The 57,064-nt window shown below is 72.1% G+C and carries 48 protein-coding genes (2 of these 48 cut by a window edge); 28 read left to right on the top strand and 20 right to left on the bottom strand.

Going from position 1 to position 57,064, the window contains the following annotated elements; genetic code table 11:
- The 5 genes from ACIA5G_RS49355 to ACIA5G_RS49335 all read left to right on the top strand — a co-directional run.
- Positions 1–4,552, top strand: partial view of a hypothetical protein gene (locus ACIA5G_RS49355; protein ID WP_395936687.1) — the 3' portion only. It extends 656 nt beyond the left edge of the window; the window shows 4,552 of its 5,208 coding nt (coding positions 657–5,208); its start codon lies beyond the left edge, outside the window; the stop codon is at positions 4,550–4,552.
- Positions 4,545–6,296 carry a hypothetical protein gene (locus tag ACIA5G_RS49350; RefSeq protein WP_395936685.1) on the top strand — a complete coding sequence of 584 codons (1,752 nt, stop codon included), beginning with the start codon at positions 4,545–4,547 and terminating at the stop codon, positions 6,294–6,296. The genes ACIA5G_RS49355 and ACIA5G_RS49350 overlap by 8 nt, the downstream gene beginning before the upstream one ends.
- Before the next feature lie 252 nt (positions 6,297–6,548).
- Positions 6,549–8,153, top strand: coding sequence for a beta-1,3-glucanase family protein (locus tag ACIA5G_RS49345; RefSeq protein WP_395936683.1), 1,605 nt, complete (start codon positions 6,549–6,551; stop codon positions 8,151–8,153).
- Between the two features lie 137 nt (positions 8,154–8,290).
- Positions 8,291–8,434, top strand: a complete 144-nt coding sequence (locus ACIA5G_RS49340) for a hypothetical protein (RefSeq protein ID WP_395936681.1) — start codon at positions 8,291–8,293, stop codon at positions 8,432–8,434.
- Positions 8,431–9,204, top strand: a complete 774-nt coding sequence (locus ACIA5G_RS49335) for an ABC transporter permease (protein WP_395936679.1) — start codon at positions 8,431–8,433, stop codon at positions 9,202–9,204. The genes ACIA5G_RS49340 and ACIA5G_RS49335 overlap by 4 nt, the downstream gene beginning before the upstream one ends.
- Before the next feature lie 10 nt (positions 9,205–9,214).
- On the opposite strand, the gene ACIA5G_RS49330 is transcribed toward ACIA5G_RS49335, so the two are convergent.
- Entirely contained in the window at positions 9,215–11,599 is a 2,385-nt protein-coding gene (locus tag ACIA5G_RS49330) for a glycoside hydrolase family 32 protein (protein WP_395936677.1), read from the bottom strand.
- Between the two features lie 109 nt (positions 11,600–11,708).
- The gene (locus ACIA5G_RS49325) at positions 11,709–12,131 is read right to left on the bottom strand and encodes a MarR family winged helix-turn-helix transcriptional regulator (RefSeq protein WP_395936675.1); all 423 of its coding nucleotides are present in this window, start codon (positions 12,129–12,131) and stop codon (positions 11,709–11,711) included.
- 95 nt (positions 12,132–12,226) lie between these two features.
- On the opposite strand from ACIA5G_RS49325, the gene ACIA5G_RS49320 reads away from it, so the two are divergent.
- The 3 genes from ACIA5G_RS49320 to ACIA5G_RS49310 are packed head-to-tail and all read left to right on the top strand — an operon-like array spanning position 12,227 to position 14,138.
- Positions 12,227–13,018 carry an alpha/beta fold hydrolase gene (locus ACIA5G_RS49320; RefSeq protein ID WP_395936673.1) on the top strand — a complete coding sequence of 264 codons (792 nt, stop codon included), beginning with the start codon at positions 12,227–12,229 and terminating at the stop codon, positions 13,016–13,018.
- The gene (locus tag ACIA5G_RS49315; RefSeq protein ID WP_395936671.1) at positions 13,015–13,770 is read left to right on the top strand and encodes an MBL fold metallo-hydrolase; all 756 of its coding nucleotides are present in this window, start codon (positions 13,015–13,017) and stop codon (positions 13,768–13,770) included. Before ACIA5G_RS49320 ends, ACIA5G_RS49315 begins: the two co-directional genes overlap by 4 nt.
- Positions 13,767–14,138, top strand: a complete 372-nt coding sequence (locus ACIA5G_RS49310) for a putative quinol monooxygenase (RefSeq protein WP_395936669.1) — start codon at positions 13,767–13,769, stop codon at positions 14,136–14,138. Before ACIA5G_RS49315 ends, ACIA5G_RS49310 begins: the two co-directional genes overlap by 4 nt.
- On the opposite strand, the gene ACIA5G_RS49305 is transcribed toward ACIA5G_RS49310, so the two are convergent.
- On the bottom strand, positions 14,113–14,949 hold the full coding sequence (locus ACIA5G_RS49305) for a helix-turn-helix transcriptional regulator (protein ID WP_395936667.1): 837 nt from the start codon (positions 14,947–14,949) through the stop codon (positions 14,113–14,115). The genes ACIA5G_RS49310 and ACIA5G_RS49305 overlap by 26 nt on opposite strands.
- An 85-nt stretch (positions 14,950–15,034) precedes the next feature.
- On the opposite strand from ACIA5G_RS49305, the gene ACIA5G_RS49300 reads away from it, so the two are divergent.
- Together ACIA5G_RS49300 and ACIA5G_RS49295 are read left to right on the top strand one after the other, a co-directional pair.
- Positions 15,035–15,787 (top strand): SDR family NAD(P)-dependent oxidoreductase, encoded by a 753-nt coding sequence (locus ACIA5G_RS49300; RefSeq protein ID WP_395936665.1) that lies wholly within the window; start codon positions 15,035–15,037, stop codon positions 15,785–15,787.
- Between the two features lie 245 nt (positions 15,788–16,032).
- On the top strand, positions 16,033–17,850 hold the full coding sequence (locus tag ACIA5G_RS49295; protein WP_395936663.1) for an arabinofuranosidase catalytic domain-containing protein: 1,818 nt from the start codon (positions 16,033–16,035) through the stop codon (positions 17,848–17,850).
- A 45-nt stretch (positions 17,851–17,895) separates the two neighbouring features.
- On the opposite strand, the gene ACIA5G_RS49290 is transcribed toward ACIA5G_RS49295, so the two are convergent.
- Positions 17,896–18,468 carry a TetR/AcrR family transcriptional regulator gene (locus tag ACIA5G_RS49290; RefSeq protein ID WP_395936661.1) on the bottom strand — a complete coding sequence of 191 codons (573 nt, stop codon included), beginning with the start codon at positions 18,466–18,468 and terminating at the stop codon, positions 17,896–17,898.
- An 82-nt stretch (positions 18,469–18,550) separates the two neighbouring features.
- On the opposite strand from ACIA5G_RS49290, the gene ACIA5G_RS49285 reads away from it, so the two are divergent.
- Positions 18,551–19,126, top strand: a complete 576-nt coding sequence (locus ACIA5G_RS49285) for a dihydrofolate reductase family protein (protein WP_395936659.1) — start codon at positions 18,551–18,553, stop codon at positions 19,124–19,126.
- Here the strand turns inward: ACIA5G_RS49285 and ACIA5G_RS49280 are convergent.
- Positions 19,123–19,779 (bottom strand): VCBS repeat-containing protein, encoded by a 657-nt coding sequence (locus ACIA5G_RS49280; protein WP_395936657.1) that lies wholly within the window; start codon positions 19,777–19,779, stop codon positions 19,123–19,125. The two genes, ACIA5G_RS49285 and ACIA5G_RS49280, sit on opposite strands and share 4 nt — an antisense overlap.
- A gap of 244 nt (positions 19,780–20,023) precedes the next feature.
- Between ACIA5G_RS49280 and ACIA5G_RS49275 the strand changes: the two genes are divergently transcribed.
- Positions 20,024–20,812 carry an adenylate/guanylate cyclase domain-containing protein gene (locus ACIA5G_RS49275; protein ID WP_395936655.1) on the top strand — a complete coding sequence of 263 codons (789 nt, stop codon included), beginning with the start codon at positions 20,024–20,026 and terminating at the stop codon, positions 20,810–20,812.
- Positions 20,813–20,879: 67 nt separating this feature from the next.
- On the opposite strand, the gene ACIA5G_RS49270 is transcribed toward ACIA5G_RS49275, so the two are convergent.
- Positions 20,880–21,335 carry a MarR family winged helix-turn-helix transcriptional regulator gene (locus ACIA5G_RS49270; protein WP_395936653.1) on the bottom strand — a complete coding sequence of 152 codons (456 nt, stop codon included), beginning with the start codon at positions 21,333–21,335 and terminating at the stop codon, positions 20,880–20,882.
- 91 nt (positions 21,336–21,426) lie between these two features.
- On the opposite strand from ACIA5G_RS49270, the gene ACIA5G_RS49265 reads away from it, so the two are divergent.
- Positions 21,427–22,644, top strand: coding sequence for an amidohydrolase family protein (locus ACIA5G_RS49265; protein ID WP_395936651.1), 1,218 nt, complete (start codon positions 21,427–21,429; stop codon positions 22,642–22,644).
- On the opposite strand, the gene ACIA5G_RS49260 is transcribed toward ACIA5G_RS49265, so the two are convergent.
- Positions 22,645–23,472: a LysR family transcriptional regulator gene (locus ACIA5G_RS49260; RefSeq protein WP_395936649.1), complete on the bottom strand. Its 828-nt coding sequence runs from the start codon at positions 23,470–23,472 to the stop codon at positions 22,645–22,647.
- Between the two features lie 97 nt (positions 23,473–23,569).
- Here ACIA5G_RS49260 and ACIA5G_RS49255 point away from each other — a divergent pair, with 97 nt between their 5' ends.
- Genes ACIA5G_RS49255 through ACIA5G_RS49235 form a run of 5 tightly spaced genes read left to right on the top strand, consistent with a single transcriptional unit; the run spans position 23,570 to position 27,202 of the window.
- The gene (locus ACIA5G_RS49255) at positions 23,570–24,019 is read left to right on the top strand and encodes a nuclear transport factor 2 family protein (protein WP_395936647.1); all 450 of its coding nucleotides are present in this window, start codon (positions 23,570–23,572) and stop codon (positions 24,017–24,019) included.
- Positions 24,016–24,924 carry an NADP-dependent oxidoreductase gene (locus ACIA5G_RS49250; RefSeq protein WP_395936645.1) on the top strand — a complete coding sequence of 303 codons (909 nt, stop codon included), beginning with the start codon at positions 24,016–24,018 and terminating at the stop codon, positions 24,922–24,924. Before ACIA5G_RS49255 ends, ACIA5G_RS49250 begins: the two co-directional genes overlap by 4 nt.
- Before the next feature lie 43 nt (positions 24,925–24,967).
- Positions 24,968–25,594, top strand: coding sequence for a TetR/AcrR family transcriptional regulator (locus tag ACIA5G_RS49245; protein ID WP_395936643.1), 627 nt, complete (start codon positions 24,968–24,970; stop codon positions 25,592–25,594).
- On the top strand, positions 25,591–26,334 hold the full coding sequence (locus ACIA5G_RS49240) for an SDR family NAD(P)-dependent oxidoreductase (protein ID WP_395936641.1): 744 nt from the start codon (positions 25,591–25,593) through the stop codon (positions 26,332–26,334). The genes ACIA5G_RS49245 and ACIA5G_RS49240 overlap by 4 nt, the downstream gene beginning before the upstream one ends.
- A gap of 1 nt (position 26,335) precedes the next feature.
- Positions 26,336–27,202 carry an ABC transporter substrate-binding protein gene (locus ACIA5G_RS49235; protein WP_395936639.1) on the top strand — a complete coding sequence of 289 codons (867 nt, stop codon included), beginning with the start codon at positions 26,336–26,338 and terminating at the stop codon, positions 27,200–27,202.
- Here ACIA5G_RS49235 and ACIA5G_RS49230 read toward each other — a convergent pair.
- Positions 27,168–27,779, bottom strand: a complete 612-nt coding sequence (locus ACIA5G_RS49230; RefSeq protein ID WP_395936637.1) for a hypothetical protein — start codon at positions 27,777–27,779, stop codon at positions 27,168–27,170. The two genes, ACIA5G_RS49235 and ACIA5G_RS49230, sit on opposite strands and share 35 nt — an antisense overlap.
- A gap of 9 nt (positions 27,780–27,788) precedes the next feature.
- Positions 27,789–28,604 (bottom strand): Fpg/Nei family DNA glycosylase, encoded by an 816-nt coding sequence (locus ACIA5G_RS49225; RefSeq protein WP_395936635.1) that lies wholly within the window; start codon positions 28,602–28,604, stop codon positions 27,789–27,791.
- Between the two features lie 133 nt (positions 28,605–28,737).
- Between ACIA5G_RS49225 and ACIA5G_RS49220 the strand changes: the two genes are divergently transcribed.
- Positions 28,738–29,661, top strand: a complete 924-nt coding sequence (locus tag ACIA5G_RS49220) for a trypsin-like serine peptidase (protein ID WP_395936633.1) — start codon at positions 28,738–28,740, stop codon at positions 29,659–29,661.
- Positions 29,662–29,725: 64 nt separating this feature from the next.
- Here ACIA5G_RS49220 and ACIA5G_RS49215 read toward each other — a convergent pair whose 3' ends face one another.
- The 5 genes from ACIA5G_RS49215 to ACIA5G_RS49195 all read right to left on the bottom strand — a co-directional run bounded on the left by ACIA5G_RS49215 (position 29,726) and on the right by ACIA5G_RS49195 (position 33,032).
- Positions 29,726–30,343, bottom strand: coding sequence for a hypothetical protein (locus ACIA5G_RS49215; protein WP_395936631.1), 618 nt, complete (start codon positions 30,341–30,343; stop codon positions 29,726–29,728).
- Between the two features lie 25 nt (positions 30,344–30,368).
- Entirely contained in the window at positions 30,369–30,893 is a 525-nt protein-coding gene (locus ACIA5G_RS49210) for a hypothetical protein (protein WP_395936629.1), read from the bottom strand.
- Positions 30,894–31,088: 195 nt separating this feature from the next.
- Entirely contained in the window at positions 31,089–32,051 is a 963-nt protein-coding gene (locus ACIA5G_RS49205; RefSeq protein WP_395936627.1) for a pyridoxal-phosphate dependent enzyme, read from the bottom strand.
- On the bottom strand, positions 32,048–32,692 hold the full coding sequence (locus ACIA5G_RS49200; protein WP_395936625.1) for a transcriptional regulator: 645 nt from the start codon (positions 32,690–32,692) through the stop codon (positions 32,048–32,050). Before ACIA5G_RS49200 ends, ACIA5G_RS49205 begins: the two co-directional genes overlap by 4 nt.
- Positions 32,685–33,032: a RidA family protein gene (locus ACIA5G_RS49195; protein ID WP_395936623.1), complete on the bottom strand. Its 348-nt coding sequence runs from the start codon at positions 33,030–33,032 to the stop codon at positions 32,685–32,687. Before ACIA5G_RS49195 ends, ACIA5G_RS49200 begins: the two co-directional genes overlap by 8 nt.
- 174 nt (positions 33,033–33,206) lie before the next feature.
- On the opposite strand from ACIA5G_RS49195, the gene ACIA5G_RS49190 reads away from it, so the two are divergent.
- Together ACIA5G_RS49190 and ACIA5G_RS49185 are read left to right on the top strand one after the other, a co-directional pair.
- A complete protein-coding gene (locus ACIA5G_RS49190; protein WP_395936621.1) occupies positions 33,207–38,402 on the top strand; it encodes an RHS repeat-associated core domain-containing protein in 5,196 nt (1,731 codons plus the stop codon).
- Positions 38,403–38,735: 333 nt separating this feature from the next.
- Positions 38,736–39,878 carry an MFS transporter gene (locus tag ACIA5G_RS49185; protein WP_395936619.1) on the top strand — a complete coding sequence of 381 codons (1,143 nt, stop codon included), beginning with the start codon at positions 38,736–38,738 and terminating at the stop codon, positions 39,876–39,878.
- A gap of 77 nt (positions 39,879–39,955) precedes the next feature.
- Here ACIA5G_RS49185 and ACIA5G_RS49180 read toward each other — a convergent pair whose 3' ends face one another.
- Positions 39,956–42,787 (bottom strand): AAA family ATPase, encoded by a 2,832-nt coding sequence (locus ACIA5G_RS49180; protein WP_395936617.1) that lies wholly within the window; start codon positions 42,785–42,787, stop codon positions 39,956–39,958.
- 1,070 nt (positions 42,788–43,857) lie between these two features.
- On the opposite strand from ACIA5G_RS49180, the gene ACIA5G_RS49175 reads away from it, so the two are divergent.
- Entirely contained in the window at positions 43,858–44,877 is a 1,020-nt protein-coding gene (locus ACIA5G_RS49175) for an ABC transporter substrate-binding protein (RefSeq protein WP_395936615.1), read from the top strand.
- A gap of 701 nt (positions 44,878–45,578) precedes the next feature.
- A complete protein-coding gene (locus tag ACIA5G_RS49170) occupies positions 45,579–46,229 on the top strand; it encodes a DUF4230 domain-containing protein (protein ID WP_395936613.1) in 651 nt (216 codons plus the stop codon).
- 21 nt (positions 46,230–46,250) lie between these two features.
- Here the strand turns inward: ACIA5G_RS49170 and ACIA5G_RS49165 are convergent, their stop codons facing one another.
- Both ACIA5G_RS49165 and ACIA5G_RS49160 read right to left on the bottom strand, forming a co-directional pair.
- Positions 46,251–47,144 carry a hypothetical protein gene (locus tag ACIA5G_RS49165; protein WP_395936611.1) on the bottom strand — a complete coding sequence of 298 codons (894 nt, stop codon included), beginning with the start codon at positions 47,142–47,144 and terminating at the stop codon, positions 46,251–46,253.
- On the bottom strand, positions 47,144–47,590 hold the full coding sequence (locus ACIA5G_RS49160) for a peptidase inhibitor family I36 protein (protein ID WP_395936609.1): 447 nt from the start codon (positions 47,588–47,590) through the stop codon (positions 47,144–47,146). Before ACIA5G_RS49160 ends, ACIA5G_RS49165 begins: the two co-directional genes overlap by 1 nt.
- Positions 47,591–47,921: 331 nt before the next feature.
- Between ACIA5G_RS49160 and ACIA5G_RS49155 the strand changes: the two genes are divergently transcribed.
- Entirely contained in the window at positions 47,922–49,082 is a 1,161-nt protein-coding gene (locus ACIA5G_RS49155) for a 4-hydroxybenzoate 3-monooxygenase (protein WP_395936607.1), read from the top strand.
- A gap of 15 nt (positions 49,083–49,097) precedes the next feature.
- Entirely contained in the window at positions 49,098–50,756 is a 1,659-nt protein-coding gene (locus tag ACIA5G_RS49150) for a methyltransferase (RefSeq protein ID WP_395936605.1), read from the top strand.
- A gap of 13 nt (positions 50,757–50,769) precedes the next feature.
- On the opposite strand, the gene ACIA5G_RS49145 is transcribed toward ACIA5G_RS49150, so the two are convergent.
- Positions 50,770–51,270, bottom strand: a complete 501-nt coding sequence (locus tag ACIA5G_RS49145; RefSeq protein WP_395936603.1) for a GNAT family N-acetyltransferase — start codon at positions 51,268–51,270, stop codon at positions 50,770–50,772.
- Positions 51,270–51,818: a dihydrofolate reductase family protein gene (locus ACIA5G_RS49140; protein ID WP_395936601.1), complete on the bottom strand. Its 549-nt coding sequence runs from the start codon at positions 51,816–51,818 to the stop codon at positions 51,270–51,272. Before ACIA5G_RS49140 ends, ACIA5G_RS49145 begins: the two co-directional genes overlap by 1 nt.
- A 104-nt stretch (positions 51,819–51,922) precedes the next feature.
- On the opposite strand from ACIA5G_RS49140, the gene ACIA5G_RS49135 reads away from it, so the two are divergent.
- Complete coding sequence (locus ACIA5G_RS49135; protein ID WP_395936599.1) at positions 51,923–54,568, top strand: ATP-binding protein; 2,646 nt, start codon at positions 51,923–51,925, stop codon at positions 54,566–54,568.
- A 57-nt stretch (positions 54,569–54,625) separates the two neighbouring features.
- Here the strand turns inward: ACIA5G_RS49135 and ACIA5G_RS49130 are convergent, their stop codons facing one another.
- The gene (locus ACIA5G_RS49130; RefSeq protein WP_395936597.1) at positions 54,626–55,396 is read right to left on the bottom strand and encodes a maleylpyruvate isomerase family mycothiol-dependent enzyme; all 771 of its coding nucleotides are present in this window, start codon (positions 55,394–55,396) and stop codon (positions 54,626–54,628) included.
- A gap of 90 nt (positions 55,397–55,486) precedes the next feature.
- On the opposite strand from ACIA5G_RS49130, the gene ACIA5G_RS49125 reads away from it, so the two are divergent.
- Entirely contained in the window at positions 55,487–55,927 is a 441-nt protein-coding gene (locus ACIA5G_RS49125; protein ID WP_395936595.1) for a hypothetical protein, read from the top strand.
- 190 nt (positions 55,928–56,117) lie between these two features.
- A protein-coding gene (locus tag ACIA5G_RS49120; protein WP_395936593.1) for a helix-turn-helix domain-containing protein crosses the window boundary here: on the top strand, positions 56,118–57,064 show its 5' portion. Its footprint extends 37 nt past the window's final position; the window shows 947 of its 984 coding nt (coding positions 1–947); it begins with the start codon at positions 56,118–56,120; its stop codon lies off the right edge, out of view.

Raw genomic sequence — 57,064 nt, 5'->3', positions numbered from 1 at the left:
GCTCGGGTTCACCGGCGGCCGGCAGGTGGTGTCGGTGACCGGCGCGACCGTGCCGGCGGCCCTCGTGGTGAGCCCGGACCCGGCCGCGGCCGACGCCGACCAGATCGGCGTGGACGAGCAGACCGGTGTGCTGCGCGTGCCGGACGACCTGCGCTGGCTCGTCGACTTCGACCGGGCGGTGCAGGTCGGCATGGGCGTGCGGATCCCGCTGACCGACCAGATCCGCGGCGGCCTCGACCGGCTCGTGGTGCTCGGGGTGCGGGAGGCGGCCACGCCGGCCCAGTCCGCCGCCGCGCTCACCGAGCTGATCACCCGCCAGCTGCGCAGTCCGGACGGGTTCTCCCTGCTGCCGCAAGGGACTCCGACGAACAACTCGGAGGCGGCCGACGCCGGCCAGGACACCGAAGCCGAGGCCGACACCGTGCGAGCGAGCGGCCCGGTCGCCGCCGCCGCGGCGGACTGGACGACCCGGACCGACGGGCAGCAGTTCGCCGACCTGCTCGGCCTCAACTCGGCGGTGCTGGCCGGGATGCCGAACGCGGACGGCACCGACGTCCGCGACGCGCGCGCGGCGAACACCGCGCTGTGGCCGGCGACCTGGGGTTACTTCCTGCAGACGGCGTTGAACCCGTTGCTCGGCCCGGCCGCCGTCGCCGCGACGCGGGACTTCTTCCTCAAGCACGTGTCCGGCCGTGGCCCGCTCCCGGCGGTGAAGATCGGGCGGCAGCCGTACGGGATCCTGCCGACCACCGCGTTCTCCCGGCTCGCCTTCCCCGCCGCCGCGACCCATCGCCGCGCGCTCAACCGGGTGCTGACCGAGGCGGGCCTCGACTGGGCGACGGCCGCCGAGCACGTGCCGCACCTCGGCGGCGAGGCCGACGACGCGCACCAGCACCTGCTCGACCTCTTGGCCCTGCACCCGACGTCGGCCGAGCACCACCAGCGGTACGCGCAGAGTGTCGAGGACCTGTTCAACCGCGAGAACCTCGGCGGGCTCGGCGCCACCGTCCCGACCACAGTGGACGCGCTGGGCCTGCCCGGCCCGGTGCGGGAGCTGCTCGACCGGTTCGGCGCGAGCCAGGATCCGGACCTGCTGAGCCGGCTGTTCACCGACTTCCAGCAGCCGCTGCTGGCGCCGCTGGTCGACGACCGCCCGCTGTCCGAGACCAGCCGCATCCGGCCGTACACCACCGACGGGCGCGACTACCTGAGCCGGCTGGCCGAGCTCGCCCGCACCGACCTCCACCGCATCCGGCTGGAATCGGACTTCACCGAGGCAACGCGCCCGGCGGCACTGCTGTACTTGTTGCTGCGCCACGCGTTGCTGCTCGGCTGGGACGACGCGGCCCGCGCGCTCGCGGCCGCGGCCGGCGTGCCCGCCGGGCCGCCCGTCGACCCCGCGTTCATCCACATCCACCTTCCCGCCCCGGGCGAAGACCCGGCGAGCGAGAGCCGCTTCCGGCTGCTGTACTCGCCGAACCCGCCCGTCACCGGCCACGCCGACCAGCTGCTGGTGGACTTCATCCCGACGGTGCTGTCCTCGTCGGGACCGACCGCCGCGCTCGACGAGCAGGCACGCTCGCTCGGTGTGCTCTCGACGCTGCCGACCGCGAAGCTGGAACGGGTCCTCACCGAGCACCTCGACCTGGCCACCTACCGGCTCGACGCGTGGCGGCTCGGCCTCGCGAACGAACGGCTCACCGAGCTGCGGTTCGCGCCGGACGGCACCGCCCGGCCGGGCCTGCACCTCGGCGCGTACGGCTTCCTCGAAGACGTCCACCCGCACGCGGCGAACCTGGAGCCGGTCACCCTGACCGGTCCGCTGGCGAAGGTCTTCGCCGGCGCCAAGCCGCTGCTGCACGACCCGGGCAACAAGGGCTTCGTGCACGCGCCGTCCCTCGGCCACGCCCGCACGGCCGCGGTGCTGCGCGCCGGTCACGTCGCCAACGAAACACCCGAAAGCGCCGACCCGTTCGCGGTGAACCTCAGCTCCGCCCGGGTGCGGGTCGCACTGTCCATCTTGGACGGCATGCGGCAGGGCCAGTCGCTCGGCGCGTTGCTGGGCTACCGGTTCGAGCGCGGCCTGCACGACCGTGACGCCGAGGCCGAGGTCGACGAGGTCATCGCGGGTCTGCGCCTGAAGTTCCCGTTGCGGGCGGCCAAGATCCCGCAGACCGCGGACGCGGAGCCGGCCGAGATCGGCCAGGTGGAGGCCCGCAACGTCGTCGACGGCCTCGCGCTGGCCCGGCACCTGAGCCGCGGCGACGTGTCACGGAGCTACCCCTTCGACCTCGACGGGCTCCCCGAGGCCTCCCCGGACCAGGCCGAAGCGATCGGCAAGGAGGCGGAACGGCTGCTCGACGCGAACGACGCCGTCGCCGATCTTGCCGTCGCCGAGGCGACCCACCAGGCACTCGGCGGCAACCCGGAACGCGCGTCGGCGACCCTCGACGCGTACGCCAAGGACGGCCTGCCGCCCGAGCCCGCCGTCATCCGGACCCCGCGCGGCGGCACCACGCTGACCCACCGGTTCGGCCTGCGCCTGCGGACCGGCCTGCGCCCGGGTGGCGGGGCGTCCCCGCGCGCGAAGGCCGAGCCGGCCGTCGACAACTGGCTGTCTTCGCTGTTCCCGCCGGCGCGGTCGGTCGCCGCGGTGGTCACCTGGACCGACCCCGGCGACGGGCACGCCCACCGCGAGGAGATCACCCAGGACGACCTGGACCTGTCGCCGATCGACCTGCTGTGGCTGGTGCGGCCGGTCGGCGACGCGGCGATGACCGACCTCGACGACCGGATCATCGGCGCCGTCGTGGACCGCCACCACCCGCGGCCGGACGCCGTGCCGACGATCCGCTACACCGAGCGTTCCGAGGAAGACGACACGATCACGTTCTTCGAGCTGTCTTCCCTGATCACCGCCCTGCGCACACTGCTGACCACCGGCCGGGCGCTGACGCCGACGGACCTGGTGCCACCGGCCGGGCCGGCCACCGTGGACCGTTCGCTCGACGACGCCATCTCGGTGCCCCGGCAACGTCCGGAGGCGGTCCGCGACGCACTCGACGACCTCGCCGACGACGTGGCCGACCACATCCGCGACCTGGACCGGCTGTACCCGCCCGCGCCCGCCCCGCCCCGGCGCCGGGACATCGTCGAAGACATCGACTCGCTCCTCACCCGCCACGCCGAGCTGGTGACCAGGGCGGGCGGCTTCGGCATGGTCCGCAGCAGCTGGGGCGAGCTGACCGCGTGGCGGCGCGGGGTGTTCACCGGGGTGCTGGCCGACGTCGCGGCGACCGCCGACCGGATGGCGGGCACGCTCGCCGAGGCCCGTGCCCTGCTGACCGCGTACGACGCGCTGCCGAACACCACGCCGAACGCCGACCGCTTCCGCCTGCTGCGGGGCATCGAACGGCTGCTCACGACCTCCCCGGATCCCGACCCGCCGGACCGGCCGCGCGACTTCCGCGACGACATCGTCGACCACCGTGACGACTTCGCCGACCGGCTCGAGGACCTGCGGAACATCGCCACCACCGACACGAACACGCTCAGCGGCCTGCTGGACGAGGTCGCCGACCAGCTCCCGTTGTCCGATGTGGACCCGACCGGCCTCGACCTGAACCCGGTGCTGGACAAGGTGGTCGCGTTCGGCGCCGAGCTGCGGGCCCGGGCCCGGGCGCTCGCGGCGGAGATCACCGGCCGGATGACCGCGTCGGCCGCGGCGCTCGCGGACGCGGCGGCGGCACGCACCGATCCCGACCGGGCACGGGCGACGATCGACGCGCTCAAGGTGTTGCTCGGCGAGGACGTGCTCGTGGTGCCCGAGTACACCCTGCCGGAAACCCTCGGTGACGACCTGCACAACGCGTTCGACCGCCGCGACGACCTGGTGCGGCACCTGACCCAGGTGCCGGTGTCCCGGGACTTCCCGGTGGACGACTGGCTGCACGGGGTCGCCCGGGTGCGGGAGATGCCGCGGCTGTGGGAGCGGGTCGTGCTGCTGAGCGACGCGTTGCGCGATCGCGAGGGGTTGCTGAGCGACGACTCCGACACCGACGAACCGCTGCTGCACCCCGTCCAGCTGCCGTTCCGGGCGAACGACCACTGGCTGGGCATGGAGCTGGCTACCGGCGCCACGATCGACGAGGACCGGCTCCTGTTCACCGCGCACTACGCCGAGGAACCGGAGCGGGGCGACGGGCCGTCGTGCGGCCTGCTGTTCGACGAGTGGACCGAGGTCCTGCCCGCCGAGCGGGAGACCACCGGGATCGCGGTGCACGCCGACAGCCCGGACTCGGAGCCCCCGCAGAGCATGCTGCTGGTCGTGCCGCCGGTCCGCACCGGGACGTGGCAGGTCACCGACCTCGTCGCCGCGGTGACCGAGACCTTCGACCTGGCCCGCACCCGGCTGGTCGAGCCGGCCCAGCTCGACAACACCGGGTACGCGCAGCTGCTGCCGGCGACCGTGCTGTCGGCGACGCGGCGGCCCATCACGATCAGCACCGACCTGGCGACCGCCAACACGCGCTGGAAGGCAGACCATGACTGAGCCCATCACCGACCTCGCCGGGGCGCTGTCCCGCCGCGAGTTCCCCACCGTCGGGGTGTGGAACCGCCTCGAAGGCCGGCCCCGCACCACCGACTTCGCGCGGGCGCTGCGGGCCGAGGTGCGGGACCCGCTGTGGCTCCTGGCGCGGCAGTGGCAGCTCGGCGAGTTCCGCGCCACCGACGGCGGCTCACCGGTGACCGCGACCTACTCGGTGGTGGCGAGCCCGTTGACGCGGTTCCGGCCGGATCCCGGCGGCCCGGCGGGATCCCTGTCGGCCGATCGTCCACTGGAGACGGTCGTGGAACGCCGGCCGCTGCCGTTCACCTTCGGCGCCGACCGGATCTCGTTCGACCTGCGGCTCTCGCTCGGCCGCCGCTGGCTGAAGCTGGCCGGCCGGGCGCCGGTCCAGCACCGCCGGGACGTCCTCGCGCACTACGTCGACCGGTACCCGATCGCCGTGCCCGATCCGTCGGACGCGCGGCAGGTGGCGCACCCCGAGGTGTGGGCCGGCCTGCAGGCGGTCGCCGGCCGGCGGATGGACGGTTACCTGCTCTACCAGCACGTGAAGGGCGGCGGGCACGCCTCCGACGGGATCGCCGGCCTGTCCAAAAAGGACCGTGACACGCTCGACGCGCTCGGCCCCCGGCTCACCGGCTGGTTCGACCAGCTCATCGACCAGCCGGACGGCGCGGGCGCGTGGGACCCGCGCCGCCTCGAGCACCGGTTCTCGGTGGCGGCGCCGACCCCGGCCGGCGAGCGGGTGCTGACCGCGCCGGAGTACCCGGGCGGCGACCTCGACTGGCACGCGTTCTCCACCGGCGACGGCTCGCTGGGGGGCGCCGGCGCCACCCCGGCGGCGCTCAACCGCACGGTGTTCCCCGCCCCGGTCCGGTTCTCCGGCATGCCGCTGCCCCGCTGGTGGGCGGTGGAGGACGGCAAGACCAACTTCGCCGCGGTGACGCCGGACAGCACGGACCTGGCCCGGCTGATCTTCCTCGAGTTCGCGCTGGTGTACAGCAACGACTGGTACCTGCTGCCGTGCGACGTGCCCGCGGGCACCTTCGCGTCGGTCCAGGGCCTGGCCGTCACCGACGTGTTCGGCGAGCGCCGCTGGATCACCCCGACCGGCACGCCGCAGTGGCAGATGTACACCCTGGGCGAGAACCCCGGCCTGCTCCTGCCTCCCGGGACCCCGAAGGTGGCCACCGGCCCGGCGCTGGAGGAGGTCAGCCTCGTCCGCGACGAGAGCGCCAACATGGTCTGGGGCGTCGAGCAGACCGTCCGCCTGGCCACCGGCGACCCCCGGCCCGGCCCGGAGGCGGCGGCCGAGACCCTGGCGTTCCGCCGCCGCCGGCACACCCCGCCTTCGCCGGACGAGCCCCGGGCCCCCATCGGGTACGAGCTGATGACGTCGGTCCCGGAGAACTGGATCCCGTTCATCCCGGTCCACGTCCCGGACGACAACCGCAGTGTGCAGCTCCGCCGCGCCGCCATGCCGAGCGAGGTCGACGCGACCCCGGTCCGCCCCGGAACCGCCCTGCTGCGCGAAGGCTTCGACGACGACCAGGCGTACTACATCAACGAGGAGGAGGTTCCCCGCACCGGCACCCGCCTGACCGCGGCGTACAACCGGACGAGAACCCGCTCGGGCCGCGTGACGGTGTGGCTCACCACCCGCCGCGACACCGGCCGCGGCGAACGCACCAGCGGCCTGGCCTTCGACACGCTGACCGACAACACGTGACCGGCGCGCGGCCGCCGGGGCAATGCGGGTGCACGAGAGGCCCTGATATACGTCTAGACCATTGACCCGGTGAGTGGCACCGGCTTACCGTCGGCTCCTGCTCCCCCGACGATCTTCGGCCCGTGAAACCGGTCCGGCCCGCTCCTGTGTTCCGAGGTGTCCGCGCCCCTCGTGACGGTCGCGCGCCGGCGACGTTGTCGCGCGCCGGCCTCTTCGATCCCGGAGCAGCCACCCCGGACAAAGGAGTCGCCGGTGCGAACTCGAAGAAAGCTGACCGCGATCGTCGCCGCCCTCGCGGCGGTCGCGTCCACGGCCGTGTGGGGTGGCGCCACGCCCGCCGCCGCCTCGGGCCCCGCCCTCCTCCCCCTCTCGATCACCAACAACTCCGGCCGCGCCGACGCCGTCTACCTGTACGTCCTCGGGGTCAACCTGAACACCGGCCGGCTCGGCTACGTCAACGCCGGCGGCACCTTCACCCCGTGGAGCGGCGGCGGCAATCCCCCGACCCCGGCGCCCGACGTCTCCATCGCCGGCCCCGGCAACGGCGGCACCACGACGATCCAGGTGCCCCGCTTCATCTCCGGGCGGGTCTACTTCTCCCTCGGCCGGCGCCTGAACTTCTTCCTGACGCCGGACGGCTTGGTCCAGCCGGCGCCGTGGGCCGGCGGTGACTCGAACCGCGACATCCTCTTCGACTGGAGCGAGTTCACCTACAACGACGCCGGCCTCTGGCTGAACAGCTCCCAGGTGGACATGTTCGCCGTCCCGCACACCGTGAGCGTCACGACCGGGTCCGGCGCGGTGAACTCGACCGGCACCCTGGTGGCGAACGGGCGTGACAACGTCATCAACGGCATCAAGGCCCAGTCCGGCTGGGGCGGGTCCGTCTACACCCGCTCGGACGGCACGGTCCTGCGCGTGCTGGCGCCGGGCAAGGCGGCCGACGCGGGTCAGCTCAGCACCACCGACCTCGACCCGTACATCACCTCCGCGTGGAACGCCTACACCGGCAAGACGCTGACCGTCGTGCCGTTCGGGGACCAGCCGAACACCAAGTACTTCGGCCGGACGTCGGGCAACGTCATGAACTTCACCAACACCGCCGGTCAGCAGGTGGCCTCGTTCACCAAACCGTCTTCGGCCAACGTCTGGGGCTGTGACGGCGCGCTGGCCGCCCCGAACGACCAGGTGGTCGGGCCGATCTCCCGCACGCTGTGCGCCGCGCTCAACCGCGGCACCCTGGGCACGATCGACACCCAGCCGAGCACCAACGCCGGCGACTTCTACAAGAACAGCCCGACCAACCAGTACGCGAAGCTGATCCACGCGAACATGGCCGACGGCAAGGCCTACGCGTTCGCCTTCGACGACGTCGGCAACTTCGAGTCCCTGGTCAACGACGGCAGCCCCCGGTCCGCGGGCATCACGCTGAACAGCTTCACCGGCGGTGGCGGCACCACCCCGCCGCCGACGTCGGGGAACCGGGTCATCAGCAACTGGAACGGCAAGTGCATCGACGTGCCGAACCAGAACTTCGCCGACGGCGTGCCCCTGCAGACCTACGGCTGCAACAACACCATCGCCCAGGACTGGACGTTCACCGGCGGCACGCTGCGCACGCAGAACAACAAGTGCATGGACGTCGCCTGGGGCTCCACGGCGAACGGGGCGGTCATCCAGATCGCCAACTGCAGCGGCAACGCCGCCCAGCAGTTCGTCCTCAGCGCGGCGGGTGACCTCGTCAACCCGCAGGCGAACAAGTGCGTCGACATCCAGGGCTGGAACGGCAACGACGGAGCACCGCTGGTCCTGTGGGACTGCGTCGGCGGCGCGAACCAGAAGTGGCACCGGGGCTGATCCCGGAGGCCGGCCGGAGTGGGGCCCGCACCTCGGGTCCCGCTCCGGCCGAGCCGGTGCTTCGGCGTAGGCTGACCTCCGGAGTGCCGGGAAGCCTGGTCGGCGTCACTGCAGGTGCGCGCGAAACGAGGCTTCCCATGGTCATCAGTGCCGTCGGACCGACCGAGAACCACCGCGACGTCGTCGCGGTCGACAACCTGACGCTGCACGAGCTCGCGCACCCCCACGGAGTCACGGTGCCGCTCTCCAGCCACATCTTCCCGCGCCTGGTCCGGCGATGAGCGCCGCCGGCTGGGCGGAAGTGCTGAAGGCACGCCGATCCCGGCTGCCGTGGGTGACCGTCCTGGCGTTCACGATCGCCGCCGCGTTCGGCGGGCTCGTCATGTTCATCCTGCAGGACCTGAGCCGCGCCCGGTCCCTCGGTCTGCTCGGCGCCAAAGCCGCCCTCGCGGGCGGCACCGCGGACTGGCCCGCCTACTTCACCCTGCTCGCCCAGACCGTCGCCGTGGGCGGCGCCCTGATCTTCGGCCTGGTCGTGGTGTGGACGTTCGGCCGCGAGTTCAGCCAGGACACCGTCAAGGACCTGCTGGCGCTGCCCACCTCCCGCCCCACGATCGTCGCGGCCAAGTTCGCCGTCACCGCGGGCTGGTGCCTGCTGCTGGTCCTCTACACGTACCTGCTCGGCCTGCTGGCCGGCACGGCCATCCACCTGGACCGCTGGTCGGTCGCGACCGCCGTCGACGGCCTGGTGAACCTCCTGCTGACCGCCGCCATGACGTTCGCGCTCGTGACCCCGTTCGCGCTCGCGGCGAGCGCGGGCCGCGGTTACCTCGCCGGCGTCGGCGTCATGTTCCTGGTCTTCTTCCTGGCCCAGGTCGTCGCCCTGCTCGGCTACGGCCGGTACTTCCCGTGGTCGGTGCCCGCCCTGTTCGCCGAAAGCACCGGCGCCGACCGGCCCGGCGTCCTGGGTTACGTGCTGGTGGCCACGGCCGGGCTCGCCGGCGCTCTGGGCACGGCCGCGTGGTGGACGTACGCGGACCAGGACCGGTGAATCCGGGCGGTCAGGTGATCGTGAGGTGCTGGGCCGTCGTGTTCCCGGCGTAGGCGTTGAGCCCGAACCTCCCGGCTGCGTAAGCGGTATCGGCCGCGTCGATGACCAAGGTGGGGCCGAGCCACACCCGGATCCGGGAACCGGCCGTCTGCACCTTCAGGTGGTAGGTGCGGCCTTCGACGATCGGCGTGGCGTGCGTCGCGATGTCGAGGCCGGGCCGCCAGAGCTTGACCACGCCGCTCGTGTCGATGTTCGCCGTGTAGCCGGTGCCGTCGGCGGTCGCGCGGAACGTCAGGCCGGCCGCCTTGCCGTTGGTGACGGACACGTCGCCTTCGTAGGTGAAGTCGGTTCCGGTGCGGTCGCTGAGGTAGAAGCCGTCGCCGGCCGAACTGGCGTGCAGGCCGTCCGGCGTGGTGGTCCAGGTGCCGCCCGCCGCCGTCCACGGGCCGGACGGGAACGACGTGAACCCGGCGGGTCCGGTGTTCAGGTTCTGCACGGTCGCCGAACCCTGGTACACGTTCGCCCCGAACCGGCCCGCCGGGTAGACGTCGTCGGTCGCGTCGATGACCGGGGCCGCGCCGTGGTTCAGCCAGACCTGGATGCGGGATCCGGCCGTCCGGACACGAAGGTGATAGGTGCCGTCCGCGGCGATGGACGTCGGGTAGGTCGCGATGTCCCGCCCGGGCCGCCAGAGCTTGACCACACCACTCGTGTCGACGTTCACCGTGTAGCCCGCGCCCTCCGCGGTCGCCCGGAACGTCAGCCCGGCCGCTCGCGCGGTGCCCAGCCGGACGTCACCCTGGTACTCGGCGTCCCCCGCGGTGCTCGCGCTCAGATAAAACCCGTCGCCGGTGACCTGCGCCTGCTTGCCCGCGGCGACGTCGGTCCACGAGCCGCCCGCCGCGTGCCACGGGCCGGCAAGATTGCTCTCCAAGGTCGACTGTGCGGTGCCCCAGCTGGTGCTGAGCCGGGTGAACGTCGCGTTCTTCAGCCGCACCTGCCCGCCGGTCGCGAAGAGCCGGATGCCCTGGCTGACCGCGGCGGAGTCGAAGTTCACGTTGTCGGCGACGGAGAACAGCCCGCTGCCGTCGAAGACCTCGAGCTGACCGCGGTCCACCAGCAGGCGCATGGTGACTTCGCCGTCGGCCGGCGGCAACGGCTTGCCGTACAGCGTTCCCGCCGTCCGGTCGTACAAGACGGTCCGGTCGGCGCTGCCGTCGGACCGGCTGTGCAGCGCAAAACCGAACTGATCGGCGGTCGCACTCGCGACGTCGAAGGTCGCGGTGATTTCGTAGGTGTCGGCGAGGATCCCGGCGAACGGGTTGCGCCCCTCGCGCACCGTCTCGTTCCGCCAGGTCCGGCTGTCGGCTCGCAGCGAGCTCAGCTCGGCGACCGGGGTCCGGGTGATCCGGGGGCCGTCGGGGGAATCGACGAGGCCGAGCGCGACGGGGAACGTCGCGTTGCCGGTCCAGGAGTTGCCCCGATTGCCGCCCTGCCAGGCCATCTGCACCACGCGGCCGTCCGGCGAGTTGGTGAACGTCTCGGCGGCGTAGAAGGTGCCGCCGGCGTAGGTGGTGCCGAGGTTCATCTTCTTCGGCTGTGGCCGGTCGGTGCGGAAGGTCTTGCCGTCGAAGGTGCCGACGACGTACTCACCGGTTGCCGACGTGAGTACCCACGGGCCACCGTCCAGCGGGAACAGGTCCGGGCATTCGAACAGCCAGTCCGCCGCGTACCGGCTGCCGAACGTCCAGTGCAGCAGGTCCGGCGACGTGTGGACGTCAACGCCGTTGCCACCCCGGTTCGACCAGACGACCATCACCCACTGCCGCCGCGCGGCATCCCAGACCACCTTCGGGTCCCGGCTCTCCGCCGGGATCTCGATCTGCTTGCGGCCGCCGTCGTAGGCCTGGAAGCTGCGGCCGTTGTCGTTGCTGACGAAGATGCTGACGCCGTCGGTGTTGCTGAACACCACGATCGGGTCGAGCGGGCCGGTCTTCAGCCCCGAAGTGTTGTCGCGGTCGACCACACCGCCACCGGAGAACAGCGTGCCGGGGTGCACCTCCGGCTCCAGCGCGATCGGCTTCTGCGTCCAGTGCACCAGGTCCGGGCTGGTGGCGTGGCCCCAGTGCATGGTGTCCCACTCCAGCCCGTGCGGGTTGTGCTGGTAGAAGAAGTGGTAGAGACCATTGGCGTAGACCAGCCCGTTGGGGTCGTTCATCCAGCCGGACTGCGAGCTGAAGTGGAACTGTCCGCGGAACGGCTCCTGGTAGGTCGTCGCCGGGTACGGGAACTCCGGGTAGTCCCAGGCGGTTCCCGCCGACGCGGGGACGGCCGGCCCGAGCAGGGCCGATGCGGTCAGGAGAACAACGAGCAAAGCGCGGGCGCTGCGAACCACCTGGCCCCATCCCTTCCCCGGCGGCGTTGCCTTGCTTCGACGGTCGCACAGCACGAAGGCGGCCACAACGCCTGACCGGACAAGCAGCGGGACAGGATCCCCGGCGCCGCTACGCGGTCGGGTCGGGGCCGAGCGCCGCGTCCAGCAACTCCCCCAGCCGGTCGAGCTGCGCCGCCGACAGGTCGTGAAAAGAAGTCTCGAAGACGGCGTCCACGGCGTCCTGGCCCTCGGCCCGCAACCGGCTCCCCTCCTCGGTGAGCCGGTGCCGCACGGCCCGGCCCGGCCCCGGGACCCGCTCGATCAGCCCGCGGTCGGCCATCCGCGTCGCCAGCGAGCCGAAGGACTGGTCGGTCTGGAAGGTCAGCACCGCGAGGTCGTGCAGCGAGGCGTCCGGCTTGCGGTCGAGGTGGCGCAGGGTGTCCCACTGCACCAGGGAAAGCCCCAGCGGCGCCAGCGCCCGGCTCAGCGCGCGGTGGTGGCGGTACTGCAGGCGCTTGACCGCCAAGGCGACTTCGGCCGGTCGGTACGTCATGCCGGACAGCCTAGCCCATCGAGGGCAGGTTGCTTACCTAAGGAACCTGATATAAGGTTCCTTAGGTAGTCCCCGCCGACCTCCGAGAAGGAACCATGACGACGCTCCCCACCGCCGGCTCGCTCCGGCCCACCCGCACCGAAACCCACACCGTCGGACCGGTCGAAGTGACCGTCCAGGACCGCGACCGCACCCGCCCGTTCCTGCTCCTGCACGGCGGGGGCGGCGTCGCGACGATGGCAGGCTTCGCCGATCTGCTCGCCGAACGCACCCACTCCCGGGTCCTGCTGCCCACCCACCCCGGCTTCGGCGGCACGCCGAAAGCCGAGCACCTCACCGACGTCAAGGCGCTGGCACGGACGTACGTCGCACTCCTGGACCAGCTCGACCTCACGGACGTGACGGTTGTCGGCAACTCCTTCGGCGGCTGGCTGGCCGCCGAAATCGCGCTGCTGGCGAGCCCACGGGTCAGCGGCGCGGTGATCGTCGACGGGATCGGCATCGAGGTCGCCGGGCACCCGCTGACCGACGTCAGCGGCCTCTCCCCCGCCGAGCTCCGGTCGTTCTCCTTCCACGATCCGAGCAAGGCGCCCGTGCCGCCCGGCGGTGGCACCGGGCCGAGCCCGGACGTGCGCGCGCTGATCGGCTACACCGGCCCGGCCATGGCCGACCCGACGCTCGCCGCGCGGCTCGGTGACCTCGACCTCCCGGTCCACGTGGTGTGGGGCGAAAGCGACCGCATCGCCGACGCCGGGTACGGCAAGGCCTTTGCCGCCGCCATCCCGCTTTCGACGTTCACCCTGCTCCCCCGCACCGGCCACCTGCCGCAGGTCGAGACCCCCGAAGAGCTGCTGGGCGCGCTGCTCGACCTCGGGGAAACCGCATGAGCACCTCGTTGACCGTGACCCGGATCGGGCACGCCTGCCAGCTGATCGACCTCGGCGGCATCCGCGTCCTGACCGATCCGTGGTTCACCCAGACCGCGACCTACTACCAGGGCGAACCGGTGGTCGCGACGGTCGGATCCCTCGGCCGCGTCGACGCGGTCGTCGTCAGCCACGAGCACTACGACCACTGCGACCTCGACGCGCTCGTCGCCGGCGGCTTCGATCTCGGCACGCCGCTGATCGGGCCCGGCACCGTCGCGACCATCGCACGGGACAAGGGATTCCGCGACGTTCGCGCGATCGAAGCGTGGGAGGCCACCACTGTCGCCGGCCTCACCGTGACCGCGACGCCGGGCAAGCACGGCGTCCACGAGGTCACGTTCGTCATCCAGGCCGGCGGCCGCACGGTCTTCTTCGGTGGCGACTCGCTGCGCGTGCCGGAGCTGGACACCATTCCGGACCGGTTCGGGCCCGTCGACCTGGCCATCCTCCCGACGAACGGCCTCTGCATCCGGCCGATGAACCTCCAGCAGGTGGTCATGGACGCCGAAGAGGCCGCGGGATTGACGGCTGCGCTCCGGCCGGCCGTCGCCGTGCCGCATCACTACGCGTTCCACAGCGGCCGGCTCGGCGACCGGATGATCACCAAGGGCGACCAGGACCCCCGCCACTACGCCGACGCGGTCGCCCGGCTCGCCCCCGGCGTCGAGGTCCGGCTGGTCCTGCCCGGCACCCCGGTGACGGTGCCGTGACCGCCCGCGGGTTCGTGCCCGAGGTCGCCGCCGACCTGCCACCCGGCGAGCGGCCGATGGTGGCCGTCGTCCGGGCGGTCCCCGGCCACGAGGAGCAGCTCGCCGCCGCCATCACCACCCTCACCGGCTCGGTGCGGCGCGAGCCGGGCTGCCTCGAGTTCCGCTCGTTCCGGGACTTCGCGAACCCCGGCGTCTTCCACCTCTACGAGATCTACGCCGACCCGGATGCCTTCCGGGCCCACCTGGCCACCGGCCACGTGGCGGACTTCTTCACCGAGCTGGCCCGGCACAGCACGAGTGATGCCGGGGCGCTGGTCCAGCTGGTCGAGCTACCCGGGTCCGTCACGTCATCCGCTGAAGCCCGATGACCGAAAGCAGCCGAAGCGCCTCGTGGGCCGGTGTCCCGGGCGGCGCGGTGAACAGCACGACGTGCTGGTCGCGCTCGGGCACCACGAGGATGTCGCACGTCAGGGCGATCGGCCCGACCTGCGGGTGATCGACCGTCTTGTGCAGGTGGCGCTCGTCGGAGACCTCGGGGCTGGGCCACAGCGCGGCGAACTCGGGGCTCTCGCGCAGCAGTTCCCGGACCAGCCCCTGGGTGGCGGGGTCGTCCGGGTACCGCGCGGCGGCCGCGCGCAGGTGCCCGGCGGCGAACGTCCCGAAGTCACCACCGCCGCTGATGCCGTAGTGGCGGCGGGTCGCGTCCGGGTGCAGGAAGTACCGGCGGATCATGTTGCGCTCCCGGCGCGGCCGGGCCGAGAAGTCCTCCAGGAGCGCCGCCGCGAGCGGGTTCCAGGCCAGGACGTCGTACTTCGCGTCGAGCACGATCGCCGCGGTGTCCGGCAGGCGCTCGATCAGGTCCATGATCCGGTCCGGGACGTCGGCAGCCGGGCCCGGCGGCTCGGCCTGCTGCCCGGAAAGCGTGTAGAGGTGGGCGCGCTCGGAGTCGTTGAGCCGCAACGCCCGGCCGAGCGCCGCCAGGACGTGCCGCGACGGGTGCGGACCCCGGGCCTGCTCCAGCCGCGTGTAGTACTGCGTCGAGATGTGCGCCAGCTGGGCCACCTCCTCGCGGCGCAGGCCCGGGGTGCGCCGCGGGCCGTCGGCGGGTAGCCCGACGGTGTCCGGGGCCAGCCGCTCGCGGTGCAGCCGCAGGAACCGGCCGAGCGCGTGTTTGTCCATGCCCCGAGGATCCTCCCGGTGGGCCGGCGCTGCCAGGTATCAGCAAGGCCTGCCACGGCCCGCGGCGGCGGCACACGCTGGAGTCATGACCCAGAACGGAATGTTGTCCGGAAAGATCGCGCTGGTCACCGGTGCCAGCAGGGGCATCGGCGCCGCCGCAGCACGGCTGTTCGCCGCCGAGGGCGCGACCGTCGTTCTCGCCGCCCGCACCGAAAGCGCGCTGAAGACCGTCGCCGCGGACCTCCCCGGCGCTTCCTACGTGGTCGCCGACCTCGGTGACGTCACGAGCATCGAACGAGCGGTGGCCACCGTCCTCGAGCGGCACGGACGCCTCGACGTCGCGTTCAACAACGCCGCCGTCGGCGTGCCGCCGCACCCGGTCGCCGGCTTCCCCGAGGACGACTTCGACCTCGTCGTGCGGGTGAACCTCAAGGGTGTCTTCTACGCCGTGTCGGCCGAGGTGCAGGCCATGCTGCCGAACGGCGGCGGGGCGATCGTCAACACCAGCAGCGTGGGCAGTCTGCGGGGCAACCCGGCCCTTCCCGCCTACGGGGCGGCGAAACGGGCCGTCAACAGCATCACCGAGTCCGCCGCCGTGACCTACGCGCCGGCCGGGATCCGCGTCAACGCGATCGCCCCCGGCCTGACGATCACCGAGATGGTCGAGGACTGGAACCGGCACGACCCCGGGATCGTCGACCGCATCGTCGCGGACAACCCGCTCGGCCGGGCCGCGCAACCGGCGGAGATCGCCGAAGCGGCCGCGTGGCTGCTCAGCGACCGCGCGTCGTACGTCACCGGTGTGGTGCTGCCGGTCACCGGCGGCACGGCCGTCTGACCGGATGTCCACTTAGGACGATTTGTGGCGCATTCCTCGCTTCTCGACACAAAACGGATGGTGCGGTAGGCCGTCCGGGTGCGGTCCCGCAGTGGACTGGACCACCGGCATTGACACGGCCGAGAACCCGGCCATACCCTTCCCCGCATCCCCATCGCACTCCGAAGTCCCCCTTCTCTCTCGGAAATACAACGTTGTAAAAATCCGCCCGGGTCGCTGACCTGCGGCTTGAGAGTGAGGTCCCCGTGCCCCGCGGTCGAAGTCTCCTCGCCACCCTCACCACGGCCCTGCTCGTCCTCGGGACGATGCTCGGCCTGAGCACCGTCTCGCAGGCCGCCGGCTCCCTGCCGTGCGACATCTACGGCTCCGCCGGCACCCAGTGCGTTGCCGCGCACAGCACCACACGTGCCCTCTATTCGGCCTACGCCGGCAATCTCGACCGCGTGCAGCGCGCGTCCGACCACGCCGAAACGAACATCGGCCTGCTCGCCGTCGGCGGCTACGCCAACGCCGCCGCGCAGGACTCCTTCTGCGCCGGCACGACGTGCACCATCACGGTGATCTACGACCAGTCCCCGCGCCACAACGACCTCACCGTCGAAGGGCCGGGCACCGCGGGCGGGCAGGACGTCGCCGCGATCGCGTCCGCGCTGCCGGTCACCGCGGGCGGGCACAAGGTCTACGGCGTCTACGTCTCCCCCGGCACCGGGTACCGGCACTACGTCGGCGCCGGCGTCGCGGTCAACGGCCAGCCCGAAGGCATGTACATGGTCGCCAGCGGCACCCACGTCAACGGCGGCTGCTGCTTCGACTACGGCAACGTCGAGGCGCAGATCGCCGACACCGGCAACGGCCACATGGACGCGGTGAACCTCGGCACCACCTGCTACTTCCCGCCCTGCAGCGGCATCGGCCCGTGGGTGGCGGGCGACCTCGAAAACGGGCTGTTCCAAGGGAACCGCTCCAACACGGCCAACCGCGGCAACGCCACTCCGTTCGTCACGGCGCTGCTGAAGAACAACGGCCAGACCACTTTTGCACTCAAGGGCGGCAACTCGCAGAGCGGCGGCCTCACCACCTGGTACAACGGCACGCTGCCCTCGGGCGGGTACACGCCGATGCACCAGGAGGGCTCGATCGTGCTCGGCACCGGCGGTGACAACAGCAACGCGTCCATCGGCTCGTTCTTCGAAGGCGTGATGACCGCGGGTTACCCGACCGACGCCGCGGACGACGCCGTCCAGGCCAATGTGGTCTCCGTCGGTTATGCCGGCAGCACCGGCACACCGCCTTACGCGGCCACGGTTTCCGGCCCCGGCGGCAAGTGCCTCGACGTCGCCGGCGACGACACCGGGAGCAACGGCACCGCCGTGCAGCTGTGGGACTGCCAGGCCAACGCCTCCGACCAGCACTGGGCGCACAACGCGGACTCTTCACTGTCCACTTTGGGCCGCTGCTTGGACGTCGTCGGCAACGGGACGGCGGGCGGCGCACTGCTGGAACTGTGGGACTGCAACGGGGTCGGCGGCCAGAAGTGGGTGCAGCAGGCCGACGGCTCGCTGCGCAACCCGCAGTCCGGCCGCTGCGTCGACTCCCCGAACGGGGCCACCGCCAACGGCACCCGCATGCAGCTGTGGGACTGCAACGGCGCGGCGGCGCAGAAATTCTCCGTCACCGGTGGCGGCCCGATCACCGGCCCCGGCGGCAAGTGCGTGGACGTGGCCGGTGACGACCACGGCGTGAACGGGACAGCCGTGCAGCTGTGGGACTGCCAGTCGTTCGCGGTGGACCAGCACTGGTTCCACCTGTCCGGCGGCGCGTTGCGCACCTTGGGCCGGTGCCTCGACATCGTCGGCAACGGCACGGCCAACGGCGCCCAGGTCGAACTGTGGGACTGCAACGGGGTCGGCGGCCAGGCGTGGACGCAGCAGGCCGACGGGTCGCTGCGCAACCCGCAGTCCGGCCGCTGCCTCGACTCGCCGAACGGCGCGACGGGCAACGGGACGCGGCTGCAGATCTGGGACTGCAACGGGTCGGCGGCACAACGGTTCCCGCTGATCTGAGCCGGGCGGGGGACCACGGGAGCACTCCGTGGTCCCCCGCCGCGGCTACGGTGCCAGCCGTTCGACGAGGGCGTCGACGAGCTCGCGGCGCTCCGCCGGGCCGAGCAGGTCGGGCAGGGTCAGCCGTTCGACGATCAGCCAGTTCAGGGCCAGCCACAACAGCTTGACCGTCATCGTGTCGCCGGGCAGGTCCGTCTTCAGGTGGTTCTCCACGTTGAAGTCGAGGTCCGCGCGGATCCGCTTCGTCAGCACCTCCCGCAGTTCCGGCCGGCGGGCCGCCTCCAGACGCAGCTCCAGCAGGGCCAGGAACCCCGTCGGGAACGCCGCGACTCGCTCGACCACGTCGTGCATCAGCTCGGTGAGGCGGGCGCGGTCCCGCGGGCCGTCGAACGGGGCGGCCAGCGTCGCCTCGTCCGGCACCAGCCGCTCGTAGACGCGTTCCCCCGCGCCGGTGAGGATTTCCTCGCGGCCGGCGAAGTAGTTGGACGCGGTCCCGGTGGGCACCGCGGCCCGCTGGTCCACCGCGCGGAACGTCAGCCCGCGCGCACCTTCCGCCGCCAGGACCTCGATCGCCGCGTCGAGCAGGGCCGCCCGTCGTTCCGGATTGCGTCGTGCCATCACTTGTAACCACTCCGCTTGTAGTGCTACCTTACGACCACTACAGGCAAAGTACTACAGTTCAAGTTGTTCTGGGGGTCACATGCGCAAGCTCGTTTACTACGTCGCCGTCTCGATCGACGGGTTCATCACCGGGCCGGGCGGGGAGTTCGACTTCTACCCGGAGGCGCCGGACATGGTCGAGTACCTCCGGGCGGAGTTCCCGGAGACGATGCCGAGTCACATCCGGCCGCACATCGGGCTCGACGGTGTGCCGAACAAGCGGTTCGACACGGTCGTCATGGGCCGCGGCACCTACCAGCCGGCGCTCGAGGCCGGTGTCGCCAGCCCCTACGCCCACCTGCGGCAGTACGTGGTGTCGACCACGCTCGCCGAGATCGCCGACCCCACGATCGAGCTGATCACCGACCCGGTGGCCACCGTCCGCCGGCTCAAGGAAGAACCCGGCGCCGACATCTGGCTCTGCGGTGGCGCCCGGCTCGCCGGCGAACTGCTGCCGGAGATCGACGAGCTGGTGTTCAAGCGCTACCCGGTCGTCGCGGGTGACGGTCTCCCGGCGTTCACGGGCCGGTTCCGGCCGCGGCCGTTCGCCCCGGTGGACACCAGGACGTTCAGCCACGGCGGCACCGTCACCACCTACCGCCCGGCGCCGGCTTAGGCGCAGGTCGCGGGATCGGCGGCGAGCACCGGGTCCGTCAGCGGACGCCCGCTGAACGGGACGGTCTCAGAGACGCTCAAAGCACCGTCGCGCAGCGTGTAGACGGTGCGCGTGCCCGAGTAGGTGAGCTGGTCGACCGGCCGGCCGATGTCGTCCGTCTCGGCGGCGACCGTCGAGAAGGCGCGGCCGCCCTCCAGCGGCGTGCACTGGTAACCCAGGTGCGCGGCGACGCCCCCGCCTTCGGCGACCGAGAACGGCTTGTCGTCGGCCCCGACCACCTCGCCCAGATTGCGGCCGTCGTAGTGCAGCACCGAGAAGAAGGTGGTGTTGGCGCCGACGGACCGCGTGACGACCAGCTCGGCCCGGCCGTCCCCGTTGAGGTCGGTCACCCGCGGTGCCTCGATGCCGAACTGGCTGTCGGCGGGCAGGTGGATCGAGGTGTACACCCCGTTCACCGTGGCCGAGATCAGCTGGTCGCCGTCACCGGTCAGCTGCGCGGTCACGGTCTCGATCTCCCCGTCGCCGTTCAGGTCGGCGACGGTGGTGACCGGGTCCGTGACCGGCGCGGCGAGTGCCGGTACGGCGGCGGCCAGGCCCAGCGCCGCGGCCAGGCCGGCAAGGGTGGCAGTGCGGACGAGTCCGATGCGGTTCATGAGATCTCCCTCCGTGGTTCGGTGATCTTTTCACCGAAATCCCTCTCATGAAGAAAGACGGCCACGGGTGGACCGGGTGCGCCGGGGGTGCGATGTGCCACTGGAACGCAACCTCGGCGGTTTCCGGCGGCGAGCGGCCATGGCGTTCGGCGAGCCCTCGTCGCATCGTCCTCTGTGGACGCGGCCGAGTGAGTTTCACCCCCTTCGCCCCCTCCGCAGCCTGGCCGACACTAGGCTCGCCGCCGTGAACGGCCCCGAGCCCTGGCACCTCCGCACGCGGCGGTTCCTCCGCGCGACCGACCAGCGTGCGCAGCTGGTGCGCGCGGCCCGGCTGGTGCGCCGGCTCGTGCCCGGCGACGAGCTGCCCGACGATCCGCTGACACCGTCGAGCAGCCGGTCGTCCGACCGGATCGCGCGACTGCTCAGCGACGCGGGCGCGGATCGGCCGAGCGCCACGCGCGAGCTCGGGCTGGCCGCGGTCCAGGCCTGGCAGGCGGCTTCCCGCCGCACCACCCACCCCGATCCCTCGGCCGGCGTCACCATCCTGTTCACCGACCTGGTCGGCTTCTCCTCGTGGGCGCTGCACGCCGGCGACGACCGGGTGCTGGCGCTGCTGCGGGCGGTCGCCGACGTCAGCAAGTCGGTGATCACCGGGCACGGCGGCTCGGTGGTGAAGGGCCTGGGCGACGGCGTCATGGCGGTCTTCGGCGACACCGGCCGGTCCGTGCTCGCCGCCCACGAGACCTGCTCGGCGGTCGCCGCGGTGCAGGCCGAGGGGTACCACCCCCGGCTGCGGGCCGGGCTGCACCGCGGCCACCCCCACCGGGTCGGCGCGGACTACTTCGGCGTGGACGTGAACATCGCCGCCCGCGTGATGGCCGCGGCCAACGGCGACGAGGTCCTCGCCAGCGCGGCGGTGATCAACGCGCTCGACCCGGAGACAGTGCTCACCCGCCGGCGCCGCGGGTTCCGCGCCAAGGGTGTCCCGCCGGACCTGCAGGTCTATTCGGTGCACCCCACCTACGACTCCTAGGCGCCGCGGTCGGCGAACCTCCGGGACCACTCGCCGGCAAACACGGCCGACGACTGAGCGTCCGGTGCTACCGGGTCCCTTCACCGGCCACCCGGCGGCGTGACCACGCGCCGGCGTCGGTGGTGTAACGGACGAGCAGCCGCGCGAACTGGGTGCGTTCCTCCGGTGACCAGCCGGCCGTGATGTCTTCGAACGCCTCGCGCTGCTCGGCCGCGAACCGGACTCGCTCGGCCTCGCCGCGGTCGGTGAGCTCGAGCACGGTCCGGCGGCCGTCGGCCTGGGACGCCGCCCGCCGCAGCAGGCCGTCGGCGATGCAGGCCGCGACCGTCCGGCTGGCCACCGGCTGCGCAACACCCATCTCGGTGGCGAGCCCGCCGACGGTCAGCTCGCCCGGGGCGTCGGCGACCACGTTCAGCACCAGGTTGCGGGACAGGTCACGGCCCGCGGCCGGGGTGCGCCGGCGCAGCCGGGACAGCGCCGGGCCGATCTGGTCCAGCAGGCGGTCTTCGGCGGAACTGCTCACCTCAGGGATCGTAGTACCCGGCGCATTTGCATACCAGTCATTATTTCCATAGCATTGGGTATGTAACTGCGAGCGAGAGAGCGAGGCCACCATGGCCACCACCGCCATCACCGGCGCCCGGGTGTTCGACGGGGAGAAGACACTGGGAGTGCAGACCGTCGTCCTCGACGGCCGCAAGATCCGCCGGATCGGCGGCGAAGTGCCCGACGGCGCCGAGGTCGTCGACGGCCGGGGCGCGACCCTGCTGCCCGGGCTGATCGACGCGCACGTCCACTCCAGCCCCGGTTCCCTGGCGCTGGCCCTGCGGTTCGGCGTCACCACCGAACTGGAGATGCAGGGCCTGAACACCCGCGAGAACCGCGCGCACATCACCGAGGACGACACGGTCGCCGACATCCGGTCATCCGGCTTCGCCATCACCCCGCCCGGCGGCCATCCCAGCGAACTGATGCCCGAAGGGTTCCGGCCCGCCGGGGACCTGCCGCCGGTGATGCCGCTGATGCCGTTTTCCACCACCCCGGCCGAGGCCGCCGCGTTTGTCCCGCAGCTCCTGGCGCGGGGCTCGGACTACATCAAGTTCATGGTCGACGACGGCAGCGTCGAAGGTCACCCCGGGCTGCCGATGCTCGACCAGGCCACGCTGAACGCGGGTGTCGCCGAGGCCAAGAAGTACGGCGCCCTCACGGTGGCGCACACGCTGACCCTGGACGCCACCCGGATGGCCGCCGAGGCCGGGGTTGACGGCCTTGTCCACGTCTTCATGGACCAGCCGCACACCACGGAGATCGTCGACCTCGTCGCCGGGGCGGGGATGTTCGTCGTGCCGTGCGTCTGCCTCGACGCGTCGATGATGGGCATCACCGGCAGCAACCTCGCCGACGACCCCCGCGTCGCCCGCCGTCTCGACGGGAAGTGGGAGGAAACCCTGCGATCCAGCTACAACCGGTACCCGCAGGGAAAACTGGAAGACGTCCTGGAGACCGTGCGGGCGCTGGCCGCCGCGGGCGTGGACGTGCTGGCCGGCACCGACGCTTCCATGGCGGAGACTTTCTTCGGCGGCCTGGCGCACGGAGCCAGCCTCCACCACGAACTGCAGTACCTCGTGGCAGCCGGCTTGACGCCCGCCCAGGCGTTGCGCGCGGCGACGGCAACCACGGCCCGCCGCTTCGGCCTCGGCGACCGGGGCCGCATCGCCGAAGGGCTCCGCGCCGACCTCCTGCTCGTCGACGGCGACCCCACGGTGACCATCGGCGACACGCTCAACACGCGGGCGATCTGGCGGCGCGGCAGCCGGCTCAAGGAGTCGTAGTCAGGCGCTCGCCGCCGTGGCGAGCCGGCGGGCCGCGACGTCCTTCGCCGTGCGCTCGAACGCTTTCACGTCGGTGCTCGCGTTCTCGGCCGGGCGGGCCAGGACCAGGCGCGCCGGCAGGCCGTCCACCACGGGCACACCCGCGACGGCGGCACCGGCCCGGCTCGCCGCGCCGTGCCCGACGACCACGACGAGCTGGCCGACCGAAACCCGGTCCACGATCTCGTCCAGCGGCAGCGGCGGGCAGTCCGGCCGGAAAGCGTCTTCGCGGCGGAGGTCGTCGATCGAGACGGCGGCGCGGGAGGCGAGCGGGTGCGTGACGGCCACCAGCGCCACGGACAGCTCTTCGGCGACGTCGGTCGTCGTGAGCCCGTGGAGGTCGTTGCTCGCGCAGAGCAGGGCGACGTCGGCGGCTCCCCCGCGGACCGCGCCGGCCTGGTCGGTGGTGAACAGCAGCTCCACCGCCACCGCGGGGTGCTCGCGCGCAAACGCGTCGACCAGGTCGGCCAGCACGCCGGCGCCGGTGCCGGAGCGCACCGCGACCGTCAGCGGCACCGAACGTCCCGTCCGCCGGACCCGCCGGGCCGCCCGCTCGACTGCCGCCAGCGCCGACCGGCTGTCGGCCAGGAAGACCCGCCCGGCGTCGGTGAGCGACACCCGGCGGCTCGTCCGGTCGAACAACCGCACCCCCAGCCGCCGCTCGAGCCGCGAGATCGCCCTCGACAGCGGCGGGGCCGCGATCCCGAGCCGCTCGGCCGCGCGGCCGAAGTGCAGTTCCTCGGCGACCGCCACGAAGTAGGCGAGCTCCCGCGTCTCCAGTCGATCCATACCGCCAGGGTAATGATCAGCGGCCGGAAGTGCATCGTTCCGCCGGTCGCGGCGCGGTTGGCTGGAAGCACCGGAACCGTTGACCGAAAGGCATCCCATGCACGACGAACGCGCGGTCCAGGAAGTACTGGCCCGCTACGTCCGCGCCACCGACCGGCGCGACGGCGCCGCACAGGGCGCGCTGTTCACCGACGACGCCGACGTCCGGATCTTCGAGAAGACCGGCCCCGACCGGTACGAGCCTGTCGGCGAACCGCTGATCGGCGGCGCCGGTGTCCGGTACGCCGTCGAGAACTTCATGGCGCCGCACCCCGAAGGCGGGTCGAGCCACCACGTCACCGCCGACCACCTGATCACCGTCGACGGCGACACCGCCCACCTGAACGCCCAGTTCGTCGTGTTCGAGGTCCGGACCACGCCGGAGCGCTCGATCGAGGCGGTCGAGTCCGGGTACTACGACACCGGGCTGCGGCGGGTCGGCGGCGAGTGGAAGATCGTCCGGCACCACGTGCTCGGCGACCTGCCGATGCGGGTGACGCAGTCGTGAAAGCCGTGGTGTACCACCGCTTCGGCGGTCCCGAGGTGCTGGCGATCGCCGAGCTGCCCGAGCCCAAGGTGAACCTCGACGGTGTGCTCGTGCGGGTGCGCGCCGCCGCGCTCAACCCGGCCGACCTCGGTGTGCAGGCCGGCGCGCTGGCCGGGTCCCGCGAGTCGTACTTCCCCGTCGTGCCCGGCTGGGACGTCGCCGGGGTGGTCGAGCGCGCCGGCCCCGCGGCATCCGAGTTCGCGCCCGGCGACGAGGTGATCGGCTACGTGCGCGGCGAGGTCGAACACCACAACGGCGCTTACGCGGAACTGGTCGCCGCCGACGTCCGGACGGTGGTCCACAAGCCGCGTTCGCTCCCGTGGGACCAAGCGGCCGGTCTGCCGCTGGCCGGGCTCACCGCGGTGCAGGCGATCGACGCCCTCGCACCGAAACCCGGTGAGACGCTGCTGGTGCACGCCGCCGCGGGCGGTGTCGGCTCACTCGCCGCGCAGATCGCCCTCGGCCGCGGAGCCCGCGTGCTCGGCACGGCGTCCGAGCCGAACCACGGCTATCTGCGTTCCCTCGGCGTGGAGCCGGTCCGGTACGGCGACGGTCTCGCCGGCCGCGTCCGCGAACTCGCGCCGGATGGCGTCGACGCCGTGCTGGACACCGCCGGCCGGGGCACCCTGGCGGCGACACCGGACATCGGCGCCCGGGTCGTCTCGATCGCGGAGTTCGACCACCCCGGCGCGACGGCGGTGTTCGCCCGGCTCGTCCCCGAGGACCTCCGCACCGTCGCCGAGCTGGCGGAAGCGGGACGGCTCAAGGTGCGCGTCGCGCGGACGTTCCCGCTCGGGCAAGCCGCGGACGCGCAACGCCTGCTGGCCGAAGGGCATGCTCCGGGGCGGATCGTGCTGGTGCCCTGAGGGGTCCTTGACACCGGGCCGGCGGCGGGTGACCATGGAAACTATGGAAACCGAAAAAGTTTCCCCAGTTTCCGACCAGGCTCGGGCCGAGCTGATCGTCGACGCGGCGAGCAGGCTGTTCCTCGCGCCCGGCCCCGGCCGGGTGAACATGGACGACCTCGCCCGGGAACTCGGGATGAGCAAGAAGACGATCTACCGCCACTTCCCCGACAAGCACGGCCTGATGACCGCAGTGCTGGACCGGCAGTTCGGCGCTATCGAACGCAAGCTCGTCGCGGCAGCCGAAGCTTCGGCGGGCCAGTCGTTCGGCGCCCGGGTGGAGCGTCTCCTGATCGCCGCGGGCGGGGAGCTCGAACGGATCGGCGCGGCCCAGCTCGCGACCGGGCGCGGTGACGCCGTCCTGCGCCGGCACGTGGACGAGCGGATCGACGCGGTGGTCTACCGGCGGCTCGACGAGCTGTTCCGGGAAGGCCACCGGCGTGGGCTGCTGGCGGCGCCGCCGGAACTGCTGGGCGAGATCACCCGCGGTGCGGTCGAACGGCTGCTGGTCTCCGGCCTGCCACGCGATCTCGGCTGCACCGCGGCCGATCTGCTGCGGACGACCGTCCACACGGTACTCCACGGGGCGATCCGCCCCGGTGGTGCAAACGAACAGGAGGCAGGCTCGTGAGCAGGGTGGCACTGGTGACCGGGGCGAGCAGCGGGATCGGCGCGGCCACCGCGCGACTGCTGGCCGCACGCGGGATGCGCGTCGGGGTCAACTACCTCACCAGCGCCGAGGCGGCCGAGGACGTCGTCGCCGGCATCAAGGCCGCCGGTGGTGAGGCCATGGCAGTGCGGGCCGACGTGCGCGAGACCGCCGCGGTCGAGAGCATGGTGGAGCGTGTCGGGTCGGTGTGGGGCGGTGTCGACGTGCTGGTGCACAACGCGCTCACCCCATACACGATCAAACCGTTCCAGGACATGACGTGGGACGAGCTGGGCGGCAAGCTCGACGACGAGCTGCGCGCCGCGTTCGTCGTCACGAAGGCCGTGCTGCCCGCCATGACCGAGCAGCGCTGGGGACGGCTCGTCTACCTCGGCACCGGCCTGAGCCGCCGGCCACGGGCGGGCATGATCGCGCTGGGCACGGCGAAGGCCGCGCTGACGCAGTTCGCCCGCTACCTCGCCCAGGAGCTGGGCCCGCAGGGCATCACGGTGAACGTCGTCGAACCCGGCCCGGTGACCGACACCAAGATCTCGCAGGTCCTCGACGACGAGCAGAAGCGGCGGCAGGTGGCCGCCACCCCGATCGGCCGCCTGGCCCGACCGGACGACGTGGCCCGGGCGGTCGCCTTCTTCGCCGCCGAGGACAACACCTTCATGACCGGCACGACGGCCGCGGTCAACGGCGGAATGGCGATGGACTGAGATGCACACCATCGATCTCGCTTACGTCGGCCGCGGGCTGCACGAGGAACTCGCCGCCTACATCGCCGACCAGGAAGACTTCTACGCCGCCGAAGGTGTCCACGTCGCCCTGCGCGACGGTTGTGCCTGGGACGAGGAGCGGCTGCGCCGCGGCGCGACGATCGGCCTCGGCCGGGCACTGCTGTCCCGGCTGACCGGCGGCGCGCCCTGGGTCGCGCTCACCGTCAACACCCACCGCCCGCTCTTCTGGTTCCTCGCCCGGACCGGCACCTCCTTGACCGACCTGGCCGGCAAGCGGCTGGCGGTGCACGCCCCGCACACCGCGCCCGGCTGCTTCGCCCGCATCGTGCTGCGCCGCGCCGGCCTCGACCCCGACCGCGACGTCGAGTGCGTCGTCCGGTCGCCCGGCGACTACGGCATGGACCTGCGCCGCCTCGGCAACCGCACGATCGACGCCGCGTTCGTCGGCAGCACCCTGGCGCCGGAGGCGATCGCCGCCGAGCACGGCTGGCAAGTGCTCGCCTGGGTCGGCGACCACTTCCGGATCCCGACGGTCGGCGTGGCGGTCGACCCGACCCACATCCGGCCGGACGACCCCGCGGTCCAGGCCGTCGTCCGGGCGCATCGGCGCGCGCTGCGGGTGATCCACGAGGATCCCGGCACCACGGTGCGCCACATCCGGGCGTTCCTGGGGCAGCACACCGAGGCCGAGGCCGAGGCGCACTACCAGACGTTCATCGCGCCGCACTTCACCACCGGCGGTGGAGCCGACCTCGCTGTCGGCACCGCGGCGATCACGGCGGTCGCGGCCGAGCTCGGCGTGACCGCGGGTGTCACCGCGGCGGAGTTCCACCGGACGGAGCCGTAGCCGCCCGCCGGGCCTTCAGCTGTACGGCGGCCGCGGATGCCACGAGCGTCATCGGCCAGCGGACATCTTCGGTCTCGTCCCGGGCCCGGCGGCGCAGCACGGTGTCCAGCTGCTCACCGGTGAGGCGGCCACCGGTGGCGACGCAGCACCGCACCAGCGCCCGCACCTCGTCGTCCGCCGATGTCCGTTCGAGGTCTTGCTCCCACAGCTTCAGGGCGTGCACGGCCGCACGACGCGACAGGTCCGGGGCTGCCGCGTACCAGTGGCCGGTCGGGCTCGGCGGCGGATCCTCGGGGGACGGCACCCGGCGGCCGAACCGCTTGTCCTTCACCCGGGTGTCCGCGTAGGCGGCACTCTCGACCCGCCACGCCGCTCGGCTGGCCTCCAGCGCCGCCAAGGCGTCCAGCAGGGCCCGCTCGTGCCGCTGGTAGGGCCCGGCCAGTTCGGCGAGGAAGCTCAACGTCGCCCGGTGACCGATCGGGTGGTACCGGCGCACGCACGAACACAGCGCCGCGACCCGCTGCCCGTGGGCCAGCCGTCCGTCCCGGACTCTGCGTGCGCGCTCACCGAACCCCATCCGCCCAGCCTACTGATCTACACCAGGCAACAGCTGCTCCGCGCCGCACCACCAGCTGGTCCGCCCACCGGCTCGCCCCCGGACCATCGGCGCCTGGTCACGCGGGCACCGCGCACCCGGCTTCCGGAACGGGATGACCTCGAGCGTGTGCACTCCCCCGTGCTTCAGCGCGGCCGACACCGCGGCCCGGGTCGCACGCAGGAGCCGCTCGACCGCCGCACGGTCGAGCTCGTCGACCGGATGTGCGGGGTGGATACGGGCCCGCCACAGGATTTCGTCCGCGAGCAGGTTGCCGATCCCGGCGATCGCGCTCTGGTCCAGCAGCCGGGCCTTGACCGTCGTGGCTCCCTTGGTGACGGCGGCGCGGAACTCACCGGCGCTGATGGTCGCGGCGTCCGGGCCGAGCACGTCCAGCGCGGGATCGAGCACCACGCGGCCCAGCCGGCGGGGGTCGACCAGCATCAGCCGGCCGCCGTCTTCGAACGTCATCGAAAAGCGTGACCAGCGGTAGTCCCCCGGCGCTCGGCGGCCCTCCCAGTAGTCGCCGCCGTCGACTTCCGTTCCGTCCGGATCCGCCACCACGATCTTGCCGGACATCCCGAGGTGCAGTCCGAGCACGGGCCCGCCGCCGGTGTCGCACCACATCGACTTGCCCCGCCGGTGCGCGGCCACCAGCCGTCGCCCGACGAGCGCGTCGCGGAGCTGGCCGGGCCGATGCGGCCGGCACACGTAGGAGTCGGAGTCGTCGACGTCGGTGATCAACCGGCCCAGCGCCGCGCGCTCGATCACCGAGCGGGCGAACTCCACCTCGGGCAGCTCAGGCATCCGGCACCCTCCGTTCGGTTTCCCCGCAACACATTCCGCGAAGACGAGCCGATGCTAGCCGGTCCCGGCCGGGCCAAGATCACCCGCTCGGCGAACAACCGCACCGGCAACCGGGCGTCCACCGGATATGACCATGAACTCGACGAAGCCGCGCCGTGCGTTTTCCCGGATCGTGGCCCTGCTGGCGGTGGCCGGCACCGCCGTGGTGGTGGGCGCGGCCCCGGCGACCGCGGCCGACGGCGACCAGGTGGTGACCCGGGTGAGCGCGGCCGAGAGGGCCGCCGCGCTGGCCCATTGGACGCCGGAGCGGATGCGGCAGTGGGTGGGCGACGATTCCCTCCCGCCGGCCGAAAAGATCGGGCAGGTCTGGGCGGGCCCGGTTCCGGCGGGGGTCGGGCGGTTGTTCTTCACCGCCGAACCCGGGGTCGACGAGTCCTGCACCGCGACCGTGGTTCCCAGCGCCAGCAAGGACGTCGCGCTCACCGCCGGGCACTGCGTCAACGGCGGCCTGGACCGCTTCGACAACCCGATCAGGATCGTCAACGTCGTGTTCGTCCCCGGTTACGACCACGGGAAGGCGCCGCACGGCGTGTTCCCGGTCCGGGCGTTCGCCTGGTCCGCCACCTATTCGGGCCCCACCAGCGGCACGGACGACGACGCGGTGCTCGCCCTGGATCCCGTCGGAGGCCGGCACGTCGCCGACGTCGCGGGGACCCAGGACGTCTCGTTCGACCGGCCACCGTCCCCTGTGGACACCACGATCCTCGGTTACCCGGTGTCGCAGCTCGCGGGCGGCGAGGCGTTGCTTTCCTGCGCCCGGCCCGCCACCCTCGAGGTCAACTCGGTCACCTCGGCCTGGCGGACGGACTGCGACCTGGCCGGCGGCTCCAGCGGCGGCCCGTGGTTGCGCGGCTTCGACGCCGCCTCCGGCCGGGGCGAGATCTTCGGCGTCACGAGCCGGGGAACGATGACCGAAGACGGCGTCACCCAGGACCTCACCAGCGCCGCGTTCACCGACGCCGTGAAGAATCTCTACGAGCAAGCCGGAAAACTCTGACGCCGCGACGAGCACACCTCGACCGCCGTGCCGGTCACCGGACGGCGGTCGAGGTGCGCGGGCCTCAGCCGCAGTGCTCGCTGCGCTCCTGGTCGGTCATCGCCGCGGTGTGCTGCGTGATGTCCCCGGTGGAGCCGGGCACCGGGCCGTCCGCGTCGAAGTCCTGGTACCAGATGTAGTGGTCGTAGAACCGGTCACCGAAGTGCATTTCGTAGGTGCCGTGCACCTTCTGCATCTTCGGCGCACGCTCCACCCAGCCCTTCTCCCCCGGCCGGACGTCGACGTTGGTCGCCTGCCCTTCCGTGTGCGAGGACTCCCAGGTGTGCTGGTACGACGTCTCGATGGACACCTTGAACACTTCCGAAAAGCCGTACTCGGCGGAGAGCGAAACACCGAAGCTGTTCGACTCGCCGGTCGTGTCCGACCAGTTCACCGTGCTGCGCTGGAGATCCTGCGTGCAGTTGTAGGCGGCCTCGCCGACCTGGTGGCCGGCGCCGGTGTGCTCCTCCGGCGGCCCGGCCGGGTGGAACACGCAGGAATCCGTGCCGTTGTTGCACTTGTCGAGCAGTTCCCGTGCGGTGGGCTGGCCGTCGGCCAGCGCCCCCGGGGCGGTGATGACGAGTCCGGCGGCCGTCAGCAGGCCGATCCCCGCCGCCGTCCACGCCGTGCGCTTGCTGGTCATGGTCGTGCTCCTTCGGGTCGGTGGATCAGCTGAAGCCGATGGACTGGGTGCGGTTGTCCATGTAGGAACCGATGTTGCCGTTGTTCTCCTTGAAGGGGCCGTCCCGGTCACCGCTGAGGTTCGGTTCCGGGTAGAGCCAGATCCAGCAGTTCCCCCACGGCTGCACGGAGGTGATCTTGTTCTTCCAGTCGTCACCCAGGTCGAACTGCCAATTGACCCAGCCGTCCTTCTTGCACAGCTCCGGTCCGGTGATCGTCAATGAGCTGCCGGTGTAGTCCGGGCCGTCGAAGAACGTTCCCTGCACGACGTCCCCATCGGGTTGCGCGGCGGCTTCGGCGCGCAGAGTGCGGTCGCTCGCCGCGCTGAGCGTGCCGTGCGAGGCGTAGGAGATCACCTGCTGGTAGTCCGCGAAGCAGGACTGCGAACCGGTTTCCGAGTCGAGCACGCAGTGCCGCTCGGCCGGCGCCGCACCTGCCGGCGCCGCACCGACCAGTGCCGCCGTCGTCACGGCCGCGGTCGTCGCACCGATTCTCGCCCATTTGTTCGTCATGACGATTCCTCTCGTCGAATTCCGGACCGTGATATGCCCGGAAAGTTCCGGATATCCTCGGAATTCGACGGTACGTCAGGCCGATCGGGACCGCCGACGCGCTGCCCCTCGTTACCGTCCTCTTTGCCTCTTCGTCTCCAAGCGCACTGTCCGGGTTGGACGTCGTGATCACCGGTGCCAGAATGACCGCGACGATCACCGGCCGTCGATCAGCTCCGCGAACCGCTCCGGGCTGACGTTGCCACCGCTGATGATCACGCCGACCTTGCCCGGGCCGGGCACCTGTCCGCTGAGCAGCGCAGCAATGCCGGTCGCACCACTGGGCTCGACGACAAGCTTCAGGCGCTCGAACACGAACCGCATCGCTTCCCGGATGGCGTCGTCGGTGACCACCGCGATCTCGTCGACGAGGTGCCGGTTGATGGAAAACGTGAGTTCGCCGGGGATTTCCGCGGCCTGGCCGTCGGCGATGGTGCGGGGCACCGGAATCGCGACCCGTTCACCGGCCGCCAGCGAACGCTTCGTGTCGTCACCGGCAACAGGTTCGACACCGACCACCCGGATACCGGGCTGCAACGCCTTCGCGGCAGTGGAGCTGCCCGCGATGAGGCCACCACCACCGACTGGCACGACCAGCGTGTCCAGCGAACCCGCTTCCGCCAGCAGTTCCAGCGCCGCGGTGCCCTGCCCGGCGATGACGTGGGGGTGCTCGTACGGCGGGATGAGCGCCAGCCCGCGCTCGGCGGCCAGCGCCTGGCCGATCGCGACGCGGTCGCCGGTGTACCGGTCGTAGGTGACGATCTCGGCGCCGTAGCCCCGCGTCGCGTCCACTTTGGACTTCGGGGTGTCCTCGGGCACCAGGATCACCGCACTGCTCCCGAGTTCCCGCGCGGCGAGCGCGACGGCCTGGGCGTGGTTGCCCGAGGAATACGCGGCGACACCCTTGGCCAGCTGCTCCGGCGAGAGGCGGGAGACGGCGTTGTACGCGCCGCGGAACTTGAAGGCGCCGATGCGCTGCAGGTTCTCGCACTTGATCAGGACTTCGGCGCCGACGAGGTCGTCGAGGGTGCGGGAGCGCACCACCGGGGTCCGGTGGGCGACGCCGGCCAGGCGGGTGGCGGCGTCGCGGATGTCGTCGAGGGTCACGGGGGCGGTCATGGTGCTCCTTGGGCGCGGACGTCGGCGAGGTAGTTGTAGGCGGAGGCGCGGGAGATGCCGATGCGGGCGGCGACCTGCGGCACCGCGCGCCGGACGGCGAAAACACCGCGGGCGTGCAGGCTGCGGAACAGCTCGAGGCGTTCCTCGCGGCTGAGCGCGGCCCACGGTTTGTTCAGGCGCAGCTGGTGTTCGTCGACGATCGCGTCGACCACGGCGTCGACGTCGTCGCCGAACGTGGTCGTCGGCGCCTCGGCGGCCGTGCCGACGTCGGCGAGCTCACCGACCAGGGTCCGCAGTTGCCCCAGCGCGGTGACGTCGAGGTTCACGCAGAGCGCGCCGAACACCGAGCCGCCGCTGTCGCGCACCAGCATCGTCGAGGACTTCACCAGCTTGCCGGAGGCGGTGCGGGTGACGTAATTCAGCTGATCCTCGGCCTCGTCGCCCCGGGCGAGCAGGCCCATGCCGATCTCGCTCATCGACCCGCCCACGGTGCGCTCGGTGACCGAGCCGGCGATCGCGACCACCGAGGCGTCCGGCTGCCGGAAGTCGTGCACGACGACCTCGCAGAACGAGCCGAGGGTCGCGGCGATGCCGTCGGCGACCGGGGCGAGCGCCGCGAGGATCGCGTCCCGCTCAGACATCGCGCGCCAGCGCTTCGACCTCGACGACGGCGCCGTAAGGCAGCGATGCCACCCCGACGCAGGTACGCGCAGGCCGGGGTTCGGCGAAGAACCGCTCGTAGACGGCGTTGAGGCCGGGACGATCGGCGATGTCGGTCAGGTAGACCACGACTTTCACCACGTCGGCCCGGCTCGCGCCCACCGACTTCAGCGCGGTTTCGAGATTGGTGAAGGCCCGCGTGCATTCGGCGTCAAAACCGCCTGGCACCAGTTCGCCGGTCCCGGTCACACCGAGCCGTCCGGACACGGCGACCAGATCACCACTGCGGAACGCGGCGGGGTAAGGGTGCTCGCTCGTCATGGACTTACTGTATAGCGCTTGGACGAACAGTCCAGATGATGCCCGTCACGCGTCTTGATCACGGGGGCACGATCGGCTGGCCGAAGAGGCATTACCCGGGGTTCACCTGGTTCACCCGGATGCATCTTGTTAACTTCATCTGTTGCTGCTTGCCGGTGGAGGGAAAGGTCGCACGTGAGCAATCCGCTGATCGCGCCGACGCAGGATTCGACCAAGGCGTACTCCGGCGTCTCGCTGCTGGAGTCGGCGGCGGATCTGAAGTCCGCGATCGAGAGCGGTGACTGGGCGTCGGTGGCGATGGGTGCCGTGGGCACCGCGCTGGACGCGTTGTCGATGGCCATGGACCCCTTCGGGGCGGTTTTGGCGGCTGGGGTCGGGTGGCTGATGGAGCACGTCGGGCCGTTGAAGGAGGCGTTGAACGGGCTGACCGGTAACGCCGACGAGATCGCGGCGCAGTCGGAGACGTGGAAGAACATCGCCACGGAGCTGGGCAGCATCGGTGAGGACCTGACCGGGATGGTCAAGGCCGACACCGTGTCGTGGACGGGGAACGCCGCCGACACCTACCGGCAGCGGGCGGATGACACCGTGACGTTGCTGAACACGGCGCAGAAGGGCTGTGAAGGTGCTTCCAGTGGTGTGAAGACGGCTGGTGAGGTTGTCGCGGCGGTGCGGGCGCTGGTCCGCGACATCATCGCGGAGCTGATCGGGCATCTGATCAGTTGGGCGTTGCAGGTGGTGTTCACCCTGGGTATCGGTTTGACGTGGGTGGTGCCGCAGGTGATCAATGCGGTGGCGAAGACGGCGTCGAAGATCGCGGATTTGGTGAAGCGGCTGGTGACGGCGTTGAAGGCGCTGGTGCCGCTGTTGAAGCGTGCGGGTGATTTGTTTTCGGATGCGGCGAAGGCGTTGCGGAACATCAAGCCGGGTAAGGCTGCGCCGCCGCCGAAGAGCATCGACATCAAGGGCAATCCGAAGGACATCGGCGGGCCGAAGGGTGACGGCACCTCCCCTTCGGGTGCGAAGGGGGATGGCGACGGTACCCACTCGTCGGGTGCGGACGCGCCGCCGCCGAAGAACGACCCGCCACCCGCGTCGAAGGGCCCGGACGACACGCCGAAGAGCCCGGACCCGACACCGCCGCCGGCCTCGAAGGGCCCGGACACCACACCGTCGAGCACGCCGAAGGGCGACCCCAAGGGTGACGGCTCGCGGATCAAGGACAACAACCCCAAGCCGGACGAACACACCACGCAGACGAAGGACAAAACCGACTGCGGTGACCCGATCGACGTCGCGACCGGCGCCGTGATGCTGGTGCAGGAGGACGTCTCGCTGCCCGGCGCGCTGCCCCTCGTCGTCGAGCGCACACACCTGTCGACCTACCGGGCCGGCCGGCTGTTCGGCCCGACCTGGGCTTCGACCCTGGACGAGCGCCTGGAGGTCGAGCCGGACGGGCTGCACCTGGCCCTGGCCGACGGCACGCTGCTGCGCTACCCGGTGCCGCGCGGGGTCGAGGCGGTCGTCCCGGAGAGCGGCCCGTACCTGGCGCTGCGCCGGGTCCGGCACGGTTTCATCGTCGGCGACCCGCAGTCCGACCGCATGCGCTACTTCGCCGGCCGCCGCGGTGACACCACCCTGCCGCTGCGCGCCCTGGTCGACGGCGCCGGGAACCGGATCGTGCTGCGGCACCGCGACGGCGTGCCGGTCGCGATCGAGCACTCCGGCGGCTACCGCGTCGAGGTCGACACCGCCGACGGCCTGGTCACGGCGTTGCGCGCCGCCGGTTCGCCGCTTCCGCTGGCGGAGTACCGCTACGACGCCGCGCGCCGGCTGGTCGAGGTCGTCGACGCGGTCGGCACCCCGCAGAAGTTCACCTACGACGCCGACGGCCGGCTGGTGCGCTGGGACGACGTCAACGGCCGCTGGTACGGCTACGGCTACGACGCCCAGGGGCGCTGCGTACGCGCCCAGGGCACCGGCGGTTACCTCGACACCACGCTGGCCTACGAGCCCGGCCTCACCACGGTCACCGACTCGCTCGGCGCCGTCACCCGCTACCGGCTCGACGAGCGGCTGCGCGTGATCGGGCAGACCGACCCGCTCGGCCACACCACCAGCGCCGAACGAGACCGCTTCGGGCGCGTGGTCGCCGAGACCGACGAACTCGGCCACGTCACCCGCTGGGACCACGACGAGATCGGCAACCTCACCGCGGTCACCCGTCCGGACGGCAGCCGCCTGGTCATCACCTACGACGAGCGGCGCCGGCCCGCCGCGGTCACCGGGCCGGACGGCGCCGTGTGGCGCTACGAATACAACCCGCGTGGCAGCCTCGCCCGCGTGGTCGACCCGACCGGCGCCGCGACCGCGTACACCTACGACCCCTACACCGGCACCGTCGAATCGGTGACCGACGCCCTCGGCGGTGTCACCCGGATCCAGGCCAACGCCGCCGGGCTCCCCCTGCTCGTCGCGGAACCGGACGGCGCCGTCTGGCGCTACGGCTACGACGCGCTCGGCAACACCACCAGCGAGACCGACCCGCTGGGCAACACCACCACCATGGTCAGCGATGCCGCCGGCCACCTCGTGCAGACACGCGACGCCGACGGCGCCGTCGAGAAGTTCACTTCGACCGCGCGCGGCAGCTTCGAGGAACGAACGGACCCGCGCGGCGGTGTCAGCCGCATCGAGTACGCCCAGTTCGACCTGCCGGTCAGCGAGCGCAGCCCCGACGGCGGCACGCTGACCTACGGCTACAACACCGAACTGCGGCTCACTTCGATCACCAACGAACGCGGCCTGACGTGGCACTACGAGTACGACGCCGCCGGCCGCAAGGTCGGCGAGACCGACTACAACGGCCGTGTCCTGCGCTACGGCTACGACCCCGCCGGGCGGCTCGTGCTCCGCACCAACGGCGCCGGGCAGACCATCACCCTCGAACGCGACAGCGTCGGCCGGGTCGTGCGGCGCAGCAGCGCCGACGAGGTCGCCGTGTTCACCTACGACGCGGCCGACCGGATGATCTCGGCCGCCAACGCCCACAGCGAAGTCCGGTTCACCTACGACGCGCTCGGCCGGGTGCTGTCCGAGTCGATCAACGGCCGGGTGGTGCACTTCCGCTACGACGCCCTCGGCCGCCGCGTCGCCCGCCGGACACCCTCCGGCGCGGAGTCGGTCGTCGGCTACCGCACCGCCGCCCGCCCGGCCACGATGGTCACCGCCGGGCGCACCCTGCGGTTCGGCTACGACGCCGCCGGCCGGGAAACCGTGCGCACGCTGGTCAACGGCGCCGGGCCGGTGGCGGAACTGCGCCAGGACTGGACACCCGCCGGGCAGCTGGCGGCGCAGACGGTGCTCCGCGGCCCGGAAACGGTGCAGCGGCGCGAATACGGCTACCTGCCCGACGGTTACCTCGCCGGGGTCAACGACCTGATCTCCGGCCCGCGCACCCTCGACGTCGACCCGGCCGGGCGGGTGCGCGCGGTGCGCGGTCCGCGTTGGCAGGAGAACTACGACTACGACGTGACCGGCGCGGTCACCGGGGCCGGCTGGTCCGGCGCCCCCGAGGCCAGTGGTCCGCGCGCGTACGCCGGCACCCTGCTCACCGCCGCCGGTCCCACCGGCTACACCCACGACGGGGAAGGCCGCGTCGTCACCCGCGAGCGCGGCGGGCAGCGCTGGACGTACGAGTGGAGCGTGGAGAACCGGCTGCTCGGCGTCCGCACGCCGGACGGCACGGTGTGGCGCTACCGCTACGACCCGTTCGGCCGCCGGATCGCCAAGCAGCGCCTGGACGCCACCGGCGCCGTCGCCGAGCAGGTCGAGTTCGCCTGGGACGGGCAGCTTCCCGCCGAACAGGTCCACAGTGGACCGGGCCGGCCGCCGGTCGCCACCGTGTGGGAATACGCGCCCGGCGCGCGGCTTCCGCTCACCCAGACCGAACGCGTCCTCGGCGCGGGCGGCGGGGACCGGTTCCACGCGATCGTCTCCGACCTGGTCGGGGCGCCCGCGGAGCTGGTCGACGACACCGGCGCGCTGGCCGGGCACCTGCACACCGCGTTGTGGGGCCCGGTCGTCTCGGCCGGCGGAGCGGCGGGCACCCCGCTGCGGTTCCCGGGCCAGTACCACGACCCCGAGACCGGGCTGCACTACAACCGGTACCGCTACTACGACCCCGAGACCGGCCGCTACCTCTCCCACGACCCGCTGGGCCTGACCCCCGCGCCGGACTCCCTGGCCTACGTCGGCAACCCGACCGCCATGGTCGACCCGCTCGGCCTGGCCCCGCAGCGGACCACGCCGTGCCAGAAGGCGGCCAACCGCCACAACCCCTACGCCCGGGGGAACGACGGGCCGTCGACGAGCAACCGCACGTACCCGGAAAGCACCTACGGCGACAAGGACGTCGAGCGCAAGCGCCTCGACGACAAGTACGACTTCAAGATCGACGGCAAGAAGACGCACCAGTCGGAGCACGCCGGCGGTTACGACATCCTGAGTGACAACGGCGGCGCGAAGGGCGCCCGCAAGGACAACGGGCCGCTGGAGAAGAACGCCTACGCCTACTACGAGGACTTCGCCAACCACCGGTACCACCCGGGCACGGGCAAGGGCGGCGACAACCACGAGTCCGGGTTCACCAAGGGTGACGTCCGGGACTCGCCCAACACGACGAAGGACGACAAGCTCGGGTACGACGACCGCCTCGGGTCGTACCGGAACGCGCAGCGCAACGCCATCGAGGCCAACGACCCGAGCACCGCGGTCCAGCTCAACCAGCTCGGGTACGGCCACCAGCAGGGCTTCCAGAACTCGCAGACCGTCAAGGCGGGTTACGACCAGCCGCACAGCTTCTCCGACCAGGTCTACCACGGGGACGACAAGAACCACGTCCACAACAAGGACCACCCGCTCTACGACAAGGACACCGCGGACGCGGCGAAGACCGAGCAGGACCGGCGGGACGCCATCAAGAACGACCCGGACCACCCGGACCGGGCGGCCTACGACGCCGAGCAGAAGCGGATGGCCATCGCCGACGACTCGTACCACAAGATGGTCGACGACATGAAGCAGAGCGGCGAGGGCATGCGGTACAACCCGCAGGCCGGCGCCGCCACCCCGGCCGGCGGCCACACGGTGGACGGCACCGGGCACGTGACCACCAAGCCCATCGACAAGTGGGACGCGGCCGAGATGCACGGCGCCCGCGACGCGGCGCGCACCGGCGAATGGCCGGGCTACGGCGGCTTCTACAAGAACCCGACGGCCGCCGACTGGGCCGCTCTCGAGCGCGGCGACCTCGACCCGCCGGAGCTCAAGTCGATCAAGGACCCCGACCTGATGGACGTCGATCCCTGATGGCTGTCCGCCGGTCCGGGCCGCAGTGGCCCGGACCGGCGACGCCCCGGGTGGGCGCCGACGGAGTCACGCGGCCCGCGTCGACCACGGCGCCATCACGGTTGCGACTCGATTCGTCTCCGGAGCGCCCGCCGGGCGATCTGCAAGCGCTGACGAGAGTGCCGTCCGGCCGTGCCGATGCACGCCCGTCCGCAGGGCTTTCGGCACGCTACATCCGTTGCAGGGCAGCGAAACTTCGTACATACGTCAGCTGACGGATGTCTGCCGCGCCCGTCTCGCGGAGCATTGTTCCACGGGGCCCCACGCTCCGAACCTCGATGCCGAGGAGGAGCGATGTCGCGTGCCACCACCACCGTCTCCACCTTTCTGATCTTCGTCCTTGCCATCAACCTGCGGCCCGCCGTCACGAGCCTGGGCGCCGCCCTGCCGGACATCTCGATCGCCGGTGACCTGGTCGGCGCGGTGCTCGTCGCGCTGCCGCTCTGGGCGATCGGCCTCGGCGGCTGGGGAACACTGTGGCTGTGCGGCCGGGTGGGGACCCACCGGATCGTCACCGTGGCCCTCGTCGGACTCGTGCTGTCACTGGCCGGACGGGTTCTCGGCGGCTCGGTGCAGCTCCTGGTCGGGACGGCGCTGGCGTGCCTGTCCATCGCCGTGCTCGGCACCGTGCTGCCGCTGCTGGCCAAGGGGTCCGCCGCCTTCACCCTCGGGCTCGGGCTCGGCAGCACGGTCGGGGCGCTGGTCACCCCGACCGCGGTGATGTCGATGTCGTGGCGGTGGGGCCTCGGCCTGTGGGCGGTCGTGGCACTGCTGGCCCAGCAGGTGTGGCAGCGCAACCCCGGCGAGTTCGAGTCGCCGCGGCCGGTCACCGGGGCGGTGCCGGCCTCCGCTCTGACCATCCACTTCGGACTCATTTCGACGGTGACGTTCCTGGTCATGGGCTGGCTCCCCGGCATCCTGCGTGACGCGGGGGTCTCGCCGACCACCGCGGGCGCGTGCCTCGCGGTGTCGATGGCCATGGGGCTGCCGATGATGTGGCTGGTCCCGGGCTGGACCCGCCGGTGGCGCAACCAGACCCTGCTCGTCGTCGTCCTGGCCACGCCCAACGTCATCGGGGTCGGCGGCCTGCTCCTCGCCCCGGCGGCCGCGCCGTGGGTGTGGGCCGGGGCCACCGGCCTGGGCATGGGCTCACTCGCCTTTGTCCTGACGACGATTTCGCTGCGCAGCAACGGCAACTCGGTCGCGCTGTCCGCGGTGGTCCAGGGCGTCGGCTACGTCATCGCCGGCTTCGGCGTGCTGGCCTGCGGCTGGCTGCACACGCAGACCGGCACCTGGCGCACCCCGCTGCTGCTGGTCCTGGCGATCCTGATCGGCCAGGTCTACAGCGGGCACGCCGCGGTGACCCGCCGGACCGCGACGGCGTCGCTTCCGCTCGTCGTGCGCCGCCCGAAGAACGTTCCGGAGGTCGGGGTCTGATCACCACCACCTCGGCTGCCGCTCGGGCCACGGCTCGGGCGGCAGCCGGTTTCGGCGTCCGGGAGCCCCTCCGGAGCTCAGCCCGAGGCGGACTGGTGGCGGGCGGCTTCCCGGGCGATGTCGATGCGCGAGCGCACGCCGAGCTTGGTCAGGATGTGCGAGACGTGCGTGCTGACCGTGCGCGGGGACAGGTACAGGCGGGCGGCGATCTGCGGGTTCGACAGGCCTTCGACCACGAGCGCGGCGATCTTGCCTTCGGTCGGGGTGAGGCTGTCCCAGCCGAGCGTGGTCTGGCGGTGCTTCACCGTCGGGCCACGCCGGATGCCCAGCGCCCGGAACAGCGCGCGCAGCCTCGCCACGTCCCAGTGCGCGCCCAGCTCCGTGTAGACGTCGAGGGCGTGGGTGAAGGCGGCCCGCGCCGAACCGCGGTCTTCGGCCCGGGTTTCGGCAAAAGCGATCGCGGCGGCTTCCAGCGCTCTGGCCCGGGAGAGCGGCCGGCCCGCGTCGCGGTAGCCGTCGGCGGCCCGCAGCAACGTCGTCGCGTCCCGCTCGAGCAGGCCGCGGCAGTACAGGGCCAGCGCACAGCGGTGCGGAACGGTGGACCCGGCGGCGATGACGCGCACCCGGGCCTCGATCTCCGCCAGGGTCCGCAGGTCGCCGATCGTCGCGGCCAGCCGGGCGGCGTCCGCCAGCAGGTCCTCTCCCCCGTCCTCGCCGGCCAGCACGTCGGTCAGCACGCCGAGCGCCTGCTCCGGGGCGCCGGCGTGCTCGAAGGCGAGGCTGCGGGCCCGCACCAGGGATTCCACCACCCACTTGCCCATGCGTTGCGAGTACGGCGCCGCGCTGTCGAGGTGCCAGCGCGCCGCCGCCGCTTCACCGCGGTGGAAGTGGATGATCGCGGCGACCCCGTGGTCGCAGCACACCACACCCGGGTCCTTGCGGTCGTCCGGGAGGACGTCCACCTCGGCCAGCGCGTCGTCCCACCGGCCGCCGCCCAGCAGCAGCTGCCCGAGCGCGCTCTGGGCCTGGCTCAGGCGCACGACGCTGCCGGTGCGGTCGGCCAGTTCGCGCGCCCGCTCGGCGGCGGCGAGCGCGTCGGTGTAGCGGTCGAGCGCGCCGAAGGCGACCGACTGGTTGATGCGCAGCAGCAGGGTGAGGTCGGTCAGCGCCGGATCTCCCCGCGCGTTCGCCATCGCGCGCTCGAACAGCGGCAGCGCTTCGGTCCACTCGCCCCGCATCATCGCCACCAGGCTCAGCACGTGCAGCGCCCACCCGGTCGCCCAGCGGTCTTCGACCGGGCCCAGCTCCGCCAGCGCCTCTGCGGCGACCCGGCCCGCGGTGTCGACCTCGTTCAGGTCGCGGTGCGTGCGCGCGACGAGCACCAGCAACCGGGCCCGGTGCCGGACCTGGAGACCGGGCCGGGCCAGGGCGTCCTTCAGCGCGGCGAGGGACTCGGCGGACCGGCCGGTCGTCCCGCGGCACTGCACGATCGTCGTGTGCAGGTCGACGAGCACGTCGGGATCGCCGAACTGGTCCAGGGCGCGGCAGGCGATCCGCTCGGCCTGGGCGACGTTGCCCACCCGGTAGTGCGCGTTGGCCAGCCGGCAGGTCAGCACACCGGTCGCGGCGTCCCCGGGCGGCGCGTCCCGCACCGCCCGGCGCAGGAGCGCGACGGCGACCGCCGGCGCCTGGCCGATCAACGGCGCGGCCACGTCCAGCAACCACCGCACGGCCCAGGCCGGCACCGGCTCCCGGCTGTCCGTTGTGGACACCATCGGCAGCAGCTGCCGCGCGACCCGCTCGACCGGCGCGCTCGCCTCGGCCAGCGCCCACGCGGCGTCCTGGTGCCAGGCGATCCGGACCGACGTCGGCATCTCGTCGTACAACGCCTTCTGGATCAACGGATGCCGGAACGCCAGGTCGTCCCCGGAAGCCACCAGCACCCCGGCGGCACGGGCCTCGTCGAGGGCCGGCAGCAGATCGGCGAGCGAGGACTTCTTGACGGTCACGAGGTCTGCGACCGAGAAGCCGACTCCGAGCAGCGCCGCCGCCCGCAGCACACCTCGTGCCGGCTCCGGGAGGAAGCCCAGCCGGTCCGCGATCGCCTCCGGCAGGGAGTCCGGCGTGGCCGCGCCGGTCAGCTCCACCACCCCCGCGGGGTCGACCTCCAGGCACGAGCTCCTGGTCAGCGCGTCGAGCAGTTCGGTCAGGTACAACGGGTTCCCGGCGGCGCCGTCGGCCAGCCGCTCCAGCTCGGCACCCGGTGTGCCGCCGGCCAGCGCGGCCACCAGCTCGAGCACCGCCGGCTCCGCGAGCCGGCCCACCCGCAGCCGCTCGCCCGGCCCGACGGTCCGGAAGAGCGACCGCAAGTCGTCGCGGCGGGGCACCGGGCGCAGCACTCCGATCAGCAGCAGCGGAAGCTGCCGGACCGAACGGGCGAGCCGGCTCCACACCGCCACCGTCGTGTGGTCGGCCCACTGGAGCTCGTCGACGACCAGCACGACCGGCCCGTCCTGGCAGAGCTCGTCCACCAGCGCGAGCAGCTGCTCGGCGGCCGCGGCGGCGAGGTCGGCGCCCTTGCCCGCGACGGCGCCGCCCCGCAGGAGCTCGGAGATGGCGCCACGACGGGGATCCCGCGCGGCCGGCGTGATCTCCAGGGCATCCAGCAGCGGCAGCAGCGGCAACGCCTGCCCGAGTTCGTCGCCGGCTCCCCAGTACACCTGGCAGCCCGCGCGTTCGGCGGCGGCGCAGCCGGCCCGGACCAGCGCGGACTTGCCGATACCCGGCTCGCCGTCCACCAGCACGGCGCTCCCGCGACCTTCGGCAACATCACGAATCCAGGCGACCAGCCGGGACAGTTCACCATCCCGACCGACCAGGAGCTCGATACCGTCCGTGAGCGGCCGCACACGGCGATAATAGAAGGAAATTCCTTCCCCAACAAGAGCCGCACCGGCGCACCGCGGAACACCGGAACCCCGCCGTTAAACATCTATTTCGACAATTGTTGCTGATTGTGACCCCAGCGTGATTCGGAGCCTTGCGGCGGTGGAACATCAACTGTCCGCCGCCCCGACAGCCGGTGACGTCCGGATGGCCACCGAAGGAATTGTGCGAGTTCACCGCAGAGCCGCCGGCGGCACTGCAGTCTCGCTGACCAGGTTCACAGCCGAGATCCCAGGCACTTCCGGGGTCCGCGAGCACGCCGAGCCGGACGAAAGGGGGCACGGCGGGGTTTCCTCCGAAGAAATCGGTCCACCGCCCAGGGCGTCGGTCTCGGGGTGCGATCAAGACAATTTCCCGTCCGTGACCATTCCGTGTCCGCCAGGCGCTCGTTCGAAGATTTCGACAAGATGTGGTCACCGTTTTGTAACCTCGCCGTGGACGACCTGGCAAATACGATCGAGAACGGAACTCTCCGGGCCTCTCATCATGCGGAAATCACCATCGGCCCGTGGTATTCCGTCTTGCCCGGCGCCCGCGGGCCACGTTTTCCGCACTCCCCCGGCAGACCGCCGAGCGGGGCGCCGGCCGGCTCGGCGCACGGCGGCGGGTTCGCGCTCCGGGTGAACCCGGCGACCACTGCCCGGCCGCGTGACCCCGGAGCGGGCGGCCCGGCGGACCGGCAGTGCGCCGGTCGGGGGTGAACACCTGGGCGAGCCGGCGCCGGCCGCGCGTAGCCGGTGACCGAAACCGGCCCCGCTCGAATCCGCGATCCGATCAGCGGTCCTTCCGGAAATCGGTGGTGTGTCCTCTTTCGGCCGCAGCAATTCGTAGATCATGCGATAGCCGGCACCCAATACAAGATCATTGATCAAGCATTCGCACCGCCATTGTGGTGAAATCCCGGGTTCCGGCACAGCACGCATTGTCAAGCCATGTCGAGATGCCTACAGTGGCCTGCCTGACACCGGGGAATGATTCACACATCTTCCCCGGATTCGGTACCTCAACCGACACCTCCTTCGAGGAGCAGGCCTTGTTTGGAATCGCCAGGCGGAGTGGCCGGGTTCGCGCTCGTCACACCGCGCTCGCCCTCGCGACCGCCACGGTCGTCACGGTCGTCACCGGCTGCGGCGCACTCGGGATGGACAGCTCGAACGCCGCGTCGAGCGGCAGCGGCCTGGAAAAGCCGACACTGAAGGTCTCGATCCTGCCCACCACGGACCTCGCGCCGTTCTGGCTGGCCCAGGACAACGGCTATTTCAAGGCCGAGGGCCTGAGCGTCGACTCCATCGTCGCCGCCAGCGGCCAAGCTTCGCTGACGAAGTCGATCTCGGGCGAGGCCGACATCGCGTTCTCGACCTACCCCCCGTTCTTCACCGCGAAGAGCACCGGCGCCGCCGACATGCAGCTGGTCGCCGACGCGACGTCGGTCAACGCGAAGTCCAACGCGATCGTCACGGTTCCGAATTCGCCGGTGAAAACAATCTTCGACCTGGCCGGCCGGAAGATCGCCATCACGGCCAAGAACACCGCTTCGGATCTGCTCACCCGCTCGGTGATGCAGGACCACGGCGTGAGTTTCGACAAAGTGAAATGGGTGCTGATCCCGCTGCCGAACATCGCGGCGGCGCTGCAGCAGGGCGAGGCCGACGCCGCGTACCTGCCGGAACCGTACATCACGCAGGCCGCCAAGACGGCCGGCGCGATTCCGGTGATCGACATCAACACCGGCGCGACCCAGGACTTCCCGCTGACGGGCTACGGCGCGACGAGGAAGTGGGTGCGGGACAACCCGAAGACCCTCGCCGCGTTCCAGCGTGCGATGCAGAAGGCCACCCACGACGCCACGAACGACCGCGCCAAGGTCGAGCCGCTGCTGGTGCGGTTCGCCAAGATCGACGAGGACACCGCCAAGCTGCTCACCCTGCCCGGCTACGGCTCGGTCCTGGACTCGCGGCGCCTGCAACGGGTGCCGGACCTGCTGCTGCAGCTGGGCGCCATCAAGGATTCGATCGACGTGAACTCGATGATCGGGCCCCAGGCCGGAAGATGACCCGGGTGGCCGCGGCCGGGGCGGGCAGCACCGTCCCGGTCACGGCACGCAGTCCGGTGCGGCCGATCGTGTGAACCACCCGGCCCAACGGCCGAACGCCGTGGTCACACCGAGTTCGAGCCGGCGGCCGGCGCCTGCCGGAGGTCGGCGGGATGGCGGATCCAGATGTCGATCGCCGTTCCGCCGGGATGGGTGAGCGTCAGGCAGCCCTGGTGCACCGGCCCCGCACAGCGGCACCACCTCCGCGGCCCAGGACCGGTCGAACACCCCCGGGCCGACCCCACGTTCGCGGTCGCCTTCCCGCGGGTCCCACCGTATTCCCGCACCCGACAACGACAACCGGCCGAGGAGTTCGCCGACCTCGTCGGAGCGCCGTGCGTGCCGCCCGGGTGCCTTGGCTCCCAGCAGCCGGGCCGCCGGCACCGGCAGCTGGGCCGGTCACGACGGCTCGGCCCCCGCCGCGCGCCGCCGTCGCTCCTTCCGCCGATCCCGCCGGACGACGGCCGTCAGCACGAGCAACCCGAGCAGCACGCTCATCGCGGCACCCAGCCCACCTCGAGCCCGAGCAGCGCCGACAACCCGGCCAGGCACCCGATGCCGAGCAACGTGCGGGTGCGGCGCGGGTGTTGGAGCCGCAGCCGCACCGGGGACCTCGTGGTCCTGTCGCTTAGCCGGGCGGCGGCGTGGGTAATCCTCCCGGTATGCGTACTTGGGGCAAGCGGCTCGTCGTGCTGGCTGTGGCAGTGGTCGTCCTGGCGGCAGCGGCGCTCGTCGCATCGGCGGTGCACCTGTTACCCCAACTGCGCAACCCGTTCGCCGAACAGACCGAGGAGCACTCCGGTCCGGTGCTGCTGCAGTCGATCGTCGAGCTCTCGCGGTACGAGGCCGCCAGCGGCTCGTTCCAGGTGGTCGTCGACATCACGACCAGTTCGATCCTGCCCAGTTTCCTCGCCGGCAGCCAGACCCTGTTCATCGGCGTCGGCACGGACAACGCCTTCGTCGACTTCTCGCGCCTGAAGGGTGACGCGGTCAAGGTCTCCGACGACCGCCTGACCGCGACGATCACCCTGGGGCACGCGCAGCTGGAGCCGGCGACGCTGGACGTGCACGAGTCTCACGTGTACGCGCAGCAGCAGGGCCTGTTCACCCGGGTCAACGAGTTCCTCGGCGGCAACCCCAATTCGCAGCAGGCGCTGTACGAGCTCGCCCAGAAGCAGATCCAGGCCGCGGCCGCGAAGAGCACCCTGGTGGCCGATGCGGAGAGGAACACCAAGACCATGCTCGTCGGCTTGTTGCAATCCCTCGGCTTCAAGAACATCACCGTGAACTACGCCGACAACGCCACCGGCTGACCGGCGGCGGGGCCCCGCGCGTCAGCCGTTGATCCCCCGCGCCACCGCGAGCTGGCGCTCCTTGTGCTGCCGCTCGCGGGCGACGTCGTCGCCGTGCTGCCCGATGAGCACGTCCTGCACGGCGCGTTCGACCCCGACCCACGTCCGGACCCACTCGGCCCGTTCCTTGCACCGCACGTCCTGGGAGGCGACGGCGATCTCGTGGGCGGACGCCCGGCCCGCGCTGAAGGCGGGGTCGTTCATGGCGGCATCCGGGCTGTCGTAGCGGAAACCCGCCTCTGCCATGCAGTGCGACCACTTCGTCGCGGCCGCGCTCACCGGCGGGGTGGTCCGGGTGATCTCGTAGCCGCGGCCGCTCAGCCCGAAGCTCACCGGCTCCTGACCGGGCTTCGCGTCGGGCGCGATCGCCCGGTCCGCCTCGCCCGCGCAGCCGCCGGACGGCACGTCGCGGCCACCGACCCGGCCGGTGCGCGCGCCCGTGATCACCGAGACGACGTCCGACGGTGGCTGCTGCGCGGGCGCCGCCGAGCGGGGGGCGAACACCGACGGGTCGCGGTAGCCGTAGGTCGCGGCCTCACCCGGATCGACCAGACCGTGCCGGCGCGGTTTGGTGGCGTCCCGCACGGGATCGACCGCTTCGAGGGCGAACGTGATCCCGTGGGCCGCGAGGCACCGCGCGATCAGTGTGGTGCGCGCCTTGATGACCTCCAGCTCCTCGACCGGCGTCAGCAGCGACCGGTCGAGGGGGAGGTCGAGGCCGTGCACCGTCGAGACGTCGGCAGGCACCTTCCCGAGCGCCGCGTCGAGATCGAAGCCGGGGGTGGCAGCGGGCGTCGTCGAGCAACCGGCGAGCGTGACCATCACGACGGCTGCGGCGAAGGCGCCCGCGCGGCGCCACCGACCGGACGTGACCACTAGTCCTGGTCGCGCTTGGCGCAGTCGCTGAAGACCACCGGCCCGGACGGCCATTTGAAGCTCGCGTTGTTGTTCTTCATGGTCGGGGTGAAGTTGGCTCCGCCGTACATGCCGAACGACTGCGACGCGACACTGCCGTTGCAGCCGCTGTTGTAGTAGACCGTCGCGGTCCAGCCCGCGTTGTTGATGACCGAAGCGGCGTTGTTCTTCACCTGGACGCCGCGGCCGTTGGTGCCGCCCCACCGGAACACCTCGTTGTCGAGGTTTCCGTCCGAATAGGCGTAGTTGGCGAGAGCGCCTTCGAAGTTGCTGTTGAAGTAGAAGCACAGATAGAAATCAGGGCAACCGTGGAGGTCCGCCGCGGAGGCGGCCGGTGCTGCGACGGTGGTTCCGGTGATCACCGCGGCCGAGGCCGCAAGCCCGGTCAGTACCCGTTTCACGCGCATGAATCTCCCAATCGTCGAGGGCGGCCGAGCTCGGGGACCACTCCGGCGGGCAACGGCCGGTTGAGCCGCCGGCCGGAACGTCACCCGGATGGACCAGCGCACGACCGGTGCCCACAATGGACTGCGTGAGGACGGTGAACATCACGAGCAGCCCGAGCGCGGCCTGCTCCCGGAACCCGCCCGGCGTGGGGCGCGGCCCGATCCCGTATGGGTGATCAATCGCGCCACGACGCCGACACGCGGGCCGTGCGGACGCGGGCCTGGTTAGGTCTGCCCCCGGGCGGCCCGCGGTGGGCCGCCCTTCTTCGGGAAGGGAACGGGCCCGGAACTCATGGCCGATCGACCATCGGTGCTCATCGTCGGCGCGGGACCGGCCGGGCTGGTGCTGGGCAACCTGCTGCGCGCCGCCGGGATCACCACGCTCGTCCTCGAACGCGGCGGCCGGGACCAGGTGCAGGCCCGGGCGCGCGCGGGGTTCCTCGGCGCGAACAGCGCGCGGGTGCTGACCGAGCACGGCCTCGGCGCCGGGATGCTGCGCGACGGCAGCACCCACGGCACGTGCGCCTTCCGCGACGACGGCGGCGAGTTCGAGCTGCGGTACGACCGGCTCGGCCGCGGTGAGCAGCACACCGTCTACCCGCAGCACCGGCTCGTCACCGACCTCATCGACGAATACCTCGAACGCGGCGGAGAACTGCGCTTCGGCGTGACCGTGACGGACGTCGACACCAAGACCGCGACCGTCCGCTTCCGCGACGACCAGGGGCACGCCGGCGAGGTGAGCGCCCGGTTCCTCGCGGGCTGCGACGGCAGCAACGGCGTCACCCGCCAGGCCGTCCCGGCGCCCGCCCGCTGCGCCCGTGACCACGGCATCTCCTGGCTGGCCGTGCTGGCCGAGGCGCCCCAGAGCATGCCGGCGGTCACCTACGCCCTGCACGAGCGCGGGTTCGCCGGGCACATGGCGCGCAGCCCTTCGGTGACGCGCTACTACCTCCAGGTCCCGCCCGGCGACAACGCCGCGGCCTGGACCGACGAGCGGATCTGGGCCGAACTGGCCGTCCGGATGCGCACCGGGCAGTTCGGCGAGCTGCGTCCGGGGCCGGTCACCGAGCGCCGGATCGTGCGCCTGCGGTCCGACGTCGTCGATCCGTTGCGGCACGGCAGGTTGTTCCTCGTCGGGGACGCCGCCAGCCTGATCAGCCCGTCCGCCGCCAAGGGCGCCAACCTGGCGATCATGGCGGCCGAGGTGCTGGCCGCCGCGCTCACCGACGCGCTCCTGCGGGACGACGAGCACGCCCTCGCCGCGTACTCCCGCACCTGCCTGCCGCGCATCTGGCGGGCGCAGGAGTTCTCCCATTGGATGATCGGCCTCCTCCACGACCCGGCCGGCGCCGGGCCCTTCGGGTCCGCCCTGCGCCGCGCCCGGCTCGACAACCTGCGTGAATCCCGCGCGCACCAAGACTTCTTCGCCGAAAACTACGTCGGCATCTGAGCAACAGGAGTGCCCATGACCGCGACGCTCGCCCCCGCGCTCGCACCCGAAGACCTCGACCGCCTCATCACGGCGAGGGATCTCGTCCGCACCAGCGACACCACCTCGGTGCTCGCGGCGGCCCTGCCGGCGCTGCCTGCCGCCGATCGCGCGGCGCTGGCCGCGCACGCGCCGTTCTCGCACGTCGGCTTGCTCGTCTTCCCCGGCACGCTGGACGGCCTCGGCGAAGAACTGGCCCGCCACGGACTCGAAACCGGGCTGATGAGCCACAGTGTCGTCGTCCGGGAGCGGATCGCCCGCCGCCACGGCGTGCCCGCCGAGGACCTCACCGTCGGCATCCTGCGCGCCCCGGTGACCGACCGCGCCGGCCGGCCGTGCGCGCTGGAGATCTTCGTCCTGGTCACCCCGCCGGAGCTGGCGCACATCGCCGCCGGCGAACGCCGCCACGGCCACGAAGACCACTTCGCGCTCGCGGTGCCCCGGGCCGACCCGATCGTCCTCAGTGGACTGCGCGCGGCGATCGCCGGGCAGCTGCGCCCGGACGGCGGCGGATACAACGGCCACGAAGACGCCACCGTGCTCTACTTCCGCGACGCGCACCACCCCGCGCCGGCCTACCGGCGGCTGGAACTCCTTCACGCCGGTGAGTTCCCCCGCATTCTCGCCACGCACCAGCGCGAATCCGAACCGGGCACGGAACTGCTCGGCCTGCTCACCGGCGCCTGGGCCACCCAGGCCGTCTCGACGGCCGTCGAGCTGCGCCTGCCGGACCACCTGGCCACCACCGCCGACCTCGGTGCGCTGGCCGCGGCGACCGGCACCGACCGCGAGAGCCTGGGCCGGCTCCTGCGGTACCTGGCCACCCTCGGCGTGGTCCGCGCGACGGCCACCGGACACGTGCTCACCGAAGTCGGCGCCCTGCTGCGCTCGGACGTCGAGGACACGATGGCGGCACTCGCCCTGATGTACGGCGGCCCGTTCTACCAGTCCTTCGCCGGCCTCACCGAGGCCGTCCGCACCGGCGAGGAGTCGTTCGCCAAGGTCTTCGGCGCGCACCACTTCGCCCACCTGGCCGCGCATCCCGAGCTGGCGGACCTGTTCCACCGGTCGATGGCGGCGAGCAACACGATGTTCACCGAGCTCACCCGCGTCGCCGACTTCTCGGCCGCCCGGGTCGTCGTCGACGTGGCCGGCGGAAACGGCGCGCTGCTGTCCCGTGTCCTCGACGCCCACCCGGCGATCACGGGTGTGCTCATGGACCGCCCGGAAGCCCTGGCCGTCGCCGGGCCGTCGCTGGCGAAGCACGCGGCGCGCTGCACGCTCGTGGCCGGCGACTTCACCGAGGCCGTCCCCGGCCACGGTGACGTCTACCTGCTGTCCCGTGTCCTGCACGACTGGGACGACGAGCGGTGCCACACCATCCTCACCACCTGCGCGTCGGGGATGCCCGACACCGCCGAGCTCCTGATCGTCGAGCGCCTGCTCCCCGAGGAGAGCGGGAGCGCGTCGCTGGCCGTGCCGTGGGACATCCACATGCTGTGCAACGTCGGTGGCCGCGAACGCACCGAGTCCCATTACCGCGAGTTGCTGGCCGGCGCGGGCTTCGAGCTGTCCGACGTCCGCCCGCTGGCGTTGGACGCGTACGTCCTTCGGGCGGTGCGGAAGCCCCGGTGAGCACCCGCCCGGGTCAGCCGGGGAGCCGCCGGTTGGAGAAGTACGGCTGGTGGAACGGGAAGTCGTCCGCCAGCCAATGCTTCAGCGCCGCGTAGGCCTTCGCGTAGTACCCCCGGTCGTACGCGCCCGGGGTGACCCACCAGCTGACGTCCACGTCGTGGTCCAGCAGCTCCTCCGTGAGCTTCGTGCGGCTGCCCATCGGGTACAGGTAGGCGCATCCCAGGTAACCGCCCGCCGGGTCGCGCAGGACGTAGGTGTACGAGCCGCCGTCGCGGAACTCGCACTCGTGCCACACCAGGTCGACGTAGTTGTGGTCCTCGGTGACCGCCTCGGCGGGCCAGCTGCCGCCCCGGGTCTGCCGGATGAGGGCGAGGCTCGCGTTGATGCCCGCGACGTCGTCGGCCAGGTCGGCGCGGGTGATCGCGCGGGCGGTCACGTCGCCGTGGGTCAGCTCCGCCGGGGCCGTGAAGCCCTCGGGCGGGGTCAGTCTCCTGACGAACTTGCGGTACTCCATCAGCGGACCCGGTAGCCCAGGATCACGATGCCCGAGTCGAGCTTCGTCACCGTGTCCAGGTCGAGCCGGGTCAGGGCGCCTTCGCGGAACAGCAGGTCCTGCGGGCCGCCCTGGCGGACGAGCAGCGGGTGGAACCACAGGCGGATCTCGTCGACCAGGCCGTGCTCCAGCAGGGCGTGCGTGAGCTGCCCGAAGCCGTACTGGACGATGTCCTCCCCCGGCTCGCTCTTCAGCTTCTCGATCGCGGCCACCGGGTCGCCGTTGACGACCGTCGTGTTGGTCCACTCGGGATCGGTGAGGGTCGAGGAGACCACGTACTTGGCCATGGCGTTGATGTGGTCGCTCGCCGGGTCGCCCGACCGGGTCGGCCACACCGGCGCGAAGCCGTCGTAGGTTCGCCGGCCCATGATGAGCGCATCGCACGAGAGCAGCAGTTCGGTCTGCACGGCCTCACCCTGGCCGCCGTCGGGGCCGCTCGAGGGCCAGTGGTGCGGGGTCTCGATCACGCCGTCGAGCGAGATGTACGTCGAGTTGATGATGCGTCGCATGGGGTATCTCCTGGTGGTCCGCTTGTCGATGGGAAGAGCCTGCGCCAGGCGACACGTGCGGTCATCCGTGGTCAGCACGGATCGGGTACGGAATCATGGGCGGGATGAGCACGCTGCCGTGGGAGGACGTCTCGGCCCGGGAGGCCGAGGTGCTCGCGGCGGTCGGCGAGCACCTGACGAACGCGCAGATCGCCGCCCGGCTGCACATCTCGGCCCGCACGGTGGAGAGCCACGTGTCGGCGCTGCTGCGCAAGTGCGGCGCGAGCGACCGTCGTGAGCTGGCCGCGCTCGCCGCCGAGGTGGCCGAGCTGGGAGCGCGGGCCGGCGAGGCGGTGCTGCCGGAAGCCCGGACCAGTTTTGTCGGCCGCGACGAGGAGCTCGAAGCCGTGCGGACGGCGTTGGACGCGAGCCGGCTCGTCACCCTCACCGGGCCGGGCGGGGTGGGCAAGACCCGGCTCGCCGTCACCGCGGCCGCCGCGGTGGCCCCGCGGTTCCCGGCCGGCGTGGTGTACGTCGACCTCGTGCCGGTGCCGCCCGGGCAGGTGGTGGCCGCCGCGGCCCACGCGCTCGGCGTCACCGAACGCCCGCCGCGGCCGCTGCTCGACAGCGTCGCCGACCGGGTGCGCGGCCGGGCGGTGTTGCTGGTGCTGGACAACTGCGAACACGTGCTCGACGACGTCGGCGAGCTCGCCGAGGCCCTGTTGCGAGCCGGCGGCCGGGTGCGGATCCTCACGACCAGCCGGGAGCGGCTCGGCATCATGGGCGAAGCAGCACACGCCGTGCCGCCGTTGCCGCTCGGCTCGGCCGCCGAGGCCCTGTTCCTCGACCGCGCCCGCGCGGTCGACCGCACGTTCGCCGCCGCTCCCGCGCAGGTCACCGAGGCGTGCGCCCGGCTCGACGGACTGCCGCTGGCCATCGAGCTGGCCGCGGCACGAGCCGCCGCCATCGGCGTCGACGGGCTGCTCACCGCCCTCGACGACCGGCTGCGCGCGGTGGCCGGTGGCCGCGGCGGTGCGGCCCGGCACCACTCGCTGAGCGACGTGCTCGGCTGGAGCTACGACCTGCTCGAGCCCGCGGAACGCGCGTTGTTCCGGCGGCTCGCGGTGTTCGCCGCGGGCTTCGACCTCGACGCCGCGGCAGCCGTCTCGCCCGGCGAGCGGCCGAGCACGGTCGCGCACCTGCTCGGCCGGCTGGTGGAGAAGAGCCTGGTGGTGCGGCGCGGCACCGACAGCTCGCAGTACCGGCTGCTGGAGACGGTCCGGGCGTTCGCGCTCGAGCACCTCGCCGGCGACGGCGACCACGACGAGGTGCTGCGCGCGCACCTGGAGTGGGCGAGCCGGGTCGCCGTCGAGCTGGAAGCCGGGCTCGACGAGGACGACCACGCGGCACGCTACGACGAGGTGGTCGACGACCTGCGGGCCGCGTTCGCCCGGACCGGCCAGGAGCCCGAACCGGTGGCGCACCGGCTGGGCCGGGCGCTGGCCCACCTCACGTTCGCCCGGGGTTCGTTCGTCGAGTCACGCGCGCACTACCGCGCCGCGGCCGAGCGGGCCACCGCCCCCGCCGACGCCGTCCGGGACCTGCGCAGCGCCTCGGAAGCCGCACAGTCGCTGGCCGACGGCGACGACGCGTTCGACCTGCTGCTCACCGGCGCCGACCGGGCGGGTGACGAGCGGGACCGCGCCGTGATGCTGGCGCTGGCCGTGACCCTCGCGACCCGCTTCGTCGGGGACTTCCGCCACCCGGTGCCGACCGCCCGCCGCGCGGACCTGCTGGCACGGGCCGAAGAAGCGCCGGTCGAGGACCATGAGCACGCGGCGGTGCTCGCCACCGCCCGGGCCTGGCAGGCCGGCGCGGCCCCGGCCGCCGCCCTCGAGGCGGCGCACGACGCGGGTGATCCGACGCTGCTGCAGGGTGCCCTGGACAGCGCCAACTCGGCCGCCGCACGCCAGGGCCGGCTGCGCGAGGCCTACCGCATCGCCCGCGAACGGCTGGACCTGCTGCCCACGCTCTCCCGGCACCGGCCGGCCGACGGCATCGAGATGTTCGACCTGTTCCACTCGGTGTCGGTGTGCGCGCTGGCGGTGGGTGACCTGCCGGGGGCGCTGGCCATCGCCGACCGCGCGTCCGAACAGGACCCGGTCAACCGCGACTACCCGTTCGTGTCGCTCCTCAAGTTCCTGGCGCCGCTCACGCTGTCCGGCCGGTTCGACGAGGCCGTCGAACTCGGCGAGCGGGCGTTCGCCGAGTGGCGCGCCGCGGGGGCCCCGCTCCTGGCGTGGCTCGCGCCGTCGGTGCAGGTGCTGGAGCTGGCGACCGGCCTGCGCGGCGACCACGGGCTCTGGCGGGCCCGCACGCTGGAGTTCGCCGGCCACCCCGAGCCGCGCTCCGGGCGTCTCGCGGCCACCACGGCCTTCGTGGAGGCCCGGCTGGCCGTCCACAACGGACATCTGACCGACGCGGACCGCTTGGTGCGCAACGCGTTCCAAGAGTTCCCGCAACCGTGGTACCGGGCGTACGCGAACGCGGCGGGCGCGGAACTGGCGGTGCTCGCCGACCTGCCGGACGCGGAGAAACGGCTGGAGCAGGCCGGCCGCACCGCCGAGGAGAACGACTGGGCGGCCGCTTGTGTCGCCCGGGCGCGAGGCCGGTTCACCGGCGACGGCGCCGCTTTCCGCCGGTCTTCGGAGATCTGGGACCGCATCGGCGCACGGTTCGAACGGGAGTGCACGGCGGAGGCGGCAGGCTGAGCCGCGCGTTCGACGGTCGCGGGCCCGGGTTGGTGTTCCCGGGCCCGCCGATTCCCGTCAGAAGCCGGGGAACACCCGGCGCAGGTCGTCGAGCGTGATGGCGCCCTCGACGGTGACGCCCTTGTCGTACGGTGCCTTGAGCCGGCCGTTGATCAGCCGGACGAACGCTTCCGCCGGCCCGTTGAACGTCGCGGACGGCGATTCGAGGCCCTCCACCAGGGTGACGGCGTCGTCGATCACCAGGCCGCCGCCCGGGACCGCGACCGACACCGGGTTCGCGAGCTCCGCCGGCTTCGCGAGGAAGCCCAGCATGAAGCCCACCGGCCCGCCCATGAGGTCGACCAGCACCTCGGCCGAGCCGGCGGCCACCCCGGCGGCCGGGTCGAAGGCCACCCGCACGTCCCACGAGTGGTTGGCCACCTCGTTGAGCCGCATGCCCAGCGCGGTCAGCAGCGGGACCGGCTCCGGCAGGAAGCCCAGGTCGACGGTCGACGAGAGCTGCTCGGGGGTGAGCGCCTCGATCTTTTCGAGCCAGCGGCCGTTGTGCTCCAGGAAGCCCTCGGCCTGCGCGCGCGGCGCGGACGCGTCCCAGCGGGCCCAGATCGTCTGGTTGTCTTCGGCCGCCACGGTCTCGCCGGCGGCCCGGGCGATCGGCGCGAGGCCGATCTCCGCACCGCTGCCGAGGTGGGAAAGGGCCTGGGCGACGGTCCATTCCGCGGCGCCACTGGTGGTGGCCAGCTGGTCGTCGGTGAGGGTGCGGACGAGGCCGGAAAGCGTGTCGTGCTCCGCGCGGAGAGCGGTGATCGTGCGGTCCAGGAGTGAGCTCATGCCACGCTCAACTCCGGAGTGGACGTGTGTGTTCCGTGCTCGCCCGGGTGCGCTGCGCAGGACCGCGGCCGGGCAGGCTAGTTTGCTCGGATGAGTCTCCTCGACGACGTGGCCGAACGCGACGGCTGGCGGTGCTGGGTGTGCGACGAACCCGTCGACCCGGACATGTCGGTGAACGACTCGCGCGGGCCCAGCGTCGACAGCCGGACCGCCGACCGGAAGGCCAAGGTCGCCGAGCGGCTCGCGCACCGCGGGTGCAACACCCGCAAGGGCGCGGTCAAGGTGGTCATCGCCTGGCCGGACCACCTGCACGTGGCCGAACCCGCGCCGCTGATCACCGTGGCCGGCCGGCTGGAGCGCAAGGGCGGCCGCGAGATGGTGGCCCGCAGCCCGACCGAGCAGGACGCCCAAGAGGCGGCGGACTGGCTGGTGGACCGGTTTTCCCGGCTGGTGCCGGGGTTGCCGGTGACGGCCACCGTCGAAGCGGGCGGCGGCCAGTTCCTCGTCATCCTGGCCACCGGCCGCCGCTGACCGGGAGCAGCACCCGCGGTCGCCGCCGGGATCACGGCGAGCGACGAGAACCGTTGGGGTGACGGCGGGTTGCCGCCAGCCGGCCCGGCGGTGAGCCGCCGTGTGGCCCAATCCGTGAGTTTCCGCCCGGTACCCGGCGAGACGGTGTTAGCTTCCGTCGGTTCATTCGCTGCCCGAGCGAGGTGTAACAGTGAGCGTGACAGTGCACGCGGACAAGTTCGCCGCCTACCTGCGCATGTTGAAGGACCGCAGCGGACAGGGCTACGAACGGCTCGGCCGGCAGGCCGGGGCCAGCGGTTCCAGCCTGCACCGGTACTGCTCGGGCAAGAGCGTGCCCGCCGACTACCGCGTGGTCCACTCGTTCGCCAAGGTCTGCGGCGCGTCCGCGGACGAACTGCGCGAGCTGCACCAGCTGTGGGCCCTGGCCGACGCCGGCCGGGTCGACGAGGCGCCGCCGGAGCACACCGAGAGCTCGCCGGAGCCGGCCGGTGAGGACACCTCGCGGTCACCGCGCAAGCGCTGGTACGCGGCGGCGGCCATCGCGATCGTGGTCGTGCTGGCGGGTGGCCTGGTCTGGGTCACCGCCGACGGGTCCGGGCCGGCCGCCGGCCGGTACGCCGACCGGATGCTGTTCTCCCCGGCCTGCCGGCCGCCGGTGAGCATGGGCCAGCACGACGAGTGCGTCACCGAAGTGCAGAACCTGCTGGTCTCGGCCCAGGGGCGGCTCTCGGTCGACGGCTCGTTCGGCCCGGAGACACTGCGCCGGGTCACCGCGTTCCAGGTGCTGGCGGGCCTGCCCGCCCGGGGTGTGGTCGACGAGGCGACCAAGACCGCGCTGTACGACCACCGGACCAGTCTGGCGGGCTGGTCGGGGGCCATGGTGGAGCAGCGGATCCGGGCCGTGTTCACCGAAGCGCCGGACACCGCGGTCGCGATCGCCCGGTGCGCCTCGTTCCTCGATCCGCTGTGGGTGCTGCCGAACACGAACGGCAGCCGCAACTGGGGGATCTTCCAGATCTCCGACGCGCGCCTGCTGGACCTGGGCGGCACGCCGCGGCAGGCGTTCGACCCGGTGTGGAACATCGACGCGGCGCACCGCCTGTGGAGCGCGCACCACGACTTCCACGACTGGCCGTC

It is taken from the genome of Amycolatopsis sp. NPDC051758 (assembly GCF_044453095.1).
Lineage (GTDB): Bacteria > Actinomycetota > Actinomycetes > Mycobacteriales > Pseudonocardiaceae > Amycolatopsis.
This window is presented reverse-complemented; position numbering and strand designations above follow the sequence as displayed.

Coding starts and splice junctions, on each gene's coding strand:
- ACIA5G_RS49305 (WP_395936667.1), bottom strand. CDS start 14,949: ATGGACAAACACGCGCTCGGCCGGTTCCTGCGGCTGCACCGCGAGCGG.
- ACIA5G_RS49185 (WP_395936619.1), top strand. CDS start 38,736: ATGTCGCGTGCCACCACCACCGTCTCCACCTTTCTGATCTTCGTCCTT.
- ACIA5G_RS49125 (WP_395936595.1), top strand. CDS start 55,487: ATGAGTCTCCTCGACGACGTGGCCGAACGCGACGGCTGGCGGTGCTGG.
- ACIA5G_RS49160 (WP_395936609.1), bottom strand. CDS start 47,590: ATGCGCGTGAAACGGGTACTGACCGGGCTTGCGGCCTCGGCCGCGGTG.
- ACIA5G_RS49210 (WP_395936629.1), bottom strand. CDS start 30,893: ATGACGAACAAATGGGCGAGAATCGGTGCGACGACCGCGGCCGTGACG.
- ACIA5G_RS49280 (WP_395936657.1), bottom strand. CDS start 19,779: ATGAACCGCATCGGACTCGTCCGCACTGCCACCCTTGCCGGCCTGGCC.
- ACIA5G_RS49220 (WP_395936633.1), top strand. CDS start 28,738: ATGAACTCGACGAAGCCGCGCCGTGCGTTTTCCCGGATCGTGGCCCTG.
- ACIA5G_RS49130 (WP_395936597.1), bottom strand. CDS start 55,396: ATGAGCTCACTCCTGGACCGCACGATCACCGCTCTCCGCGCGGAGCAC.
- ACIA5G_RS49215 (WP_395936631.1), bottom strand. CDS start 30,343: ATGACCAGCAAGCGCACGGCGTGGACGGCGGCGGGGATCGGCCTGCTG.
- ACIA5G_RS49140 (WP_395936601.1), bottom strand. CDS start 51,818: ATGCGACGCATCATCAACTCGACGTACATCTCGCTCGACGGCGTGATC.
- ACIA5G_RS49350 (WP_395936685.1), top strand. CDS start 4,545: ATGACTGAGCCCATCACCGACCTCGCCGGGGCGCTGTCCCGCCGCGAG.
- ACIA5G_RS49155 (WP_395936607.1), top strand. CDS start 47,922: ATGGCCGATCGACCATCGGTGCTCATCGTCGGCGCGGGACCGGCCGGG.
- ACIA5G_RS49235 (WP_395936639.1), top strand. CDS start 26,336: ATGCACACCATCGATCTCGCTTACGTCGGCCGCGGGCTGCACGAGGAA.
- ACIA5G_RS49245 (WP_395936643.1), top strand. CDS start 24,968: ATGGAAACCGAAAAAGTTTCCCCAGTTTCCGACCAGGCTCGGGCCGAG.
- ACIA5G_RS49200 (WP_395936625.1), bottom strand. CDS start 32,692: ATGTCTGAGCGGGACGCGATCCTCGCGGCGCTCGCCCCGGTCGCCGAC.
- ACIA5G_RS49205 (WP_395936627.1), bottom strand. CDS start 32,051: ATGACCGCCCCCGTGACCCTCGACGACATCCGCGACGCCGCCACCCGC.
- ACIA5G_RS49260 (WP_395936649.1), bottom strand. CDS start 23,472: ATGGATCGACTGGAGACGCGGGAGCTCGCCTACTTCGTGGCGGTCGCC.
- ACIA5G_RS49335 (WP_395936679.1), top strand. CDS start 8,431: ATGAGCGCCGCCGGCTGGGCGGAAGTGCTGAAGGCACGCCGATCCCGG.
- ACIA5G_RS49285 (WP_395936659.1), top strand. CDS start 18,551: ATGCGCAAGCTCGTTTACTACGTCGCCGTCTCGATCGACGGGTTCATC.
- ACIA5G_RS49300 (WP_395936665.1), top strand. CDS start 15,035: ATGACCCAGAACGGAATGTTGTCCGGAAAGATCGCGCTGGTCACCGGT.
- ACIA5G_RS49320 (WP_395936673.1), top strand. CDS start 12,227: ATGACGACGCTCCCCACCGCCGGCTCGCTCCGGCCCACCCGCACCGAA.
- ACIA5G_RS49225 (WP_395936635.1), bottom strand. CDS start 28,604: ATGCCTGAGCTGCCCGAGGTGGAGTTCGCCCGCTCGGTGATCGAGCGC.
- ACIA5G_RS49145 (WP_395936603.1), bottom strand. CDS start 51,270: ATGGAGTACCGCAAGTTCGTCAGGAGACTGACCCCGCCCGAGGGCTTC.
- ACIA5G_RS49315 (WP_395936671.1), top strand. CDS start 13,015: ATGAGCACCTCGTTGACCGTGACCCGGATCGGGCACGCCTGCCAGCTG.
- ACIA5G_RS49340 (WP_395936681.1), top strand. CDS start 8,291: ATGGTCATCAGTGCCGTCGGACCGACCGAGAACCACCGCGACGTCGTC.
- ACIA5G_RS49230 (WP_395936637.1), bottom strand. CDS start 27,779: ATGGGGTTCGGTGAGCGCGCACGCAGAGTCCGGGACGGACGGCTGGCC.
- ACIA5G_RS49290 (WP_395936661.1), bottom strand. CDS start 18,468: ATGGCACGACGCAATCCGGAACGACGGGCGGCCCTGCTCGACGCGGCG.
- ACIA5G_RS49135 (WP_395936599.1), top strand. CDS start 51,923: ATGAGCACGCTGCCGTGGGAGGACGTCTCGGCCCGGGAGGCCGAGGTG.
- ACIA5G_RS49170 (WP_395936613.1), top strand. CDS start 45,579: ATGCGTACTTGGGGCAAGCGGCTCGTCGTGCTGGCTGTGGCAGTGGTC.
- ACIA5G_RS49150 (WP_395936605.1), top strand. CDS start 49,098: ATGACCGCGACGCTCGCCCCCGCGCTCGCACCCGAAGACCTCGACCGC.
- ACIA5G_RS49195 (WP_395936623.1), bottom strand. CDS start 33,032: ATGACGAGCGAGCACCCTTACCCCGCCGCGTTCCGCAGTGGTGATCTG.
- ACIA5G_RS49325 (WP_395936675.1), bottom strand. CDS start 12,131: ATGACGTACCGACCGGCCGAAGTCGCCTTGGCGGTCAAGCGCCTGCAG.
- ACIA5G_RS49255 (WP_395936647.1), top strand. CDS start 23,570: ATGCACGACGAACGCGCGGTCCAGGAAGTACTGGCCCGCTACGTCCGC.
- ACIA5G_RS49265 (WP_395936651.1), top strand. CDS start 21,427: ATGGCCACCACCGCCATCACCGGCGCCCGGGTGTTCGACGGGGAGAAG.